The sequence below is a fragment of the Streptomyces sp. NPDC001714 genome, from assembly GCF_042892755.1.
Lineage (GTDB): Bacteria > Actinomycetota > Actinomycetes > Streptomycetales > Streptomycetaceae > Streptomyces.
The window spans coordinates 231194-288864 of the sequence record NZ_JBIAUL010000003.1 but is presented as its reverse complement, the minus strand read 5'-3'; the positions used below and the strand labels follow the sequence as shown (position 1 = coordinate 288864).

The following is a 57671-nucleotide window of genomic DNA, read 5'->3' as shown; positions in this document are numbered from 1 at the left end:
CAGGTGCTGGAGTTCAAACTGCCCGACCTCGGGGAAGGGCTCACCGAGGCGGTGATCGTGACCTGGCTGGTCCAGGTCGGCGACGTCGTCGCGATCGACCAGCCGGTCGTCGAGGTCGAGACGGCCAAGGCGATGGTCGAGGTCCCCTGCCCCTACGGCGGTGTGGTCACCGCCCGCTTCGGCGAGGAGGGCACCGAACTGCCCGTCGGCGCCCCGCTCCTGACGGTCGCCGTCGGCGAGGCGACCACCGTCCCCGAGGCGGAGGGCTCCGGCAACGTCCTGGTGGGATACGGCACGGGGACCCCTCCGGCGCGCCGCCGCCGGATCCGGAACACCGCCCCGGAGCGGGCCAACGGCACGGCCGACCGGCGCGACGCCCCGGAACCGGCGCCCCACGCCGCCCTCGCCGAAGCGGCGACGGCCCCCCACGCCCAGGTGTCCGCACCGCCCACTCCGCTCACCGAGGGCCCCGTACCGGTGATCTCCCCCCTGGTCCGGCGCCTCGCCCGGGACAACGACCTGGACCTGCGGCGGCTGTCCGGCTCCGGCCCCGACGGCCTGATCCTGCGTGCCGACGTCGAGGACGCCCTGCGGGTCAGCGCGGCCCGCGCCACCGCCCCCAAGACCCCGCCCACCACCTCGAACACCCCCTCCGGCATCCGCACGCCCCTCAAGGGCATCCGGGGCGCGGTCGCCGACAAGCTCTCCCGCAGCCGCCGGGAGATTCCCGACGCGACCTGCTGGGTGGACGCCGACGCGACCGAGCTGATGCGTGCGCGCACCGCGATGAACGCGGCGGCGGGCCCGAGGATCTCCCTCCTCGCGCTCCTCGCCCGGATCTGCACCGCCGCCCTGGCCCGCCACCCCGAGCTGAACTCCTACGTCGACGTCGAGGCCCGCGAGATCGTCCAGCTCGACCACGTCCACCTGGGCTTCGCCGCCCAGACCGACCGCGGCCTGGTCGTCCCCGTCGTCCGCGACGCCCAGGCCCGCGACGCCGAGTCCCTGACCGCGGAGTTCACCCGCCTGACCGAGGCGGCCCACGCCGGCACGCTCACTCCGACCGACCTCACCGGCGGCACCTTCACCCTGAACAACTACGGCGTCTTCGGCGTCGACGGCTCCACCCCCATCATCAACCACCCCGAGGCGGCGATGCTCGGAGTGGGCCGCATCGTCCCCAAGCCGTGGGTCCACGAGGGAGAGCTGGCGGTCCGCCAGGTCGTCCAGCTGTCGCTCACCTTCGACCACAGGGTCTGCGACGGCGGCACAGCAGGCGGCTTCCTGCGCTACGTCGCCGACTGTGTGGAACAGCCGACGGTCCTTCTCAGGACACTCTGAGTACAGCGCCCCTTCCGGGGCGCTGGGGGTGGGAACTGCGCGACAAGCCCCCACCGGGCCCGCACCCGAGCACGGCCGCCACACCCCGCCCCTTGGGCGCACATCCGCAACCACACCCTGCACATCCCACGCCCCCCATCGGTTCCCCGTGATCAGAACGCCCCCCATACTCGAAAGGTGACCGCCACCGACCCCCAGCCCTACGACGCGATCGTGCTGGCCGGCGGCGCCGCAAGGCGCCTCGGCGGAACCGACAAGCCCTCCGTCCGGGTAGGCGGCCGCCCCCTCCTCGACCGCGTCCTCGCGGCCTGCGCCGGCGCCCGGCGGACCGTCGTCGTGGCGGCCCCCCGCCCCACCTCCCGCCCCGTCCACTGGACCCGCGAGGACCCCCCGGGCGGCGGCCCGGTCGCCGCCCTCGACGCCGGACTGCGGTGTACCACCGCCGACCACGCGGTCGTACTCTCCGCCGACCTCCCGTTCCTCGAAGAGGCGACCGTGGACCGCCTGTTGGCGGCCCTGCACCCGAGCGCCGCGGACGGCGCCCTGCTCACCGACGCCGACGGCCGGGACCAGCCCCTCGTCGCGGCCTACCGCACCACCGCACTCCGCCACGCCCTCTCGGCCCTGGCCGAGGACAGCGGCAACGGCCTCACCGGCCTCCCCCTGCGGCGCCTGACCGCCGCACTGAACCTCACCCGTGTCCCGGACCCCCTCGCGTCCTTCGACTGCGACACCTGGGACGACATCGCCGACGCCAGGGCACGCATCAGGGAGCATGGGCACGTGTTGGATGAATGGATCTCCGCAGTCAAGGACGAACTGGGCATCGACCTGGACGTCGACATCCGCCTTCTCCTCGACCTGGCCAGGGACGCCGCGCACGGCGTGGACCGCCCGGCCGCCCCGCTGACCACCTTCCTCGTCGGCTACGCGGCCGCACAGGGCAAGGGCGGGCCCGAGGCGGTCGCCGAGGCGGCCCACAAGGCCGCCGCGCTGGCCCTGCGCTGGGCGGAAGAGGCGAACACCGCAGGGAAGCCCGCCACCGACGGGCCGGGCTCCGGCCAGCCGGGTTCGGGCAACCCAGCCCCCGGGCCCGGCCGGTGACCGCCCCCGGCACCCGGGCCGGCACGCCCGCCGCCGCGGACACCGACGACGATCTCGACGTCGAGGAGGCGCTCGCCCTCGTGAGAGAGCCCAGGGAGCCCCGGCAGGACGCGACCCCCGCGCCCACCCCCCGCGACGCGCACGGCGGTCACCCGGCGCACCGCCACCGCGCCACCCCCTGGCCCCAGGCCCGCGAGACCGCAGCCCGCGCAGCCCGGTTCGCCGTCCGGTCCGGAGCCCGCCGCGCTCCCGTCTCCGTACCGCTGGCCGGCGCCCTCGGTCTGACCCTCGCCGCCCCGCTGGACGCGCTTACCGATCTGCCCTCCTTCGACACGTCCGCGATGGACGGCTGGGCGGTCGCCGGCCCCGGACCCTGGGACGTCCGCGAGGACGGCGTGCTGGCCGGGCACGCGCAGCCGGATCCGCTCACCGACGGCGAGGCGGTCCGTATCGCCACCGGCGCCCGGATCCCGGTGGACACCACCGCGGTGCTGCGCAGCGAGCACGGCCGTCTCGACGCCCAGGGCCGGCTGCACCCCACCCGTGAGGTGGTCCACGGCCAGGACATCCGCCCGCGCGGCCAGGAGTGCCGTAGCGGCGACCAGTTGCTGCCGGTCGGCACCCTGGTCACCCCGGCCGTCCTCGGCCTCGCCGCGGCCGCCGGATACGACACCGTCACCGCCGTCCCCCGCCCCCGTGCCGAAGTGCTGATCCTGGGCGACGAGTTGCTCACCGAAGGACTGCCGCACGACGGACTCATCCGGGACGCGCTCGGTCCGATGCTGCCGCCCTGGCTGCGCGCGCTCGGTGCCGAGGTCACCGCCGTACGCCGGCTCGGCGACGACGCCAAGGCCCTGCACAGGGCGATCACCGCCTCCACGGCCGATCTCGTGGTCACCACGGGCGGCACCGCCTCCGGCCCGGTCGACCACATCCACCCCACTCTGGAGCGCATCGGCGCCGAACTCCTCGTCGACGGCGTCAAGGTGCGCCCCGGCCACCCCATGCTGCTGGCCCGCACCAAGGAGAACCAGCACCTCGTCGGTCTCCCCGGCAACCCCCTTGCGGCCGTCTCCGGCCTGCTCACCCTCGCCGAACCCCTGCTGCGCACCCTCGCCGCCCACCCGGCCCCCGAGCCGTACACCCTGCCCCTGGCGGAGGCGACGCACGGGCACCCGTACGACACCCGGCTCATCCCGGTCGTTCTGCGCGGCGACGCCGCGGTTCCGCTGCACTACAACGGCCCGGCCATGCTCCGCGGCATCGCCGCCGCCGACGCGCTCGCGGTCGTACCGCCGGGCGGAGCCCGTCAGGGCGAGGAGACGGAGCTGCTGGACCTGCCCTGGGCGGCCGCGGGCATCGAGGTGTGTTTCACTTGACCGCTCCCCTCTATGAGTGGAGGGGATTCCTGGCTCAGGCTGCCTCTGGGAGCTGCGCTCTCAGAGGTCTTACGCCCTCAGCACCAGCCGGGTTCAGACCTGCCCGGACCAGCATCACGCGGGCGGAGTTCTTGTCTCTGGGGGAGACGACTCCGCACGCGGCGCAGGTGTAGATGCGTTCGGACAGCGGCAGTGCGTGCTTGGTTCTCGCTCCGCACGATGCGCAATCCATGGTCGTATGCGCAGGGTGGACGAGCCGGATATCCCGCCCATGCTTGCGGCCCATCTCGATCAGCGCCTTCTTCGTGGCCCCGATCGCCGCATCGGCCGCTTTGCGCGCCATCGAAGACTTGGTGAGGAACTTCGGGCGGAAGTCCTCGACTGCGATGATGTCGTGGTCAGTCACGACCTTCTTCGCCCACTTACGAGCGGTGTCCTGCCGCTGCCGGGCGATCTTCGCGTAGTTTTTCGCCCGCCATTTCTTCGCCTCGCGGTATCCCTTCGAGGCGGCTTGTCCCTTCTTCGGAGTGCGCCGGGCCATCATCCGGTCGTACCGAGTGAGCTTGGTCTGGGCGTGGTGTCCGTGCTGGGCGTGCGGGAGATCATGGGCGTCGGAGGTGGTGGTAGCGGTCACCGTGACACCCCAGTCCACGCCGAGCACAGCGCCTGTCTTCGGCAGCGGCAGTACCTCGACGGGCACTACGAAGGAGCAATACCAGTGGCCGATGCTGTCGCGGTAGACACGCACAGAGGATGGTTCGGCGGGCAAGCGCCGGGACCACACCACTGTCAGCACGATCCCGCCTGCGAGGTACAGGCGATCGTCCTTCAGCCGAAACCCGCGCTTTGTGTAGTTCAGCGTCGGCAAGGACCCGCGCTTCTATTTGTGTTTCGGCATACCAGCCCGCCGCCACTGCGGCAGGCCTTCCTTGATGTCCTTCTGCGCCCTCGCCCGGGACTTGCCGAAATCCCGAATGAGCTGCTGCTGCGGCACCGAGCTGCCCTGGCGGAGCCACAGCGTGCGCCTTCGTGTCTCGGTCAGCATCTTGTCGAGCTGCGCCGGGCCACAGGTCCGCTTCTCGCCAGTGGTCTCGTAGTACAGGTGGGCCGCCTGGGACTTGGCGACACACTCGTTCCAGATCCATCGACAGCGGTCCCACTCCGCCAGCAGTGCTTCGCGTGCGGTCGACGACACACGCAGCCGATACGTGTACCGGGCGTGCCCAGCCTCGTCGGCTTCCGTGGATGTGGTCATGACGCCACTGTGGGCTCATGCATTCGCCTGCCGTCCAGGAATCCGGCAAAGCCACGCGAACGGGTGACCTCCTAGGCTGCTACGGACCGGGTGATCGCCGAATCCTTCTCTTTCTGGAGGAAGCAGTAGCGTCATGACCATGTATGCGATCACGATTCCCGAACCTGGTGGGCCCGAGGCGCTGGTGTGGGACGAGGTTCCCGATCCCGTGCCCGGGGAGGGCGAAGCGCTGGTCGAGGTGGTGGCCGGTGCCGTCAACCGCGCCGACATCATGCAACGACAGGGCTACTACGACCCGCCGCCGGGCGCATCCCCCTACCCCGGTCTTGAGTGCTCCGGGCGGATCGTCGCGCTCGGCCCCGGGGTCTCCGGCTGGTCGGTCGGCGACGAGGTGTGCGCGCTGCTCGCGGGCGGCGGCTACGCCCAGAAGGTCGCCGTGCCGGCCGGACAGCTGATGCCGGTGCCCCAGGGCCTGGACCTGAAGCAGGCGGCCGCGCTGCCCGAGGTGGCCTGCACGGTCTGGTCGAACGTCTTCATGATCGCCCACCTGCGCCCCGGCGAGACCCTCCTCGTGCACGGCGGCTCCAGCGGCATCGGCACCATGGCGATCCAGTTGGGCAAGGCGATCGGCGCCAAGGTCGCGGTCACCGCGGGCACGAAGGAGAAGCTGGACTACTGTGCCGAGCTGGGCGCCGACATCCTCGTCAACTACCGCGAGCAGGACTTCGTCGCCGAGGTGAAGGAGGCCACCGACGGCGCGGGGGCCGACGTCATCCTGGACAACATGGGCGCCAAGTACCTGGACCGGAACGTGCAGGCGCTCGCGGTCAACGGGCGGCTCGCGATCATCGGCCTGCAGGGCGGTGTGAAGGGCGAGCTGAACATCGGCGCGCTGCTCGGCAAGCGGGCCGCGATCAGCGCGACCTCGCTGCGCGCCCGTCCGCTCGCCGAGAAGGCGGCCATCACCGCGGCGGTGCGGGAGCACGTGTGGCCGCTGATCGCCCAGGGCCATGTCCGCCCGGTCATCGACCGGGAACTTCCGATGGCGGATGCGGCGCAGGCCCATCGGGTGGTCGAGGCCAGCGAGCACATCGGAAAGGTCCTGCTGGTCGCCCCGTAGCGCCTCAGCCTCGCCGTACCCGCAGGCCGACGAAGGCGAGGCCGAGCCCGAGGCCGATCAGGACCAGGCCGCTGCCGAGCGGAAGGACGTGCAGCACGGGCTCGGTGTCGTCGTCCTGGCCGGTGCCCATCGCCTGGTCGGCCGGGTGCGGCTGGGGCGAGGCGGGAGCCAGGACGGCCTCCCGGGGCGGCTGTGCGGAGGTGGCCGCCGGGCTCTCGGCACCGCTTCCCGCGGGCTCCGTCGCCGTCCCATCGCCGGGGCCGTCCGGGCCGTCATGGTCGTCCGGGGCGTCCGGATCGTCGGGGTCCTGGTCCTCGACCTTCGTCGCCGGTTCCTGGGGCCGCCCCGGTCGCATCCGGCCCTCGCCGGCCACCGTGCCGGCCAGCGACGGCTCGGGCGTGGCCGAGGCGCTGGCGGAGTCCGAGGGCCCCGGCTCGGGGCCGTACGCGACAGCCGTGCCGCACGGCAGCAGGACCGCCGCGAGGACGAGCAGCAGACGGACGAGCGGGAGCCGTACCCGGCCGAGGGACCGTTCGCGGCCCGCGGGCAGCGGGATGCCGGGGCGGGGAAGTCGCAGCCTTGGAGTCACGTCGGTGACCTCCTGGAACACAGTCGTCGTCAGGGCCGACGATCACCAGCCTCACATTCGCCGGCAAACCCGGCATTTCTGATTCGGCCGAAGGGTCTACGACCGGCCGGGGCGGTTCTGAGGGGTGGATCAGCCCTCATGGGGGGCACCACGGTGGTGAGGTGTACGGGTGCGAGAGAATGGCGGCATGGAGATGCCGAGGAACGAACGGTCGCCCGAGAATCCGCAGATCCTGGTCGTGGGCCAGGACGGGATGGCACTCGGCGGCGGCAACGGGGACGAGGACTCCCGCGAGATCCCGGTGACGGAGATGGTGGAACAGCCCGCCAAGGTCATGCGGATCGGCAGCATGATCAAGCAGCTTCTGGAGGAGGTGCGGGCGGCTCCCCTCGACGAGGCCAGCCGGGTCCGGCTCAAGGAGATCCACGCCAGCTCCGTGAAGGAGCTGGAGGACGGTCTGGCGCCGGAGCTGGTGGAGGAGCTGGAGCGGCTCTCGCTGCCGTTCACCGAGAACTCGACTCCCTCCGACGCCGAACTGCGCATCGCGCAGGCCCAGTTGGTGGGCTGGCTGGAGGGGCTCTTCCACGGGATCCAGACCACTCTGTTCGCCCAGCAGATGGCCGCCCGCGCCCAGCTGGAGCAGATGCGGCGCGCGCTGCCCCCGGGCGTCGGCCACGAGGGCGAGGAGCACGGCCCGGCCGGCCGCTCCGGCGGGCCGTACCTCTAGGGGCTCCCGGACACTCCCGAGACGGCGAAGGGCCCGGCGTACACCGCCGGGCCCTTCCTACTGCGCCTCTCCTGCCGCGCCTCTCCTGCCGCGCCTCTCCTGCGCCTCGCGTCAGCCGGTCGCAGGGTTGCCCGTCGACACCTTGAGCTCGATGGTCGGCATGGCCTGCGGGTCGACGTCGGTGCCGGAGGACGGGAACTGCTCCATGATCGTGCCGTCGCCGTACGTGTTCTCGTCCACGGAGACGGTCTTCATCTGCCAGCCGGCGGCCTGGAAGCACTCCTTGACCGACTTGATGTACTTGAACTTGAAGTCCGGGACCTGGATCTTGTCCGGGTCGTCGTAGGACTCCTGCGGTTCGGTGCACTCGGTCTTCTCGATGGTCTTCGAGGTGTCGGGTCCGCGGTAGCCCGACGCGTGCGAGGCCGCGGTGCTCGCGGTGCTGCCTCCGCCGCTGCTGCCGCTGCCGCCGGTTTGGTCATCGCCGCCGGTGTTCAGCGCCAAGGCGACGATCAGGCCGATCACCGCGACCAGCGACACCGCGACCGACCCGATGACCACCGGCCGGTTGCTCTTCCCGCCACCGCCGCCACCGGAGGCAGGCGCCTGCGGCGTGATGTTGTACGGGGGCGGCGTCGACGGCGCCGGCTGGGCGTACCCGGCCGGCGCCGGGTAGCCCGCCTGCTGCGGATAGCCGTAGGCGGGTGAGGGAACCGCGGGCCCGTAGGGATTCGGGACCGCCGGTCCCGGCTGGTACGGCGTCTGCACCGGACCGGGAGGCGCCGTCGTCGCCTGGCCGACCGGCGGGAACACCGCGGAGCCGACCCCGGCACCGCTCTGCGTCGGCGGAAGGCCCGGGACGATGCTGGGCGCGGCCGGCTGGAGCGAGGCGGCCACCCGCAGGCACTCGTCGCGCATGGACTCGGCGGTCGGGAAGCGCTCGTTCGGGTTCTTCTTCAGCGCGCGGGCGACCAGCGCGTCCACGGCCGGCGGAAGGGCCCGGTTGACCGAGGAGGGGGCGACCGGCTCCTCCTGGACATGCGCATAGGCGATGGCCAGCGGCGAGTCCGCGTCGAACGGCAGCCGCCCGGTGACCAGCTGGAACAGCATGATGCCGACCGAGTAGAGGTCGGACCGCGCGTCCACGCCCCGGCCGAGCGCCTGCTCCGGGGAGAGGTACTGCGGAGTGCCGACGACCATGCCGGTCTGGGTCATCGAGGTGACCCCGGACTGCATGGCGCGGGCGATCCCGAAGTCCATCACCTTGACGACGCCACGCTTGGTCATCATCACGTTGCCGGGCTTGATGTCGCGGTGGACCAGCCCCATCTCGTGGCTGATCTCCAGCGCGGCCAGCACGTCGGCGGTGATCTTCAGCGCCTTGTCGGCGGGCATCGCGCCGTGCTGCCGTACGTCCTCCTCCAGCACCGAACCGAGCGGGCGGCCCTCGACGTACTCCATGACGATGTACGGCATCGTCGAACCGTCCAACTCGTCCTCACCCGTGTCGAACACGGAGACGATGTTGGTGTGCGTGAGCTTGGCCACTGCCTGGGCCTCGCGGCGGAAGCGCTCGCGGAACGCCTGTTCCCGGCCGAGTTCGGTGTGCAGGGTCTTGATCGCGACCTGCCGGTCCAGGACCGCGTCGTACGCCAGGTGCACGGAGGCCATGCCGCCCTCGCCGAGCAGGTCGCGCAGCTGGTAGCGGCCACCGGCCAGAGCCCGCCCCGCGTAACGGCCGTATGTGCCGTCCTGGCTCATTTTCCCCGTCCCCCGCCCGGCACTCAGGCACCCTTGTTGATCGAATGTCTCATTCCCGCCCAAGTCTGCCGGAGGGCACTGACACGTCAAGCGCGGTGCCCGTTCCGTGACCGTACGCGAAAGAAGAGCCGCGGAAGCGTTACAGCGGCCGTACGTCCGGTACACAGAATTTGCACGACAGCGCGTGGTACGGGTTGGATGGCCGGTCCGTCCACGGGTCGGATCCCGGACCTGCGGGTTGCGCCGAGGCTGTAGCGTGGCCGACGGAGACCGTGACAACACCGCGCGCACCGCGGGCAGAAACGACGGCGAGGACCGATGGCACAGACGCACAGCGCCCAGGGCCCGTCCGACCCCGAGGCGACTGGCGGCGGCATGTCAGACGCGCCGGAGATGTGGGGCAACGCAGGCCTGGTCGGCGACGGCCGGTACCGGCTGACCCACCGGCTCGGGCGGGGCGGCATGGCCGAGGTGTTCGCGGCCGAGGACGTACGGCTCGGCCGCACCGTGGCCGTGAAGCTGCTCCGGGCCGACCTCGCCGAGGACCCGGTCTCCAAGGCCCGCTTCACGCGCGAGGCACAGTCGGTCGCCGGGCTCAACCACCACGCGATCGTGGCGGTGTACGACTCCGGCGAGGACGTGGTCGGCGGCCAGTCCGTGCCGTACATCGTGATGGAGCTGGTCGAGGGCCGCACCATCCGCGACCTGCTGATCAACGCCGAGGCGCCGGGCCCCGAGCAGGCCCTGATCATCGTCTCCGGGGTGCTGGAGGCGCTGGCCTACTCGCACCAGCACGGCATCGTGCACCGTGACATCAAGCCCGCCAACGTGATCATCACGCACAACGGCGCCGTCAAGGTGATGGACTTCGGTATCGCCCGCGCCCTGCACGGCGCCTCCACGACGATGACGCAGACCGGCATGGTCATGGGCACGCCCCAGTACCTCTCCCCGGAGCAGGCGCTCGGCAAGGCCGTCGACCACCGCTCCGACCTGTACGCCACCGGCTGCCTGCTCTACGAACTCCTCGCCCTCAGGCCCCCGTTCATCGGCGAGACCCCGTTGGCGGTGGTCTACCAGCACGTCCAGGACATCCCGGTGCCGCCGTCCCAGACCTCCGAGGGCGCGGCCCCGCCGGAGCTGGACGGCCTGGTCATGCGCTCGCTCGCCAAGGAGCCCGACGACCGCTTCCAGACCGCCGAGGAGATGCGCGGCCTGGTCCAGTACGGCCTGCAGATGCTGTACGACCAGGGCGCCCACACCGGCACCTGGAACACCGGCCCGGTCACCGTGCACGACGGCCGGCACACCCCGGCGGCCGGTTTCGCCGGTACGACCGTGATGCCGCACCCGACGGCCGCCTCCGGGACCACGCAGATCCCGCAGCCGATCCTGCCGGGCGGCTACGGGGGCGGTGACGACGGCGGTTTCGAGGGACACGGCAACAGAGGAAGTGGCCGCGGCAAGCTGTGGATCCTGGCCGTCCTCGCGGTGATCGCGGTCGCGGCGGGCGTCGCGCTGGCGCTGAACCACGACGGGGGCGGTGACGGCGGCGGCGCCGGTACGTCGCAGACGCCGACCACCTCGCAGACCACCAAGGACGAGACGCCCAGCGCCAGCCCTTCGGACGAGACCAGCGACACGGGCACGGCCACGGAGACCGGCGACAGCGGCTCGGGCAACAACGGCAACTCCGACTACACGCCGTCGTCGACCCCGTCGTACACCCAGTCCCAGACGGAGAGCAGCGAGCCGACCGACGAGCCGAGCGACACGGCGAGCGCCTCGCAGCCCACCGACACCGAGAGTTCGCCGGACACCCAGCCCTCCGACACGGCCGGCACGGGCGACGCCGGCGGAACCGACGCCGGCTCGATCGCCGGGACCGGCGTCGGCGGCGGTTGAAGGACACCGACACCCTTCGGCTGATCGACTGCCGCTGATCGACCTCCGCCGGCCGACCGCTGCTGATCTGCCGCTAGTGCACGAACGCGTCGCACACCGCGTCGTACTCCCTGGTCCACCACACGGCGAGTGCCGAGGCGGCCGGGAACTGGGGGTCCGCGCGGGTGTCGCCGCGCTCGTAGTGCCAGCGCAGCATCCAGAAGTCGTTGAGCCGCTCCCACCACACGCGGTGCACGGCCGCCGTGAGCTCCGAGGGCGTGGCCCCGGCCGCGCGCCGGTACGCGCGCGCGTACGCCCGTACCTTCCCCAGGTCGAGTGCTCCCGCCGGGCGTACGAAGAAGATCGCGGCGGCGCGTACGGCCTCCTCCGCGCGGGGCTGCACGCCGAGCCGGTCCCAGTCGACGATGGCGGCGGGCGCGTCGTCCTTGTAGAGCAGGTTGAACGGGTGGAAGTCGCCGTGCACCCAGCCCACCGAGGCACCGCGCGGGGGGCGCCGGCCGGTGTGCTGCTCCAGGAGCGCACGGCGTTCGAGGAGCCGGTGGCGGGCGAGTTTGTCGAAGGCGTCGGCGGGGCGGTGCCGGCTGACCTGGGCGAGCAGGTCGTCGATGAGCGCGAAGGTGTCGGCGGGGTCGGCGCTCTCGACGGGATGAGGGCTGGTGGCCGGGCGGGTGCGCCCCTTGGGTGGCATCACGCGCTCCAGACAGGCGTGCACGGCGCCGAGGAGCGCGCCGAGCCGCGCGCACTCCCCGCGCGTGAGCTGCCCGCCGTGCCGGTGCCGGCCGTCGATCCAGGGATGCAGTGCGTAGGCGTGGCCGCCGACGACGGCGACCGTACGGCCGTCGCGGTCGGCGAGGGGCGGGGCGACCGGGACGCCGAGGGCGGCCAGCCGCAGGGTGGCCAGATGACGCCGCTCGATGGCGGCCGGGTCGGCGGTGTCGGGGTCGAAGTGGTGCTTCAGGAAATAGCGGCCGCGGGTGGTGCACAGGCGGTAGCCGCGGTTGAGCAGGCCCTGTTCGACCGGCTCGCAGGCCAACGCGGAACCGGCGGCGTACCGCCGGAGCAGGGCGCCCAGAGGGGGCGCGTGAGGTACGAGGGGTGGTACACATGAGCGCGGCACGCGCCAGATGCTAGGGCAAGCGCCAGTGCTGTGAGCTGGGCGTTGTCACAGGCAGTCGCTGATGGTCGCTTTCGGTCACGTGATGGACCGCGGCGAATACAAGTGCGAAAGATGGGCCCCGGGGACGCGCCGCGGAGCGTAGGGTCACGGCGCCGCGCTCGGCGCGCGTCCGATGTCCGGCGCGCAGACCGGACACCTCGATGTCTTCCCGTGGCCCGGGGCGGCGGGATAACGTGCCGTAGCTCCGGCCTCCTGCAAGGCTCTGACCAGCGACCTTCCGGCCCGCGTCGATTTACTAGGAAACCCAAGCAAAAAGTACTTGGATTTCCAAGCAAAAACGCAGGTCAGGAGGGGTTTCACAGAAATGTGGGGCACTGGGTAACGTGCATGTTGCAGGGCGCTCGCCGGGGCACCTGTCACGCCTGTTCCCGGCCGAGTGGCACCCACCCCGTGCCACGGGTGTCGGAAACAGGTGAGCCGCACTGGCTTCACCCGGCAACCCCGGGGGCCGGACCGACGGAGGAGCACACGTGACCGTGGACAGCAGTGCCGCGAGCGAACCGCGACGCAGCGCCGCAGGCAAGGCCGGTACCACCGGCACCAAGACCGGCACCAAGCGCACCACTCGCACCACCAGTCGCACCACCACCAGCACCGCCTCTCGCACCACCACGCGCAGCACCGCGAAGAAGAGCACCGATCCCGAGCTCGTCCAGCTGCTGACCCCCGAGGGCAAACGGGTCAAGAACGCCGAGTACGACGCGTACGTCGCCGGGATCACCCCCGACGAGCTGCGCGGCCTGTACCGCGACATGGTGCTCACCCGCCGCTTCGACGCCGAGGCCACCGCACTGCAGCGGCAGGGCGAACTGGGCCTGTGGGCGTCCCTGCTCGGCCAGGAGGCCGCCCAGATCGGCTCCGGGCGGGCCACCCGCGAGGACGACTACGTCTTCCCGACCTACCGCGAGCACGGCGTCGCCTGGTGCCGCGGGGTCGACCCGACCAACCTGCTGGGCATGTTCCGCGGCGTCAACCACGGCGGCTGGGACCCCAACAGCAACAACTTCCACCTCTACACGATCGTCATCGGCTCCCAGACGCTGCACGCCACCGGCTACGCGATGGGCGTCGCCAAGGACGGCGCGGACTCGGCGGTCATCGCCTACTTCGGCGACGGCGCCTCCAGCCAGGGCGACGTCGCCGAATCGTTCACCTTCGCCGCGGTCTACAACGCCCCGGTCGTGTTCTTCTGCCAGAACAACCAGTGGGCGATCTCCGAGCCGACCGAGAAGCAGACCCGCGTCCCGCTCTACCAGCGAGCCCAGGGCTTCGGCTTCCCCGGCGTCCGGGTCGACGGCAACGACGTGCTGGCCTGCCTCGCGGTCACCAAGTGGGCGCTGGAGCGCGCCCGCAGCGGCGAGGGCCCGACGCTGGTCGAGGCGTACACCTACCGGATGGGCGCCCACACCACCTCCGACGACCCCACCCGCTACCGGGGCGACGACGAGCGGCTGGCCTGGGAGGCCAAGGACCCGATCCTGCGCCTTCGCCGGTACCTGGAGGCCGCAAACCACGCGGACGAGGGATTCTTCGCGGAACTCGAGACCGAGTCCGAGGCGTTGGGCAGGCGAGTGCGCGAAGCGGTACGGGCCATGCCGGACCCGGACAACTTCGCCATCTTCGAGAACGTGTACGCCGACGGGCATGCGCTCGTCGACGAGGAGCGAGCCCAGTTCGCCGCCTACCAGGCGTCGTTCGCGGACGTAGAGGGGGTCTGACCATGGCAGCGGAAAAGATGGCTCTGGCCAAGGCGATCAACGAGTCGCTGCGCCGCGCCCTGGAGTCGGACCCCAAGGTCCTCGTCATGGGCGAGGACGTCGGCAAGCTCGGCGGTGTCTTCCGGGTCACCGACGGCCTGCAGAAGGACTTCGGCGACAGCCGCGTCATCGACACCCCCCTCGCCGAGTCCGGCATCGTCGGCACCGCGATCGGCCTCGCCCTGCGTGGCTACCGCCCGGTGGTGGAGATCCAGTTCGACGGCTTCGTCTTCCCGGCGTACGACCAGATCGTCACCCAGCTCGCCAAGATGCACGCCCGCTCGCTCGGCAAGGTCAAGATGCCGGTCGTCGTCCGCATCCCCTACGGCGGCGGCATCGGCGCGGTCGAGCACCACTCCGAGTCCCCGGAGGCGCTGTTCGCGCACGTGGCCGGCCTGAAGGTCGTCTCCCCGTCCAACGCCTCGGACGCCTACTGGATGATGCAGCAGGCCATCCAGAGCGACGACCCGGTGATCTACTTCGAGCCCAAGCGCCGCTACTGGGACAAGGGCGAGGTCAACGCCGAAGCCATCCCCGGCCCGCTGCACAAGGCCCGGGTGGTCCGCGAGGGCACGGACCTGACCCTCGCCGCCTACGGCCCGATGGTGAAGCTCTGCCAGGAGGCCGCCGACGCGGCCGCCGAGGAGGGCAAGTCCCTGGAGATCCTGGACCTGCGGTCCGTCTCCCCGCTGGACTTCGACTCGATCCAGGCCTCGGTCGAGAAGACCCGCCGCCTGGTCGTGGTCCACGAGGCGCCGGTGTTCTTCGGTTCGGGCGCGGAGATCGCCGCCCGCATCACCGAGCGCTGCTTCTACCACCTGGAGGCCCCGGTCCTCAGGGTCGGCGGCTACCACGCCCCCTACCCGCCGGCCCGTCTGGAGGAGGAGTACCTTCCGGGCCTGGACCGGGTGCTCGACACCGTCGACCGTGCCCTGGCGTACTGAGGAGAGGGTCGTGACGACGATGACGGAAGCGTCCGTACGCGAGTTCAAGATGCCGGACGTGGGCGAGGGGCTCACCGAGGCGGAGATCCTCAAGTGGTACGTCCAGCCCGGCGACACGGTCACCGACGGCCAGGTGGTGTGCGAGGTCGAGACGGCGAAGGCGGCCGTCGAACTCCCCATCCCCTACGACGGCGTGGTCCGCGAGCTGCGCTTCGCCGAGGGCACCACGGTGGACGTGGGCACGGCGATCATCGCGGTGGACGTGACGGGCGGGGCGCCGGCCGAGGAGCCCGCCGCGGCCCCGGCCCCGGAGCCGGAGAAGAAGCCGGAGGGCCGCCAGCCGGTCCTCGTCGGCTACGGCGTGGCGACCTCCTCCACCAAGCGCCGCCCGCGCAAGGGCCCGGAGGTCACGGTCGCCGAGGCGGCGGCCCAGGCAGCGGTCCAGCAGGAGCTGAACGGCCACGGCCCGGCCCCGGTCCCCGCCCCCGCCCCCGCGCCCGCTCCGGCTGCGCATGAGGAGCGTCCCCGCCCGCTGGCGAAGCCGCCGGTGCGCAAGCTGGCCAAGGACCTGGGCGTCGACCTGGCCACGGTGACCCCGTCCGGCCCGGACGGCATCATCACGCGCGAGGACGTACACGCGGCGGTGCCGGCCGTACCGACGGCGGCGCCGCAGCCGACGGCCCCGGAGACCGCCGTGACCCCGGCCGCCGTCTCTCCCGACACCGCCCGGGAGACCCGTATCCCCGTCAAGGGCGTCCGCAAGGCGACGGCGGCGGCGATGGTGGGTTCGGCGTTCACGGCCCCGCACGTCACGGAGTTCGTGACGGTGGACGTGACCCGCACGATGAAGCTGGTGGAGGAGCTGAAGCAGGACAAGGACCTGCAGGGCCTCCGGGTCAACCCGCTCCTCCTCATCGCCAAGGCGCTGCTGGTCGCCATCAAGCGCAACCCGGACATCAACGCGTCCTGGGACGAGGCGAACCAGGAGATCGTGCTCAAGCACTACGTCAACCTGGGCATCGCCGCGGCCACCCCGCGCGGCCTGATCGTGCCGAACATCAAGGACGCCCACGCGAAGACGCTCCCGCAACTCGCGGAGGCGCTCGGCGAGCTTGTCGGCACGGCCAGGGACGGCAAGACGTCACCCGTCGCGATGCAGGGCGGCACGGTGACCATCACCAACGTCGGCGTCTTCGGCATCGACACGGGCACGCCGATCCTCAACCCGGGCGAGGCGGCGATCCTCGCCGTCGGCGCGATCAAGCTCCAGCCGTGGGTCCACAAGGGCAAGGTGAAGCCGCGTCAGGTCACCACGCTGGCGCTGAGCTTCGACCACCGTCTGGTCGACGGCGAGCTGGGCTCCAAGGTCCTGGCGGACATCGCCGCGATCCTGGAGCAGCCGAAGCGGTTGATCACCTGGGGGTGAACCCCGGGGAGAAGTGAGAGAAGGGCGAGACCGTGACTTCCAGTCACGGTCTCGCCCCTTCTTTGACCTGCGTAAACGCTGAGAGTGTAACTTCTGGTTATGGTCTCGGGACACTCTCAACCTGAGGGGCATAAGCTGCGAGTGGGCGGCCGCAAGGTCGGATTGCGACCGCCCACTCTCATTCCTTCACCACTCTCAGGGCTGGTTCAGCACGTAGACCGGTGCCCCCTCCTCCGTCCCACCCCGCGAGTGAATGCAGGCGTGCTTACGCAGCAGCCGGAGACACTCGTTGACGCGGTGCACGGTCAGCCCGGTACGCGCGGCGATGGATTCGAGCGGCTCGCGCAGCTCACCCTTCTCGACGAGGACAGGGGCGATCACGACGGCCACCGTCCATACGTCCTCGGTCACCGACAACCGCCGTCGCCAGTCGGCGAGTACGGACTCGGTGGTGGGAAGGGCCGCAGGCGGGCCGTGGGGCGTATGACGTTCGAGGACGAGGGCGTCGAGCCGGTCCGCGATGCGTTCCATGGCGTGCACCATGGCCTGTTGTACGGCGATCGTGGCCTTCTGTGTGGCCAGCATCTCTCGCTGCAACTCGATCAGTTCGCGCTGCCCGCTCACCAACTGCTCGTCCAGCTGAAGGTTGTGCGCCTCAAGCCGGACGATGGCTTCCGCGACCTGCTCCGGCATGGCGTACGCGACGGGCGCGCCCGGCTCGGTCGGCTGCACCTCGGCTTCTTCGAGAGTGTAAGAACCCTCTCGCTGGACTGTCGCGATGACCTCCGCGACCCACTGTTTGAAGGGGGCGCAGGCGGGCTTCGTGCAGGCGTTGACGAGGATGATCAGGCCCTGGAGATCGATGAGATTCATGTCTCGACGCCACCCCCGACCTGCGGGAACGTTGAGACCGTAAGCTCCACTTACGGTCTCAAGACACTCTCGGTGTTCTTCCGGAACGTGGTCGGCGAGAGCTTGCCGAGAGTTGGTGTGCCCCAGCTCCTTGCACACGTCCACCGCCGGAAACCAGTGCCTCCCGTCCGGCATGGTCAGCCGTCGTACCCGGGCTCCGGTCGCCGCGTACACGAAGTCGCTGATGTCGATGGCCTCGTGGCGGCCGGCGGGTTTCGCCTTCTTGTTCGGTTCGTTCATGTGAACCACCTCCGCTGCGGAACCTAGGGCGGAGAAAATCGAATATGCCAGTCAAATACCTGCATGTTCACGATTGCGAGGGAAGAACACGAGTTCCGCTGCGGGAGGTCGTACAGGTATGGCAAAAGGCCCGCCGCAGGGATTGCGGCGGGCCTTCGTCGGCTCGGTGCGAGGTGGGTCAGATGGTCGCGAAGCCGTAGTTCAGGAGCTTCGTCGCGTCCGTCGCGCGCTGGGTGATCGAGGAGGAGGCGAGGACGGTGCCGATGACCGTCTTGCCGTTGCGGGTCGCGGCGAAGACCAGGCAGTACTTGGCCTCGGGGCCGGAGCCGGTCTTGATGCCGATGGCACCGCTGTAGCTGCTGAGCAGCGTGTTGGTGTTGGTCCAGGTACCCATGGTGCGGGTGGAACCGGTCTTGGTGATCGTCTTCGCCGTGTACTTCTTCGTCTTGACGACCGTGCGGAACGTGGAGCTCTTCATCGCGCTGCTGGCGATCTTCGTCAGGTCGCGCGGCGTCGAGTAGTTGTTGCCGTTGCCGATGCCGTCGAAGGAGTCGAAGTGGGTGTGGGTCAGGCCCAGGTTCTTCGCGGCGGTGTTCATCTTGGAGATGAAGTTGGAGACGCGCTTGGCGCGGGTGGTGCCCGAGCCGTACGTGTCCGCGAGCGCGTAGGCGGCGTCGCAGCCGGAGGGCAGCATCAGCCCGTAGAGCAGCTGACGGACGGTGACCTTGTCGCCGACGATCAGGTGCGCCTGGGAGGCGTTGTTGGCGACGACGTAGTCGCTGTACGCCTTCTGGATCGTGACCTTCTTGTCGAGGTTCAGGTTCGACTGCGCGAGCACGACCTTGGCGGTCATGATCTTCGTGGTGGAGCCGGTGGACAGCTGGGTGTCCGCCTTCTTCGTGTACAGCGTCTTCGCGTTCGCGTTGTTCATGACGTAGCCACCCTTGGCCACGATCGAGGGCGCGGTGACGGCCTGCGCGGGAGCCGCGGTGAGGGCCCCGGTCGCGAGCATCGCGCCGGACGTGACGGCGACGGCGACGGCCCTGCGGAGGCTGGTGCCCTTAATACCGGTAATCAACTGAAATACCCCGAGTCGAGTCGAGTCGTAATGCCCCTGGCGTGCGGCCGAGTTGGGGGTGCCGAAGCGAATGGGGCCGCACGTGTGTGACACGTAAGTAGCACAGATGGTTGTGCGGCTGCTGAGAGCGATTTATGTCACGTCCGGATGGTGGACGCCCGTGCCCCTTGCGTACGTGTTGTATCTAAGCTGTGGGCATGAGCCTGGCCGTCAAGCAGCCCCCTGCCGCCGACCGCGTCTACTCCCATGTCAAGCAAGGCGTCCTGGACCGCCACTACGAAGGCGGCACGCTCCTCACCGAGGGCGAGCTGGCCGAGGCCGTGGGAGTCTCCCGCACCCCGGTACGGGAAGCGCTGCTGCGCCTCGAAGTCGAGGGACTGATCAAGCTCTACCCGAAGAAGGGCGCCATGGTGCTGCCGGTCTCCGCGCAGGAGATCGCGGACGTGGTGGAGACCCGGATGCTGGTGGAGGAGCACGCGGTACGCAAGGCCGTACCGGCGTCGGCGGGGCTGGTGGCCCGGCTCCAGGAACTGCTCGACCGGCAGAAGGCCGAGGCCGCCGCCGGCGACCTGGCCGCCGCGGCCGTCACCGACCGCTGCTTCCACGCCGAGATCGTCCGCGACGGCGGCAACGAGATCCTCTCCCGCCTCTACGACCAACTCCGCGACCGGCAGCTGCGAATGGGCGTCGCGATCATGCACGCCCACCCCGACCGCATCGCCAAGTCGCTGACCGAGCACGAGGAGATCCTGGACGCGCTGCGCGCGGGGGACGCCGATCGCGCGGTCGCCCTTGTGCACCGGCACGTCGACTGGTTCGCGCACCTGGCGCGGGGTGAGGTCCGATGAGCCGCGGCAGCGCGTCGCTGCCCGGTGATCCGCCGGGCGGCCGCCGTGCCGTCGCGGTCTGGGCCATAGGCGTCTCGGTCTACTTCGTCGCCGTCATCTTCCGTACGTCCCTCGGGGTCGCCGGTCTCGACGCGGCCGACCGCTTCCACGTGGGCGCCTCGGCGCTGTCCACGTTCTCGATCCTCCAGCTGCTGGTCTACGCGGGCATGCAGATACCCGTCGGCCTGCTGGTCGACCGCCTCGGCACGAAGAAGATGCTGTCCATCGGCGCCGTGCTGTTCACCGTCGGACAGCTGGGCTTCGCCTTCTCCCCGTCGTACGGCACGGCGCTCGCCTCGCGCGCGCTGCTCGGCTGCGGTGACGCGATGACGTTCATCAGCGTGCTGCGGCTCGGCACCCGCTGGTTCCCGGCCCGGCGCGGCCCGCTCGTCGCCCAGCTCGCCGGGCTGGTGGGCATGGCCGGCAACCTCGTCTCCACGCTGGTCCTGGCCCGGCTGCTGCACGGCATCGGCTGGACCCCGGCGTTCGCGGGCAGCGCGCTGGCCGGTGTGGTCGTCCTGGTCCTCGTGTTCCTGTTCCTGAAGGACCACCCCGAGGGGTACGAGCCGGAGCCCTTCCCGCACCAGGGGGCGGCGTACGTACGCAGGCAGATCGCGGCGTCCTGGCGGGAGCCGGGGACCCGGCTGGGCCTGTGGGTGCACTTCACCACCCAGTTCCCGGCGATGGTGTTCCTGCTGCTGTGGGGGCTGCCGTTCCTGGTCCAGGCGCAGGGGCTGTCCCGCGCCACGGCCGGTGAGCTGCTGACCCTGGTCGTCCTCTCCAACATGGTGGTCGGCCTCGTCTACGGCCAGATCGTCGCCCGGCACCACATGGCGCGGCTGCCACTGGCGCTGGGCACGGTCGGGGCGACGGCCGTGGTGTGGGCGGCGACGCTGGTGTACCCGGCCGACCATGCGCCGATGTGGCTGCTGGTGGTGCTCTGCGCGGTGCTCGGCGCGTGCGGACCCGCGTCGATGATCGGCTTCGACTTCGCGCGGCCGGCCAACCCGCCCGAGCGACAGGGAACCGCGTCCGGGATCACCAACATGGGTGGTTTCACGGCCTCGATGACGACGTTGTTCCTGGTGGGTGTGGTGCTGGATGCCACCGGCGACAACTACTCGGTCGCCTTCTCGTGCGTGTTCGTGCTGCAGGCGCTGGGGGTGAGCCAGATCCTGCGGTTGCGGGGGCGGGCGGTTCGGCGGGAGCGGGAACGGTTGGTGGCGAGCCGGGTGGAGACGGTGCACGTGCCCGCATAGGTTTTCCCGCCCGCGCACCACCCGTTTGCTGTGGGCAGAGAGGCCCGGCGACCTGTGGGGGCCGGTCGCCGTCGGCGGCTCTGCGTGCAGGGGCCGGTGATCTCCCACCCGCGCACCGCCCGTTCGCCGTTGGTGGAGGGGCTGGCGACCCGTGGGGGTATTCGCCGTCGGCGGCTTTCCGTGTCGGGTCAAGTCGTCGTCGGGACGAGGGTCAGGTAGGCCAGGCCCAGTACGCCCCGGTACGTCAGCCAGGCCGCGCGGTGGCTGTCCAGGCGGGATCGGGTCTCGGGCGCCAGAGGGTGGCCGGGGTTGGCCGCCAGCCATACCTCCGTGTCCGCCTGGTACGCCGACTCGAACTCCTCCCATTCCTCCGGGCCCGCCGTCTCGATCCACTCCGGGCGGAAGCCCGCGGCCACCGCCAGGTCGACGAGGGCGGCCAGGTCGTGGTGGTCGGCGGCCGACGCGCCGGGCCACATCCCGGCCAGCTCCGCCTCGGTCGGGGTGCGCTGCCAGAAACCCTCGCCGAGCAGGACGCGCCCGCCGTCGGCCACCAGCCGCCGCAGCTCCCGCAGGGCCGGCACCAGATCGTCGCCCAGTGCCTGGCTCGCCCCGAGGCACAGCACCACGTCGGCCGGGCCCCGGCCGGTGCCCACCGCCGACTCCTCGGCGAACTCCACCCGGCCGGACAGTCCCCGTGCCCCGGCGGCCCGCCGCCCCCGCTCCAGGTCAACCGCGTTCACGTCCACTCCGACGCCGTGCGCCCGCGGTACCGCCGCCAGCAGCCGGAGCATCAACTCGCCCCAGCCGCAGCCGATGTCCAGCACGCTGCCGGGATGCGTGGCCGCGAGGCGCCGTACCATCGCGGTCGCGCGGGCCTCGGAGAGCGGGCCGTGGAAGGTGAGCCGGGTGAGGCGGGGCGGGAGGTCGTCCTGCGGTGCGGTGGCTGTGGTCATGCCGGGAAGATAGGTCGTGAAGGCCGCCGCCGGGCACCGATTTAACGGCGCACCCCGCTGCCGCTTCCTTCCCGATTCTTACTGCTCTTACCGCGTGACGGCGAAGTTGCGCAGGATCGCCGCCGTCAGCTCCGGGTCGCCCTCCGCCTTCACCCGGTCCGCGACCGCGTCCGGGGTGGTGCGGCCGCAGGCCAGGCGGACGTAGGTCTCCCAGTCGAGGGTGAAGGTGGCGGCGGGGCCGAGGGCGGGGGCCGTTTCGAGAGTGCCGCGGCCCTGGATGTCGACGCGGATGGTGCGCATGAACTCGACGGGGCCGTGCACGTCCAGGACGATCGCCGAACTGCGCGGTGCGTTCGCCTTCTCGGCGACGACGGCGGGCAGCTCTCCGAGCAGCACGTCACGGGCGATGTGCGCGCCGGGGGAGTCGAGGTTGCCGGGGCGGCCGAGGGCGGCCCGCAGATCCTGCTCGTGCACCCACACGTTGAACGCATGGCCGCGCATGGAGTCTTCGAGGGTGAGCTCGGTGCCGAGCGGGCCGCGCACCTTGGTGCCCGGGTCCCGCGACTCGTTCCGCAGCTGGCGGTTGCGGCGGATGATCACGTACTCGAGCTCGGAGGTCATCTCCGGCGCCGTGTGGTGGCGGCGGACGTCGACCTGCATCTCCATGTAGCGCTGCTGGTCGTTGGTGACGTGGAAGAGGTCCCGCGGCAGGGTGTGGATGGGGCGCGGGTCGCCGAGCATCTCGCAGTCCAGGCCGATGACGTGGGAGACCACGTCCCGCACCGACCAGCCCGGGCACGGGGTCCGCCGGTTCCACTCGCCCTCGACAAGCGGCGTCACCAGCTCGGATATCGCTTCGATGGAGTGGGTCCAAGCGTCGGCGTAGGGCTGGAGGGTGGGATGCAGACTCACGGAACGGGACCCCTCGGCGGTCGGTACTCGGGCAGGTGATGGCGGCGCTGCCAGCGGGAGGTGGCTGCTGTCGGCGGGTGTCTTGAGACGTTAAGTTACGCTGCTGTGAGGCACCCCGGCAGTGCTTTCGTGTGACGATCGTAGGCCCGTGTGGACGGCTCGAATGCCAGGACGGTGGTAGTGTGCGTGCCTCGCTCATCCAGATCGACGTAAACGAGGGTGAATCGGTCGAATCCCGTCGGCAGCGCGTGACCACACTGGTACGTGAGCAGGCGGACTCCGATCTCGTCGTACTGCCCGAGCTGTGGACGACGGGCGCGTTCGCCTACGAGGAGTTCGCCACGGAGGCCGAGCCGCTCGAAGGGCCGACGTACGAGGCGATGGCGAAGGCGGCGAGCGACGCGGGCGTCTGGCTGCACGCCGGCTCGATCCCCGAGCGTGACCCGGACGGCCCCCTCTACAACACGGCTCTCGTCTTCTCCCCCTCCGGCGAGCTGGCCGCGGCCTACCGCAAGATCCACCGCTTCGGCTTCGACAAGGGCGAGGCGGTGCTGATGGGCGCTGGACAGGAGCTGGTGACGGTCCGGCTGCCCGGGACCACACTCGGCGTGGCCACCTGCTACGACCTCCGTTTCCCCGAACTCTTCCGCGGACTCGTCGACGCCGGCGCCGAGACGCTGGTCCTCTCGGCGGGCTGGCCCGAGCGGCGACGCGCGCACTGGACGCTGCTGGCCCAGGCGCGGGCGGTCGAGAACCAGGCGTTCGTGCTCGCGTGTGGAACGGCCGGGACGCACGCCGGAGTTCCGCAGGCCGGTCACTCGATCGTGGTCGATCCGTGGGGCGAGGTGCTGGCCGAGGCGGGCGCCGGCGAGGAGATCCTCACCGTCGACCTCGACCCGGCCAAGGTCGCCGCGACCCGCGAACAGTTCCCGGCCCTCAAGGACCGCCTCCTCGGCCTGGACCCCCCGCGCCACCGTTAGTCCCCCTCCCGCTCCTTGTCGGCGAGGTGGATCACGCACACCGCCACCGCGATCAGCAGCGCCGGATCCGCGTCGTCGCGTACGACGTCGACGCCGTAGGTCTCCCGCACGTGCAGCCAGCGCCGGGAGATCACGGCCAGCAGCTCGCCGTCGTACTCGACGGCGAACTCCCGGTCGAGGATCTTGCCGCTGACGTCGAGTTCGGTGCCGTCGACCAGGTGGACCCGGTAGTGGTTGCGCAGCAGCGACAGCCGCTTGCGTCTGATGGTCGCCAGGGGCTCGCCCTCGCGTTCGATCACCATGGTGTCGCGCAGGGCGAACATCTTCTGGTGGAAGTCGACGAGCACGCGCCCGTGCCGGTCCTTCAGCTCGAACGTGTCGCGCACCCGCATGGCCTTGCCGTCGACGAGGAAGACCTTGTCGCCGTGCTCGTCCTCGATCCAGTAGTCCTCACCGAAGCCGAGGATCCGGTCGCGTACCAGGAATCTCATGCCTGTACCCCTTCCCGCCCCACCGGCCCGAAACGCCGCCGGTAGTCCGACGGGCTGAGCCCGGTCTCGCGCCGCACTCGCGCCCGCAGGTTGGCCGCCGTACCGAGCCCGCTGCGCGCCGCGACGACGTCGAGCCGCTCCTCCCCGCGCTCGATCAGCCGACAGGCGAGGGCGACCCGCTCCCCGGTCAGCCAGGCCAGCGGGGTGGTGCCCAGCTGGGCGCGGAAGCGGCGGTGCAGGGTGGCGGGGGAGACGGCCGCCCGCGCGGCCAGGTCCGCCACGGTCAGCGGCTCGCCCAGCCGCTCCTGGGCCCAGGCCAGCAGCGGTCCCAGCGACTCGTCCGGCACCTCGGGCACCGGCCGCTCGACGAACTGCCGCTGCCCGCCGTCCCGGTGCGAGGCGAACACCAGCCGCCGGGAGACGGCGTTGGCGAGTTCTGCGCCGTGGTCCTGCCGCCAGATGTGCAGCCCCAGGTCCAGCGCGGCCGCGCTGCCGGAGGCGGTGAGCAGGTCGCCGTCGTCGACGAAGAGCACGTCGGGCCGGAGCAGCACCCGGGGATGCAGTTCCCGGAAGGCGTCGGCCCAGCGCCAGTGCGTGGTGGCCGGCCGCCCGTCCAGCAGCCCGGCCTCGGCGAGTGCGAACGTCCCGGTGCAGAAGCTCACGATGCGCATCCCGCGCGCGTGCGCGCGCCGGATCGCGTCGAGGACGTCCGCGCCGCGCGGTACGACGTTGTCAGGCCGCCCCGGTACGACGACCGTGTCCGCCTCGTCCACGGCCGCCAGCCCCGCCACCCCGCTCAGGGTGAAGAAGCCGTGGTTCATGCGCACCTCGGGGGTGGGCGCGCACAGCGTCACCTCGTAGGGCGGCACGCGCAGCCCCAGCTCGGGCCGCGGCAGCCCGAACAGCTCGGTGGCGACGCCGACCTCGAACGGGTTGGTCCCGGCGTCGACGATCACGGCCACGCGATGAGTCGTCTGAGAGGATCCTTGCGTCATATGCGATTTCTAGCACTCGCATCGATGCCGGGCCACGGCCCACGATGTTCGCCATGACCAGCGAACCCATCTCCCTCGCCCACGCCCTCGCCTCCTTCGAGGACCTGTGGAGCCCGCGTATCGTCACCGCCGTCAACGACTACGACGTGCGCGTCGCCAAGGTCGAGGGCGAGCACCTCTGGCACGTCCACGCCGACACGGACGAGTTCTTCCTGGTCCTGGAGGGCGAACTGCACATCGCCCTGCGGGAGCCGGCCGGCGAGCGCACGGTCGTCCTGCCCAGAGGCTCGGTCTTCACCGTTTTCCGCGGCACCGAGCACAAGCCGCACGCGCGTGTGCCCACCGAGATCCTGCTCCTCGAGCCCACCGGAACCCTCACGGTGGGCGATCGGCACGACGAGGTTCCCGGGCACGTGGACGCGACGACCGGACACGTCCTCACGTGACCGGGCCGCGGATTCCCCCGGTCCAATGGATGTCCGGGAGTTGAAGTCCCCGTGCGTGTGCAGAAGCTGCCCAACCAACGGGGTGGGCTCCGAGTCCGACGATGCGTAGTTCGCGTAGTCGCGCACGTTCCTCTCGGAGGTTTCCATGCACGCTCGTCCCGCCCGCCGCCGGGTCATACGCACCCTCCCGGCGATGACGCTGGCTCTCGGTGCGGCCATGGCCGCGGCACTCACCACGGCCGGTACCGCCGACGCCGCGACGGCACCGGCCACCGCCGCGGTCAACCAGTACGACTGGCAGCTCACCTACAAGGCCGCCGCCGGTCAGGCCAACAAAGCCACTGTCACCGCATCGCTCACCGCGGACCGCACGGGCATCGTCTACGTGATCGACGACGTTGTCCCGATCAGCGCGGGCCATGACTGCACCTACCCCGACAGCGCGGACCAGACCAAGGTTTCCTGCAGGGTCACCCTTGTGGACAGTCAGGACCCGTACGCCGCGCTGATCGTGAGCCTGGGCGACCGGGACGACACGCTCGCCTACAGGAACGCCACCGACCAGATCTACTTCTACGCCCAGATCTCACTCGGCACGGGCAACGACAAGGCCACCGACTCCGGTCGCCTCGACGGCGCCTACGTCTCCGGTGGCACGGGCAACGACACCATCACCGTGGGCAAGGAGGCTCTCGCCTGGGGCGACGACGGCAACGACACGATCAACGCGAGCGGCGGCGACAACATCGTGCAGGGCGGCAAGGGCGACGACGTGCTGCACGGCGGCAGCGGGGCCCAGTACCTGTCCGGCGACGACGGCAAGGACACCATCACCGGCGGAAGCGGCGCGGACACCCTGTACGGCGGCAAGGGCGACGACGTCCTGTACGGCAACAGCGGCAACGACAGGCTGTACGGCAACAGTGGTAACGACAGGCTGTACGGCGGTCCCGGCAGCGACAGGCTCTCCGGCGGTCCCGGCCGGAACGTGGTGCACCAGGACTGAGTGGACCGACGGGTCCGGGGCCCGAAGCCGGGCCCCGGACCAGGCCGATCTCTCCTTGCGGCTTTCGCCGGCACGCGAAGGCAAGAGCGCCATGGAGCGGCAGGAAGCCGACTGCCGGACCTGGGCGGTCCTGCACGGCCCGGTGGTTCGTCGGGTGCACGGGGACCGCGGAGACGTGAAGCTCCGTGCTTGTCGGAGAGGGGATCGTCACCGGGCGTGCGCCTCGGCCACACGTGCCCGGGCGCGCGAGCGACGGCAACCCGTGTGGGGAGGAGGCTGTGGTGTGAGGAATAGCGCCACGTGCGCGTGTGGTTGGCTTGAACCATGGCAAAACGCGTACGTGTCCGGGCCCCCGAGCTGTTCGGCAAGGGCGGCTGGATCAACACAGGTGACAAGCAGCTCAGCCTCGCGGAGCTCCGCGGGCGCATCGTAATTGTTGATTTTTGGACATTTTGTTGCGTGAACTGCCTGCACGTCCTGGACGAGCTGCGTGAGCTGGAGGAGCAGCACCGGGACACCGTGGTGATCATCGGGGTGCACTCGCCCAAGTTCGTGCACGAGGCCGAGCACCGGGCGGTCGTCGACGCCGTGGAGCGGTACGGCGTCGAGCACCCGGTCCTCGACGACCCGGAGCTCGCCACCTGGAAGCAGTACGCCGTCCGGGCCTGGCCGACGCTGGTCGTGATCGACCCCGAGGGGTACGTCGTCGCCCAGCACGCCGGCGAGGGGCACGCGCACGCGATCGCGCGGCTGGTCGAGGAGCTGGAGGCGGAGCACGAGGCGAAGGGCACCCTGCGGCGCGGCGACGGCCCGTACGTGCCGCCGGAGCCCGAGCCGACCGCCCTGCGCTTCCCCGGCAAGGCCCTGCTGCTGCCCTCGGGGAACTTCCTGGTCAGCGACACCACCCGGCACCAGCTGGTGGAGCTGGCCGAGGACGCGGAGACGGTCGTACGGCGGATCGGCTCCGGTACGCGCGGTTTCACCGACGGCACGGCGGACACCGCCTCCTTCAACGAGCCTCAGGGCCTCGCGCTCCTCGACGACGGCTCGGTGGTCGTCGCCGACACCGTCAACCACGCCCTGCGCCGCCTCGACCCGGCCACCGGTGCGGTGAGCACCCTCGCCGGCACCGGCCGCCAGTGGTGGCAGGGCTCCCCGACCTCCGGTCCGGCCCGCGAGATCGACCTGTCCTCCCCGTGGGACGTGGCGGTCTTCGGCGGCAGGGTGTGGATCGCCATGGCGGGCGTGCACCAGCTGTGGGCGTACGACCCGGAGACCGGAACGGTCGCCGTCGCCGCCGGCACCACCAACGAGGGACTGGTCGACGGGCCGGCGGCCGAGGCCTGGTTCGCGCAGCCGTCCGGCCTCGCGGCCACCGCCGACCGGCTCTGGCTCGCCGACTCCGAGACGAGCGCCCTGCGCTGGGTCGACCCGGACGGGCACGTCCACACGGCCGTCGGCACCGGCCTCTTCGATTTCGGCCACCGGGACGGCGCGGCCGGCCAGGCCCTGTTCCAGCACCCGCTGGGTGTGACGGCCCTGCCCGACGGCTCGGTCGCGGTGTCCGACACCTACAACCACGCGCTGCGCCGCTACGACCCGGCGACCGGCGAGGTCACCACGCTGGCGACGGACCTGCGGGAGCCGAGCGGCGCGGTGCTGGTCGGCGACGAGATCGTGGTCGTCGAGTCGGCCCGCCACCGGCTGACCCGGCTGCGGCTGCCCGAGGAGGCGGTCCAGGTGGAGTCGGTCGCCCACCGCACCCAGCGCGCGGCGACCGAGGTCGCGCCGGGCAGGCTCCGGCTGGACGTGGTCTTCCAGGCCCCGGCGGGCCAGAAGCTGGACACGCGCTACGGCCCGTCGACGCGCCTGCTGGTGTCGTCGACCCCGCCGGAGCTGCTGCTCAAGGGCGAGGGCGCCGACACCGACCTGTCGAGAGAGCTGGACCTGAACCCGGCGGTGCCGGAAGGCGTCCTGCACGTCTCGGCGATGGCCGCGTCCTGCGACGACGACGAGGCCAACGAGTACCCGGCCTGCCATGTGCACCAGCAGGACTGGGGAGTTCCGGTGCGTATCACGGAGAGTGGCGCGGACCGCCTTCCGCTGATTCTCGCCGGGATGGATCAACGTCCCTGAAAGGGGCGCTGGGGGTACCCCCGGCCGAAGGCTGGGGGAGGAACTGCGCGACCAGCCCCCACGCACCTGCGGCCGAAACACAACGGGCCACCGGCTACCGCCGCCGCGGAACCAGCTTGAACACCGCCACCCCGGCCGCCACCAGCGTCGTGGCCGCCACCACCATCGCCATGCTGTTGATCCACAGCCCGGTGGCGGCCAGGGTCGCACCGCCCGCGCCCACCGTGCCCGCGCCGATCACTCTGCCGTACATCGCTTTTCTCCTACGAGGGTTGGGGGAATCTCACGTAGCCACCCACTTCTCCTCGCTGCGGCGTACCAGCCCCCACAGCGAGGTGAAGTAGACGGCGTGCTGGAAGAGGTCGTAGAGCATCTCCGGGATCATCAGCGCGGCGACCAGGACGGCCCTGGGCCCCGCCCGCCGTACGGAGACGGTCTTCTCGACGATGAAGATCAGGCCGATCGCCGTCCAGAACGGCGACAGGCCCGGCCAGCCGTACAGCGAGGTGTACGCGGCCATGTAGGTCAGGTAGATCAGGAAGGAGAGCGCGCCGAAGCCCATCAGGAACTGCTGGACGAAGTAGCGGGCGGTGACCCGGGTCCAGCCGTAGTCGCGGAGGTTCTCCAGGGCGCCACGCTGCCACCGCAGCCGCTGGTGCCAGAGTTTGGGGAGCGTCGGCATGACCTCGGTGGTGACCGCGCAGCCCGCCGGGGACATGGCCCGGTGGCCGAGGGTCTTGACCGCCTTGGTCATCTCGTCGTCCTCGGTCAGCGAGGCGAGGCTGTAGTAGCCGGTGCCGCCGCCGAGTTCGCCGGCGCGGCGGGCCGCGCGGACCTCGCGCAGCACGCGGGCGCGGAACATCGTGCCGGTGCCGGTGAGGACCTGGGCCCTGCCGCCGGTCCGCTCCAGTTCCCAGGCGTAGCGGTGGAACTCCATGCGCTGCAGCAGGCCGAGGAAGCCGCCGCCGTCCTCGCCGTAGAAGACGCCGCCGACCGCGCCGACCTTGCGGTTGAAGGTGGCGAGCGCGGTCTCGACGAACCAGGGGTTGAGGACGGTGTCGGCGTCCTGGACGAGCAGCAGGTCCCGGTCGTCCAGGTGCGGGAGCACCCAGGCGATGGCCTGGTTGAGGGCGCCGGCCTTCTTGTGGGTGTTGCCCTGGGTGGGGAAGACCTGGGCACCGTGGGCGGCGGCGACGCCGGCCGTGTCGTCGGTGCAGTTGTCGGTGACGACGACGATCAGGTCGGGGCGCCGGGTCTGTTCCCAGAGGCCGTCGATCGCGTCGGCGATACGTTTCTGCTCGTTGTGGGCCGGGATCAGGACGGCGAGTCTTGGTCTGTCGTCCGGTTCCTCGGGCGCGGCGTGGGCACGGCGCGTGGCGTGACGGCGCACGGCTCGGTACCCCCCTGTCGTGAAGAACTCGGTGGATCCGGAAGCCGACGCTCCGGACCCGTCAGTGATCGAAATTCTTCACGAAATCCGTACAACTTCGGTAGTTGAACGCTGCAACGGATTGCTCACGGTTGCCTGTGATGGCCCTGTGAGTGCAGGTGTGTCCGTTACGCGCCGTACCCGTCCCCGTATCCGTCACGGTGGTGATGGTGCCGTTCCTCCTCGACCACCGTCGTCGGCGGCACCATGACCCGCCGGCGACTGGCGATGCTGCTGAACGTGGCGACGCCGATGATGCCGACGGCCATCAGGATCAGGCCGACGACGTCGAGATTGACGCCGTTCATGTGCCAATCGGTCGCGAACGTGAGGATGGCCCCCACGGCGATGAGGATGATGCACCCGCCGAGCCCCATGAGCGTTGCCTCCCCTTCAGGTTCGGTGGCTTTGGTCCACACCGGGTACCCAGGGACGGGCGGGCCATGTGCAACTACCCCTCCAGGAACGCCACCAGGGCGTTGGCCAGCAGGAACGGGTCGTCGGCGCCGCACAGTTCGCGGGCGCTGTGCATGGAGAGGATGGCCGCGCCGATGTCGATGGTCTGGATGCCGTGCCGGGCCGCGGTGATCGGGCCGATCGTGGTGCCGCAGGGCATGGAGTTGTTGGAGACGAAGGTCTGGAAGGGGACCCCGGCCTTCTCACAGGCGGCGGCGAAGATCGCGCGGCCCGAACCGTCCGTGGCGTAGCGGTTGTTGACGTTGACCTTGAGGATCGGGCCGCCGTTGGCGCGGGGGTGGTGCGTCGGGTCGTGGCGCTCGGCGTAGTTGGGGTGGACGGCGTGGCCCATGTCGGAGGAGAGACAGACGGTGCCCGCGAAGGCTCTCGCCCGGTCCTCGTACGAGCCGCCGCGCGCCAGCACCGAACGCTCCAGCACGCTGCCGAGCAGCGGACCGTCCGCGCCGGTGTCGGACTGGGAGCCGGTCTCCTCGTGGTCGAAGGCGGCGAGGACGGGGATGCAGGGCAGTTCGGTGCCGCCCGCCGCCACGGCTGCCAGGGCCGCCGTACCGGCGTGCACGGAGAGCAGGTTGTCCATCCGGGGGCCGGCCATCAGCTCCTGGTCGCGGCCCAGGTAGGCGGGCGGTTCGATGGCGTAGGTCATCAGGTCCCAGCCGGTGACCGAACCGGCCGGCAGGCCCGACTCCTGCTCCAGGAAGGCGATCAGGTCGCCGTCGCGGACGTCGTCGCCGAGACCCCAGATCGGCTGGAGATGGCGCTGCTTGTCGAGCTTGAGACCCTCGCTGCCGACCGAACGGTCGAGGTGGATGGCGAGTTGGGGCACCCGCAGCAGCGGTCGGTTCACGTCGACGAGGCGGGTGGAGCCGTCGCTCAGGCTGAGCCGGCCGGCCAGGCCCAGGTCGCGGTCGAGCCAGGAGTTCATGAGCGGTCCGCCGTAGATCTCCACGGCGACCTGGCGGAAGCCGTGCGCCCCGGTGTCCGGACGGGGCTTCACGCGCAGGTTCGGGGAGTCGGTGTGGGCGCCGACGATCCGGAACGGCGTGTGCGGCGCGGCGCCCTCCGGGACGTACCAGGCGATGATCGCGCCGCCGCGCAGCACGTACTTGCCACCGGCGGTGCCGTCCCAGGCGTCCGTCTCGGCGACCTGCCGGAAACCGGCCTTCTCCAGTCGTGCGCCGGCGTTCGCCACGGCGTGGTACGGCGTGGGACCGGCCGCGAGGAAGGACATCAGGTCGTCGGTGTGACCGCGATCGAAGCGGGAGGGTTCGCTCATGTGCTTCACCTTAACGACGTACGGTGGCCCGCTCCCCTGTGAAGGAGCGGGCCACCGCGGCGGACTCGGTCGGACGGAACGGTCAGAAGGCGGCTTCGTCCAGCTCCATCAGGTCGAGGTCGACGTCGGCCGCGATCTTGCGGGCCAGGGTGACGCCCGGCAGCACGTTGGCCGCGAAGAACTTCGCTGCCGCGATTTTGCCGGTGTAGAACGCCTTGTCCTTGTTCGAGGCCGTCTCCAGCTTCTCGGCGGCGACCGCGGCGCCCTTGAGGAGCAGGTAGCCGACGATCACGTCACCCGAGGCGAGCAGCAGGCGGGAGGTGTTGAGACCCACCTTGTAGATGTTCTTCACGTCCTGCTCGGTGGCCGCGAGGTCGGTCAGCATCAGGCCGACGATCGCCTCCAGCTCGACGGCGGCCTTCGCGAGGTGCTCGCGGGCGCCCGCCAGCTCCTCGCCACCCGTGCCGAGCGCCAGGAACTTCTTGATGTCCTCGGCGAGGGAGTTCAGGGCCGCGCCCTGGTTGCGGACGATCTTCCGGAAGAAGAAGTCCTGGCCCTGGATCGCGGTGGTGCCCTCGTACAGGGTGTCGATCTTGGCGTCGCGGATGTACTGCTCGATCGGGTACTCCTGCAGGAAGCCGGAGCCGCCGAACGTCTGCAGCGACTGGGCGAGCTGCTCGTAGCCCTTCTCGGAGCCGTAGCCCTTGACGATCGGCAGGAGCAGGTCGTTGAGCGCGTGCTCGGCCTTCGGGTCCTCGCCGTTCGCCTCCTTGACGGCGATCGCGTCCTGGATCGAGGCGGTGTAGAGGACCAGGGCGCGCATGCCCTCGGCGTACGCCTTCTGCGTGATCAGCGAGCGGCGGACGTCGGGGTGGTGGGTGATGGTGACCTTGGGCGCGGTCTTGTCCATGAAGTTCGCGAGGTCCGGACCCTGGACGCGCTCCTTGGCGTACTCCAGCGCGTTCAGGTAACCCGTCGACAGCGTCGAGATGGCCTTCGTGCCGACCATCATCCGGGCGAACTCGATGATCCGGAACATCTGGCGGATGCCGTCGTGCTTGTCGCCGATCAGCCAGCCCTTGGCCGGGTGGCGGTCGCCGAAGGTCATCTCGCAGGTGTTGGAGGCCTTCAGGCCCATCTTGTGCTCGACGTTGGTCGCGTAGACGCCGTTGCGCTCGCCCAGCTCGCCGGTCTCGAAGTCGAACAGGTACTTCGGGACGAGGAAGAGGGACAGGCCCTTGGTGCCCGGACCGGCGCCCTCGGGACGCGCCAGCACGTAGTGAAGGATGTTCTCCTCCATGTCGTGCTCACCGGAGGTGATGAAGCGCTTCACGCCCTCGATGTGCCAGGAGCCGTCCTCCTGCTGCACCGCCTTCGTGCGGCCGGCGCCGACGTCCGAACCCGCGTCGGGCTCGGTGAGCACCATGGTCGAACCCCAGGTCCGGTCCACGGCGATCTGCGCCCACTTCTTCTGCTCCTCGGTGCCCTCCTCGAAGAGGATGCGGGCGAACGCCGGGCCGGAGGAGTACATCCACACGGCCGGGTTGGCGCCGAGGACCAGCTCCGCGTACGACCAGATCAGCGACGGGGGCGCGGTCGTGCCGCCGATCTCCTCGGGGAGGCCGAGGCGCCAGTACTCGGAGTCCATGAAGGCCTTGTAGCTCTTCTTGAAGGAGGCCGGGACCGGGGCGGTGTTGGTCTCCGGGTCGAAGACCGGGGGGTTGCGGTCGGCGTCGGCGAAGGACTCCGCCAGCTCGTTCTCGGCGAGCCGGGTCAGCTCCTCCAGGACGCTCTTCGCGGTGTCGGTGTCCATCTCGGCGAACGGGCCGGTGCCGTACAGCTTGTCGCGCCCGAGCACTTCGAACAGGTTGAATTCGATGTCGCGGAGGTTGGACTTGTAGTGCCCCATGGTGACGGCTCCGTATCCGGATCGGCGAGGCACTGAATCCTCGCGCAAGCTTTCACATACCAACGAGTAGCTCCGATGATGCTACCCGTCGGTAATAAGACGCAACCCCCATCGGGTGAAGTGTGAGAAGGGTCTACCTTCTCGCAGACGCCGCGTGTCTCGGTAGGCTTGCGCGCATGTATGGATACGGCCAGCCCATGGACGGTGGGGCCGCTCAGCAGCAGTACACCCCGCCGCAGCAGCAGATGGCCGGCGGCCTCGGGGGGTACGGCCAGCAGCCGCCGCTCTACCCCGAGCCGTCCCCGCCCTCGCTCGCGGACGCGGTGCGCGCCTTCACCACCGGACAGCTGACCGCCGAGGACTTCCAGCAGGTCTTCGCCACGTCCAAGGTGTACTGCCCGCGCGGCGACAACCCCGGGTTCCTGGCCCTGCACAACACCCAGCAGCCGGTCATCCCGATGTTCACCTCGCTCAAGGAGCTGCGCCGGTACGCGGGCAAGGAGTCCAAGTACTTCGTCATCACCGGCGCGGAGGTCATCGACCTCCTCCCGACCGGCTACGGCTTCGTCCTGGACATGGAGGGCGAACACCGGATGGTCTTCGACGCGAAGGCGGTCGAACAGATGGTGGAGTTCGCGATGCGGCGGATGTACGGGTAGCGCTTCGCTGGGAGGGCCGCGATGTGGCGTCGGTAGTCTGCGGCTTCGTCGTGGCTGGTCGCGCAGTTCCTCCCCCGGACTTCGGCCGGCGGTACCCCCAGCGCCCCTGACGGGGCGCTGCCGACAGCGCCTCCGAAAACTCACCCCCTCTTTGTCACAGCCATGCCATAGGCTGCCCCCGGCAGCCGCGCCCCGCGCGCAACCGCTCTTTCCGCGGTCGTGCACGGATGCCGCGCGGCGCTCTCATCCACCCGGCGAACCCGGGTTCTCACTGGGGGTTTCATCACTGTGCGCATGCGCAGCACTTCGGTCGCGACGGCGCTCGCGGTCGTCTTCAGCTCGGCGGCGCTGAGCGTCGTGGCGGCGGGGACCGCCTCGGCAGCCGCCACCACCGTCACCAACATCGGCGGGTTCGTCGTGGACGGCGCGCTCCAGCGGGTGTTCGTCGGCGACGCGGCCAACGGCCGGATCCTCGCCTCCGACTACAACGGCACCCTCGTCGACGTGAACGTCGGCTTCGACGGCGTCAGCGACCTGGCCCTGTCGGACGACGGCAGCACCCTGTACGCGGCGCTGCCCAACACCCACCAGGTCCTCGCGCTCGACCCGGCCACGCTGGACGTGAGGACGACGTACAGCATCCCGACCACCACCGGACCCCGGCACGTGGCCTTCGCCGGCGGCAAGGCGTGGTTCTCGTACGGCGACCAGTGGGACGGCGACATCGGCTCCATCGACCCGGCGGTGGACCCGGCGGGCGGGACCGACCCGGTGGCGATGGCGCAGTTCCCCACCGAGGGCACCTCGGCCGGCATCTGGGGCCAGGGGCTGCTGGACACCGACTCGACCCGTCCGGGCCTGCTGGCCGTCGGGGAGACCGGTATCTCCACCGACTCCATGGCCGTCCTCGACGTGTCGGGCGGCACCGCCAAGGTCACCGCCTGGTACGACGGCGACTACACCCTGAACAGCGGCATCGGGGACATCGACCTCGTCCCCGGCGCCGACCAGGTACTGGTCAACGGCACCGACCGGGACGCGTGGGCGGACGGCAAGTTCAGCAAGGCCGGTGCCTACCCCGGCGCGTGGGGTGCCGACGTCGCGCCGAACGGGCTGGTCGCCCAGTTCAACGCGGGCAAGGTCGCTGTCTACCGGCCCGATGCCACCAAGCCGCTGCGCACCTACACCGCCGGCTCCACGACCGACTACGCCGTCGGCAACCTGCGCTGGGCGCCGGACTCCTCGCGGATCTTCGCGCTGGTGCCGAACGGCGGCACCTTCACGCTCAAGGCCCTGACCCAGCCGACGCTCAACGTGCCGACGCTCACGGTCAACGCCCCGAGCTCGGCGGCCCGCGCCAAGAAGCTCACCGTCACCGGCAAGCTCTCGGCGACGGTCCCGCTGCCCGCCGGCGTCAAGCTCTCCGTCACCCGTACCGACGTCGAGAGCCCCGGTGGCAAGGCGCTCGCCGCCGTCACGGTCAAGGCGGACGGCACCTACTCCTTCGCCGACACCCCGCCGGCCGGCGGCACGGTCACCTACAAGGTGACCTACGCGGGCGACGCCGACCACGCCGCGGCCACCGCCTCCGACAAGGTCGCGGTCTCGCGCGCGGCGACGAGCCTGAGCCTGAACAACAACGGCAAGCTGTACAACTACGGCGCCGACGTGAAGTTCACCGCGCACCTGGGGACGACGTACAAGAACCGCTCGGTCAAGATCTACGCGGACCCCTTCGGCGGTGACAAGGGCAAGAAGCTGATCAAGACCGGCAGGGTGGACTCCCACGGGAACATCGCCGCCTGGGTGGACATGACCCGGGACACGGCCGTCTCCGCGGTCTTCGACGGCGACGCCCGCTACGCGCCGAAGACCGTGAAGGCCACGGCGTACGCGCGGGTCAAGATCTCCACGTCCCTCTCCAGGTACTACAAGACGGCGAAGATCGGTTCGACGTCGTACCGCTGGTTCCACAAGAACACCAGCCCGGTGTTCAACACGACCATGACCTACTACCCGGGCCGTGAGCACCGCCTGGACCTGGAGGTCTACTACCAGGGCAAGTGGTACTCGACGGACTCCGAGTACTTCAAGCTCGGCACGAACGGCAAGACGGCCGTGCAGTTCGACGCTCCCGGCGAGTCCGGCATCCGGGCGCGGATGCGCTCGGTGTACGTCAACGGCTCGTCCGGCGACACCGTGAACTCCACGACCTACGGCGCGTGGAACTACCTCTACTTCAGCAACTGATCCACCGATCGGGGATGACCGGGCCCGGAGGGAATGTCCTCCGGGCCTTCTCCGTTAGGGGTGGCAGAAAGTTCAACGCTCAACTAAAGTGGGCGCACAAGGAGGAGCCAACATGCCTGCAGTGACTGTCGAGAACCCGCTCACCCTGCCTCGGGTGGCCGCGCCGGCCGACGCCGTGGCCCGTCCCGTGCTCGCCGTCACGACCGCGCCGAGCGGTTTTGAGGGCGAGGGTTTCCCGGTGCGCCGGGCGTTCGCGGGGATCAACTACCGCCACCTCGACCCGTTCATCATGATGGACCAGATGGGTGAGGTGGAGTACGCGCCGGGCGAGCCCAAGGGCACCCCCTGGCACCCGCACCGCGGTTTCGAGACCGTCACCTACATCATCGACGGCGTCTTCGACCACCAGGACAGCCAGGGCGGCGGCGGCACCATCACCAACGGCGACACCCAGTGGATGACGGCCGGCTCCGGTCTCCTCCACATCGAGGCCCCGCCGGAGTCCCTCGTCGTGTCCGGCGGCCTCTTCCACGGCCTCCAGCTGTGGGTGAACCTCCCCGCCAAGGACAAGATGATGGCGCCGAGGTACCAGGACATCCGCGGCGGCCAGGTGCAGCTGCTGACGACCCCCGACGGCGGTGCGCTGCTGCGCGTCATCGCGGGCGAACTGGACGGCCAGGCCGGCCCCGGCATCACCCACACCCCGATCACGATGATCCACGCGACCGTCGCCCCGGGCGCCGAGGTCACACTGCCGTGGCGTGAGGACTTCAACGGCCTCGCCTACGTGCTGGCGGGCAAGGGCTCGGTGGGCGCCGAGCGCCGCCCGATCCACCTGGGTCAGACGGCCGTCTTCGGCGCGGGCTCCTCCCTCACCGTCCGCGCGGACGAGAAGCAGGACTCGCACACGCCGGACCTGGAGGTCGTGCTGCTCGGCGGGCAGCCGATCCGTGAGCCGATGGCCCACTACGGCCCGTTCGTCATGAACACCAAGGACGAGCTCATGCAGGCCTTCGAGGACTTCCAGAAGGGCCGCCTGGGCACGATCCCGGCCGTACACGGCATGACGGAGACCGGCCCGCAGGCGTAACCGACACCGCCCCCAAAGAGACCCGGCGCCACCCCGCGCCGGGCCTCTCGGCATACACCACCAACTCAACCTCGCCTCTCCATGGACCGAGTCGTCTTCCTGTCTCCGGCCTCGCGTCTTCGTCGGCCGAGTCGGGTGGTGGGTGGGCGAAGGCTTCGGGGTACCAGGGGGCGGAGCCCCCTGGTACGGCGGCTGGAGGCACGTTCACCCGGCGGGAGGTGTACGGCGGGGCATCCGTCGGCCTCGCATGGTCCGCTAGGACCCGTGCAGCTGTTGCCCGAGCCCGTGCGCCGTTTCGCCGCGTGGTGTGCCGTGGCGCTGCTGGCCGCCGGGGTCGGATACGTCGGCATCCGGCTGTGCTCCGAGTTCCGCACCGCGGTGACCCCGGTCCTGCTCGCCCTGCTCGGCACCGCCCTGCTCGGCCCGCTGTACCGGCGGCTCGTCCGGGTCGGCGTGCACCGCTCCCTCGCCGCCGGGCTCACCTGCGTCGCGGTCGTCGCCGTCGCCGGCGGTGCCGTCTACATCGTCGTCGCGGCCCTCGTCGACACCGGCGACGAGATCGTCGCCTCCCTCAAACAGGCCGCGAAGTCCCTGGCCAAGCACTTCGGGGCCGCCGGGACCTCGGTCGGCGACCTGGCCGGCAGCGCCAGGGACCTGCTCGCCAAGTTCGGCGGGACCGCCGCCTCCAACGTCATCAGCGGTGTCAGCGTGGTCGGCGAGGGCATCGCCATGGCCGTCCTCGCGCTGCTGCTCGTCTTCTTCTTCCTGCGCGACTCGGACCGGGTCGTCTCCACCATCCGGGCCGTCGCGCCCGGCTCCAGCGCCGACATGGTCGAGGCCATGGCCCGCAGGGCCTTCGAGGGCATCGAGGGCTTCATGCGCGGCACCACCGTCATCGCGTTCATCGACGCCGTCTGCATCACCGTCGGCCTGCTCGTCCTCCGCGTACCGGGGGCCGTCGGCCTCGGCGCGCTCGTCCTCGTCGGCGCCTACATCCCCTACCTCGGCGCCTTCATCTCCGGCGCCGTCGCCGTCCTGGTCGCCCTCGCCGACCGCGGCTTCGTCATCGCACTGTGGGCGCTGGGCGTCGTGCTCGCCGTGCAGGTGCTGGAAGGGCACGTGCTGCAGCCCATGATCCAGAGCCGGACCGTGCAGATGCATCCGGCGGTGGTGATGCTGACCATCACGGCCGGAGCCTCCGTCGCCGGGATCCTCGGCATGCTGCTGGCCGTACCGCTCACCGCGGCCGTCTTCGGGGTCGTACACGAGCTGCGCGCCCGCTACGCCCCCGGCTAGACGCCACCCGACCGACTACGACCTGTCGGCCTCGTACAGCTCGAACCAGATGCTCTTGCCCTGCCCGCGCGGGTCGACGCCCCAGGTGTCCGCCAGGATCTCGATCAGGACCAGACCCCGGCCGGACGAGGCCAGCTCGCCGGGGCGGCGCTTGTGCGGGAGGTCGTCGCCGGCGTCCGTTACCTCGACCCGCAGCCGCCGTCCGGGGGGCCGGCCGGAGACCTCGGCGAGCAGCAGTGCGTCCGCGTCGGTGTGGACGAGGACGTTCGTGAGCATCTCGGAGACCAGCAGCACCGCCGAGTCGACCTGGTCGGGCGAGCCCCAGTCGTGCAGCAGCTCGCGCACGTGCTGACGGGCCTCGGCGACCCGCTCGGGCTCGTCCTGGGCCACCGACAGCAGGGTGCGGCGGATCCGTGGCCGTACGGCCAGCGGCTCGTCGCCGCGCCCGGTGCCCGGCCGGGACAGCAGCAGGACCGCTATGTCGTCCTCGCGGCGGTCGGCCAGCGGCCCGGTGGTGTGGTGCGAGGAGGGCCCGTGCACGGCCTGGACCAGGCCGTCGGCCAGCTTCTCCAGGTTGCCGTCGCCGTGCTCCTCCATGATCGCCCGGATTCGCTGCCAGCCGCTCTCCATGTCGTGGCCGCCGGTCTCGATCAGACCGTCGGTGCAGATCATCATGGTCTCGCCGGGTTCCAGGGCGAACCGCGTCGTCGGATAGTCGGCGTCCGGGTCGATGCCGAGCGGCAGCCCGCCCGCCGTCGGCCGCCGCAGGACCGTGCCGTCGGCCATCCGGATCGCCGGGTCCGGATGGCCCGCACGGGCGATCTCCAGCATCCCGGTCGCCGGATCGGCCTCGACGTACAGGCAGGTGGCGAAGCGCAGGTCGGCGTCGTCCTCGGCGTAGGTGATCCCGTGCAGGAAACGGGAGGCCCGGGAGAGCACCGCGTCCGGGCGGTGGCCCTCGGAGGCGTAGGCGCGCAGCGCGATCCGCAGCTGGCCCATCAGACCCGCGGCCCGGACGTCATGGCCCTGGACGTCACCGATCACCAGGGCGTGCCGGCCGGACGGCAGCGGGATCATGTCGTACCAGTCGCCGCCCACCTGGAGCCCGCCGCCGGTCGGTATGTAGCGGGCGGCCGTGTCCATGCCGGGTATCTCGGGGCCCAGCGTCGGCAGCATGGAGCGCTGCAGGCCGTCCGTCAGCTCCCGCTCCGAGTCGGCGATCCCGGCCCGGGACAGGGCCTGCGCCAGCATCCGGGCCACCGTGGTGAGCACGGACCGCTCGTCGGGGGTGAACGAGACCGGGTAGGTGAAGCCCGCCATCCAGGCGCCCATGGTCCGCCCGGCCACCGTCAGCGGCAGGAAGGCCCAGGACTGCCGGCCGAAGCGCTCGGCGAGCGGCCAGGTCACCGGGTAGCGGGACTTGTACTGCTCGGCGGAGGAGAGGTAGACGGCCCGGCCGGTCCGTACCACCTCGGCCGCCGGGTAGTCCGTGTCCAGCGGCATGCTGCTGAAGGGGCTGTCCTCGTCGATGTCCTGGCCGTGGTGGCCGATCATCATCAGCCGGTCGCCCTTGACCCCGAAGACGACCAGCCCGTCCGGGGAGAACCCGGGCATCGACAGGCCCGCGGCGACCCGCAGCACCTCCTCCGTGGACCGCGCCTCGGCCAGCGCCCGGCCCGCGTCCAGCAGGAACGCCTCCCGGGAGCGCCGCCAGTCGCCGGTGACCGGATGCTGCCCGGCGGTGCCGGGGGGCGGTTCGGAGACCTCCTGGATGGTGCCGGTCACCCGGTACACGCGCTCCTCGGAGTCGTACACCGGTCGAAAACGGCTGCGTACGGTACGGATCAGCCGGCCCCGCTCGTCCATGACCCGCAGCCGGACCTCCCCAAGAGTGCCCTCGACCGCGGCCAGCCGGGTGATGCTGGTGTTCTCGTTCCAGTCCACGGGGTGGAAACGGGACCGGACCAGGGCCTCCGACAGGACGGACGGCTCGGCCGGCAACCCGATCAGCCGGGCTGCCTCCGCATCCGCGGTGACCAGCCCGGTGGCGGTGTCCCAGTGCCACAGCCCGGTCGCGAGGGCGGCGAGGACGTCCTCCACGGCGGGCAGGGGCTCGCCAGTTCGCATTGCCCCACTTTAAGAAGATGAGATCGAAGACTGCCACCGTTTCCCGAGGGATAAATGGTGGGGAGGCGATCTTTGCCTGCCCGGTACCCTTGACGGGTCCGGGCCCCGTGCCCGTTCTCGCCGGGCCGGCAGACCCGGCAGTCACCACCTCTCTCGAAGGACGATGAACGACGATGCATCGGTACAGGTCCCACACCTGCGGCCAGCTCCGCGCCTCTGACGTCGGCACCGACGTCCGGCTGAGCGGTTGGCTGCACAATCGGCGCGACCTGGGCGGCATCCTCTTCATCGATCTGCGCGATCACTACGGCATCACGCAGCTCGTCGCCCGCCCCGGCACCGCCGCGTACGAGGCTCTGGACAAGCTCTCCAAGGAGTCCACGGTCCGCGTCGACGGCCGCGTTGTTTCACGTGGAACCGAGAACATCAACTCCGACCTTCCCACCGGCGAGGTCGAGGTCGAGGTCGGCGAGGTCGAGCTGCTCGGTGCGGCCGCCCCGCTGCCGTTCACGATCAACACCGAGGACGGGGTCAACGAGGAGCGGCGCCTGGAGTACCGCTTCCTGGACCTGCGCCGCGAGCGCATGCACCGCAACATCATGCTGCGTACGGCCGTGATCTCCGCCATGCGCCACAAGATGGTCGCCCTCGGCTTCAACGAGATGGCCACCCCGATCCTCACCGCGACCTCCCCCGAGGGCGCGCGTGACTTCGTGGTCCCCTCCCGCCTGCACCCGGGCAAGTTCTACGCCCTGCCGCAGGCCCCGCAGCAGTTCAAGCAGCTGCTGATGATCTCCGGCTTCGACCGCTACTTCCAGATCGCGCCCTGCTTCCGCGACGAGGACGCCCGTGCCGACCGCTCGCCGGGCGAGTTCTACCAGCTCGACGTCGAGATGAGCTTCGTCGAGCAGGAGGACGTCTTCCGCCCGATCGAGCAGCTGATGACCGAGCTCTTCGAGGAGTTCGGCAACGGCCGCCACGTCACCTCGCCGTTCCCGCGGATCCCGTTCCGCGAGGCGATGCTGAAGTACGGCTCCGACAAGCCGGACCTCCGTGCCCAGCTGGAGCTCGTCGACATCACCGACATCTTCGAGGGCTCGGAGTTCAAGGCCTTCGCCGGCAAGCACGTGCGCGCGCTGCCGGTCCCGGCGGTCCAGGACCAGCCCCGCAAGTTCTTCGACCAGCTCGGCGACTACGCGGTCTCGCAGGGCGCCAAGGGCCTGGCCTGGGTGCGCGTCGGCGAGGACGGCTCGCTGACCGGCCCGATCGCCAAGTTCCTCACCGAGGACAACGTCGCCGAGCTCACCAAGCGGCTCCAGCTGGCCGCCGGGCACGCCGTCTTCTTCGGCGCGGGCGAGTTCGACGAGGTCTCCAAGATCATGGGCGCGGTCCGGGTCGAGGCCGCCCGTCGCTCCGGGCACTTCGAGGAGAACGTCTTCCGGTTCTGCTGGATCGTCGACTTCCCGATGTTCGAGAAGGACGAGGACACCGGGAAGATCGACTTCTCGCACAACCCGTTCTCCATGCCCCAGGGCGGCATGGAGGCCCTGGAGAACCAGGACCCGCTGGACATCCTCGCCTGGCAGTACGACATCGTCTGCAACGGCGTCGAGCTGTCCTCCGGTGCCATCCGGAACCACGAGCCCGACATCATGCTCAAGGCCTTCGGTATCGCGGGCTACGACGAGGAGACCGTGGAGCGTGAGTTCGCCGGCATGCTGCGCGCGTTCCGCTTCGGCGCCCCGCCGCACGGCGGCATCGCCCCGGGCGTGGACCGCATCGTGATGCTCCTCGCCGACGAGCCGAACATCCGCGAGACCATCGCCTTCCCGCTCAACGGCAACGCCCAGGACCTGATGATGGGCGCCCCGACCGAGCTGGAGGAGACCCGCCTGCGCGAGCTGAACATCTCCATCCGGAAGCCGCAGCCGAAGTAAGCGAAAACGTCGCGGGAAGGGCCGGAATAAGGGAAGCCCTACCGCGTCGGAATTCCAAGAGGGCCGGAAATCACCGTAGATTTCCGGCCCTCGTCGTGTGCGGCTGCCCGTTCCCGACACCCCGTGCGAGCTGCGGTCCCGGTGGTCATCGAAGGCACCGCGTGCCGGCGCGCCGGGCGTATCCGGCGCGCCTCCGGCATTTCCGGCGCCGTTTTCCGGCCGTAATTCCGTACGTCGGGGACAGGGCGACCTTTTCTAAGCTCGCTCCCAGCTTTCTTACCTACCTTCCGGCCGCATGACAGACAACGAGAAGCTCGATCAGCGGCGTCCGGACGACCCGACGCGGCGGAAGGTCGTCACCGTGGGCGCCGGTGCCGTCGCGGCGGTCGGCCTGGGCGGGGTCTTCGCCGCGAACGCCGTCGCCGGGGAGAGAAAGGCACCGGGGCACGGGCAGCCGAAGCCCGCGCCGTCGGAGGACTGCTACCAGCTCACCTCGGAGGCCGTCGAGGGCCCCTACTACATCGACGCGGACAAGCTCCGCCAGAACGTCACCGAGGACCGGCCGGGCATCCCGCTCACCCTGAGCCTCCGCGTGATCGACACCGAGACCTGCAAACCGGTGCGCAACGCCGCCGTCGACATCTGGCACTGCGACGCGGTCGGCGTCTACTCCGGCTACGAGTCGCAGGGCAGCGGCGGCGGGGGCGGAGGCGCCCCCGCGCCGTCCGGCTCGCCCACCGGCACGCCGACCGACACCCCCACCGGACCCCCGCCCGGCGGTGGCGGCGGCCACCAGGAGCCCACCGACGACACCCGCTACCTGCGCGGCACCTGGCACACCGACCGGCACGGCCATGTCACCTTCAAGACCGTCTTCCCGGGCTGGTACCAGGGCCGCTGCGTCCACATCCACGTCAAGGTGCACGTGGACGGCGAGTGGACGGACGCCGGCTACGAGGGCGGCCACACCTGCCACACCGGCCAGTTCTTCTTCGAGGAGGAGGCCGTCATCGCGACCACGGCCCTCGACCCGTACGTTACCAACACCACCACCCGCACCACCCTCACCGAGGACACCATCTACGACCAGTCCGGCACCAAGGGCGGGCTGCTGAAGCTCCGTTACCGCCACGACGACATCGGCAAGGGCGTCCTCGGCTCGATCACCATGACCGTGGACACGGACGCCACCAACGACGGCGAGGGCGGTGGCGGCCCGGCCCCCTCGGCCTCCGCGTCACCCTCGGCCTCGGCGTCGTAACCCCTCCCCCGTACACACGAAGGCGCCCGGGACCACGAAGGACCCGGGCGCCACCGTGCACGCGAACCGGCCGTTCAGGAGACGGCCTTGTACCCGCCCCAGCCACTGGCGATCTTCACCCGTGCCCCGAACGACCCCTTGCCGTCCCCGCTGTTGCGGTAGACGTTGCCGGAGGTGTCACGGGAGACCAGGTCGGCCCTGCCGTCCCCGGTGATGTCGCCCACGCCGACCACGGCGTTGTACGAGCCGCCCCACGCGCCGAACAGCTTCACCCGCGCCTTGAAGCCGCCCTTGCCCGTGCCGCTGTAGCGGTAGAGGTTGTTCGACTTGTCCTGGGCGAGCAGATCGCCGACGCCGTCCCCGTCGAGGTCGCCGACCCCGACGACCTTCTTGTACGTCTTCCAGTCGTCGTACAGCTTCACGCGCGCGGAGAGCTTGCCGTTGCTGGTGCCCTTGTAGAGGTAGACGGCCCCGGTGGCGGAGTTGCGGGCGAGCAGGTCGGGCCGGCCGTCGCCGCTGACGTCGCCGGGCGAGGTCAGCACGTCGTACTGGTTCCAGCCGCTGCTGCCGAGGGACGTGTACGACGTCGACGGCGTGAGCGCCTTGCCGCAGGCCGGCTTGTACAGCCTGAGGGCCCCGCTGCCCGTCCGCACCAGCACGTCGTCGCAGCGGTCACCGCTGAGGTCGCCGTAGGGCACGAACCTGCTCGACGTGGTCCAGCCGGTGCCGGTGACCTTGCCGGAGAACGTCCCCGTACGGGTGCCCAGTTGGTACGTCAGCCCACCCGAGGAGTTGAGGGTGAGCAGGTCGCCGGCCCCGTCCGGGGTGCCCGAGGCGCCCCCGAAGTCCCGGGCGACGGCGGCGCCGCCGGTCACGGTGACCTTGCCGGAGGCCAGCTTCACGGAGGCGGCCGCGCCCTGCTGGGTGGCGCTCAGCGTCCAGCTCAGGGGGCCGTTGGGGGCGTAAACTCCGGACGCCGTACGGCCGTTCCAACTCGCGGCGACGGTCAGGCCGTCGGCCGAGCCGGTGAGCGTACGGACGGTCTTCCCGGCCGCGTCGGTGAGCGTCACCGTCCAGGAGGAGGTGGGCCGGCTGAGCGTCCAGGTGGGCGCCCAGGCCTTGCTCGCGGTGGTGGTGCCCTTGAGCGGGGCGGCCGCCGGGACGCTGGAGGCACTGACGGCGAGGGCGGGCCAGGCGGTGCGGCTGCCGAACAGCTGCCAGTTGGCGGCCGCACTCGTGGCACCGGACCAGACGGCGGAGGCGGCGCCGTCCGCGCCCACGCTGACCTGGCCGAGGACGTAGGCGGCCGACGAGCCCGGCAGCAGCGTGGGGGCGCTCCACGTGCCGTCGACCCCGCGCACGGACTCCGCCAGGCCCCGCTTGCCGCCCACCGTCTGCGGCCACAGGGCGTGCACGGTGCCGTCGTCGGCGATGACGGCGTCCCAGGCCTCCGGGACGTACGACGTGGACAGCGTCCGCACCGCCGACCAGGTGCCGGAGGCGGCGTCCCGGGTGGCGCTGCGGGTGCTGAACGTCGTCGTGTAGTCGACCCAGACCAGGGTGACGTCCCCGTCCGGGGCGATCAGCGGCTCGGGGGTCCCGGCGAGATCGTCGGTGGCGGTCACCGTCTCGGGCGCGGACCAGGTGCCGTCGGCGCCCGAGCGCGTGGCGGTGAGGATGGCCTGGTCCTCGGACTCGTCGGTGGCCTCGAAGGCGATGGTCGCGGTGCCGTCGTCGGCCGCGGTGACCTCGGGATCGCTCACCGACTGGTAGGTGGGGCTCGCGGCGGCCGGGGCGGTCCAGCCGGCGGCACCGGCCGCGCGGGAGACGGTCCGCACGGAGGCGGACGGGCCGTCGGTCTGCTTGTAGACGACCACGGCGGTGCCGTCGGAGGTGACGGCGACACTCGGCGAGTGGGCCCCGTCGGCACCGTCCGCGACCGTGTCGCTCAGCTGCTCGGGCGCCGACCAGGTGCCGTCGGCCCCGCGGGTGGCGCCGTACACCTCCGCCGGCGCGCCGGAGTCCGGCGACCTGGTGCCCCAGACGGCGGTGAGCGTGCCGTCGGGGGCCTCGGCGAGGTCGATTCCGCCGTCGCCCCAGGAGGCGTCGGTGCCGACCAGCTCCACCGGCGCCGACCAGCCGGAGTGGTCGGCGGCGAGCACGGAGCTGACGACCCGGCTGTCGAAGGGCCCGCGTCCGGGCGCGGTCTCGTCCGGGTACTCCAGCCACAGCGCGGTCACCGTGCCGTCGGCGGAGGCGTGCAGCTTGACGCCGCCGGCCTCGTCCGGGGTGGTGGCGAGCAGCGCGGGGGTGCCCCAGGTGTCGCTGCCGGCGGGCCTGACGGCGGCGTACAGCTTGCGTTCGGCCGACCCCGCGGCCGCGAACTGGTTCCAGATCGCGACGGCGGATCCGTCCGGGGTGGTCACGAGGTCCTTCACCATGGTGGAGACGTCGGTGCCGGTGAGGGCGGTGGCCGAGGTCCATGGCATGACCGGGGCCGCCGCGGCCGTCGTAGGAAGCACGGCGCCGCCGGTCAGGACCAGCGCCACCGAAGAGATCGCGACCGCCAGCCGGCGGTGCGGCAGGGCGTATCTGCCCACGTGAGAGTCCCTCCCCGCGAGGGTCCCCTGCCCTCGCACAAGTGAACGGACTTTACCAGCACTTGGGCGTGTCCATGCCGGTCAGGTGTCGTACCGGCCGTCCCACGGCTCACCGAAGCCCAGATGGTCCGGGTAGAGCTCGGCCCACCCGCCGTCCTCGTCGTCCTTCGCCACCAGACCGAAGAACACGCCGTCCACGATGAGCTGGAACGGGCGTATCGCGATGTCCGTGTACGTCCGCCGCGGCAGGCTGCGCAGCATGCCCGCCAGGTGCGCGCGGGCCCGCGCCAGCACGGAACCGGTGCCGTCCGGATCGAGCTGCTGCTCGGCCCAGCTGCCCGCACACCAGATCTGCGAGTCGCGGTAGTGGCCCTCGGCGTCGAAGAGATGCAACACCGAGTAGAGCCGTTTCTGCTCCTCCCAGCCCTCGTCGAGCCGGAACCCCTCGGGGAACGCGTAGGTGACCGACGCCAGGAACTGCCCGCCGGTGTAATGACCGATGGCCTCGGTACGGCCATGGGGCTCGTAGGCGATCGGGATGAGCTCTGGGATTGCCATGGCGAAACCATACGGATGTGTTGTGGACATGCGAAGGTCGGGGCAGGCCGGTGCCACCCACCGGTCTGCCCGGCCGGGAAACGACTGCCCGCGTCAACTTTCGCCGCTCGCTCCCGGGACGGGCACCACACCGCAGAAAAATTCACGACAACCTTTTCGATCTCCACAACCACGGAGGAGTGAAGTCCGCCCCCGGCGGGCCGTCCCCAGCACTTCGGATGTACGTAAAGGACTCCCCCGTGGTCTCTGCCTCCCACCGTCGGTCCCTCCGCAGGCGCCGTGCCCTCGTCGTCTCCGCCGCCGTCGTGGCCGCCGGGGTCGGAGCCGGTGCGCTCGTACTGAGCGCGAACGCCACGTCGGCCGTGGACCTCTACCACCGGACGCTCGCCGCCAAGGACGGCTGGGCGTCGTCCGGTTCCGGTACGACCGGTGGCGCGAAGGCCGACTCCGCGCACACCTTCACCGTCTCCACCCGCGCCCAGCTGGTGAAGGCGCTGGGATCGGCGAGCGCCACCACGCCCCGCGTCATCAAGGTCAAGGGCACCGTCGACGCCAACACCGACGACTCCGGCAAGAAGCTGACCCGCGCCGACTACGCGGCGGGCACGGGGTACTCGCTGAGCGCGTATCTGAAGGCGTTCGACACGTCGACGTACGGCCGCTCCAAGCTGCCCTCCGGCACCCAGGAGTCGGCCCGCGCCGCGGCGCAGAAGAAGCAGGCTGCGAACATCGTCTTCAAGGTGCCGGCCAACACCACGATCGTCGGCGTTCCCGGCACCAAGACCGGCATCACCGGCGTGAACTGGACGCCGACCCTGAAGGCCGGCCTGGAGAGCACCGCCAAGAACCTGCCGACGGAGCTGGCGAAGACGGCCGGGGCCGGGGTGCTGACGGCCGGCTGAGACAGACCCGCTGACGTCCGTGCCCGCGCCCGGCCGGTCCCGGGCGCGGGCTCAGTTCTGGGGGGACGTGGGCCTCGCGCGGCGGACGCGGCGGCGTAGGGCAGGGCCCAGCCGGACCATGAGGCGCTTGTCGATGCCGGTGACCTGGCGTTCCACCGCGGACAGCCGCTTGGTGGCGGCGGTCAGTTCCTTGCGGAGGGCGTCGAGCTGGCGGGTCGTCTCGGTGGCGCGCTTCTCGGCGTCGGTCAGCCGGGTGCGCAGTTCCCTGTTCTCCTTGGCGTGCCGGTCGGCCTTGGAGTCGGCGGCGGTGATCCGCTCGCGGAGCCGGCTGATCCGGTAGCGCATCTGGCCGTCGTCGCCGCCGTCCCAGACCGGCATCGACGCGGGCAGGTCGAGGGCGGCCAGGCGGGCGTCGAAGGCGGCGCCGCCGTCGCCGTGGGTGTAGGTGTTCTGCAGGTCGTTGCGGTCGAGGAAGGCGATGATGCGCTCGAAGCGCTCACCGTGTCCCTTGACCATGGCGGAGAAGTCGGCGTCCTCGTACAGGTCACGCGGGTCGGTGCCGGCGTCCAGCTCGGTGAGCGCGCGGTGCGGGATGTCGAAGTAGCGGCACAGTTCGAGGGTGCGCGAGTCGTGGGTGAGGACGACGCTCGGGGTGCCCGCCAGCAGGGCGGCGACATTGCCGTGGATCCGGGTGCCGTAGGCGAAGTCGAAGCCGCGCAGTTCGTCGATCCAGGTGGCCGGGTCCAGCGGCATGCGGACCTTGTTCTCCTGGAGCAGGGCGTGGCTGAGCCGGAGCGGGAAGGGGTCGGTGTGTCCGGACTCCGGCGAGGTGTCGCCCCACATCAGCAGTTCCGCGTCGGCGGTGTTCTGCGCGTAGTAGGTGAGGCGGGGGTAGCGCTCCCAGGCGTGCCGGGCGATGCCCGAGATGTCGCCGACGGGTATCGCGTCCGGGGAGAGGTTCAGGGCGATGCGGGAGGTGGCGCCCAGCTCCGCGGCCCGGAGCTCCGGGAAGGTGTCGCCGTACAGGAACATCGACGGGCAGCCGATGATGTCGACGTCGTGGAAGCCGAGGCCCTTGAGGTAGCCCGCGGTCAGCTCGCCGCGTACGCCGATGGAGGCCGAGCGGTCCAGGACCGCTCGGGCGAAGCGGCGGACCGAGTCGGCCATGGGGTTCAGCCACGCGGTGTCGTAGTCCGCGGGGGCCTGGGCGCCGACGCCGAAGACCACGACCGGGATGGTGAGCTGCTCGATCAGCGTCGTCAGCCGGTCCAGGGAGGCGTGGAAGGTGGGGCGGAAGGCGTTGGCGAGCGGTACGACGAACACGTCGTACCGCTCGTTGATCTCCGCGGCGCGGTGGGCCGAGGGGTCGGTGCGGATGCCGTTGGAGGTCACCTCGGTGTCCGGGGTGGTCAGCATCTTGTGCGCCGAGTCGCTGAAGAGCAGGTTCCCGGTGTTGGTCCCGATCAGGTCCTGGTGGATGAACTCCGCCGGAGTGGCGACACGGAACGGGCTCTTCCCGGAGCGGATCAGGATTCGTTTCACGAACGGCACACTATCCCGGAGGTAAATGCAGAGTGAAGATGAGGTAAGAGACTGATCGGTCTCTTACCTGGGACTTGCCTCACGTACGTCGAAGGGCCGGCAGGAGGAGCTCTCCTGCCGGCCCTTCGGTGGTCGGTCGTGGGCGGTGCGTGCGCGCTTACGCGGCGGTCTCGCCGCCGAAGCGGGTCTTGTACGTCTCCAGGTCCTCGTCCGTGAGCTTCGCGAACAGGACCGGGGGCACGGTGAAGGGGGTGCCGGCCGGGACGGCGGTCAGTGCCTTCGCCTCGTCGGCGGTGACCCAGGTCGCGGTGTCCTCGGTGAGGGCGAAGGCCTCGCGCATCGTCTTCGCCGTCGCCGGGATGAACGGCTCCGAGACCACCGCGTAGAGGTGGATCAGGTTCATCGCCGTGCGCAGGGTCAGCGCCGCGCCGTCCTTGTCCGTCTTGATCTCCAGCCAGGGGGCCTTCTCCTCCAGGTAGGAGTTGCCGGCCGACCACAGGGCGCGCAGGGCCGCGGCGGCCTTGCGGAACTGGAGGGACTCCATGTGGGACTCGTACTCGGCGAGGAGCGCGGCGATCTCCGCGCCGAGCTTCGTCTCCGCCTCGCCGGGGGTGCCGCCGGCCGGGACGTCGTCGCCGAAGCGCTTCCTGGAGAAGGACAGGACGCGGTTGACGAAGTTGCCGAGGGTGTCGGCCAGGTCCTTGTTGACCGTCGCCGTGAAGTGCTCCCAGGTGAAGGACGAGTCGTCCGACTCGGGGGCGTTGGCGATGAGGAAGTAGCGCCAGTAGTCGGCGGGGAGGATGTCGAGGGCCTGGTCGGTGAAGACGCCGCGCTTCTGCGAGGTGGAGAACTTGCCGCCGTAGTACGTCAGCCAGTTGAAGGCCTTGACGAAGTCGACCTTCTTCCACGGCTCGCGGACGCCGAGCTCGGTGGCCGGGAACATCACCGTGTGGAAGGGGACGTTGTCCTTCGCCATGAACTCCGTGTAGCGGACGTCGGTGTCGACGTCGTACCACCAGGACTTCCAGTCGCGGTTCTCCGGGTCCTGGTCGGCCCACTCCTTCGTCGCGCCGATGTACTCGATCGGGGCGTCGAACCAGACGTAGAAGACCTTGCCCTCGGCCGCGAGCTCCGGCCAGGTGTCGGCCGGGACGGGCACGCCCCAGTCCAGGTCGCGGGTGATCGCGCGGTCGTGCAGGCCCTCGGTCAGCCACTTGTGGGCGATCGAGGAGGCCAGCTGCGGCCAGTCCCTGTCGTGCTTCGAGACCCACTCGCGGACCTCGTTCTCCAGCTTGGACTGGAGCAGGAAGAGGTGCTTGGTCTCGCGGATCTCCAGGTCGGTGGAGCCGGAGATCGCCGAGCGCGGGTTGATCAGGTCGGTCGGGTCCAGGACGCGGGTGCAGTTCTCGCACTGGTCGCCGCGGGCCTTGTCGTAGCCGCAGTGCGGGCAGGTGCCCTCGACGTAGCGGTCCGGGAGGAAACGGCCGTCGACCGGGGAGTACACCTGGCGGATCGACCGCTCCTCGATGAAGCCGTTCTCGTTCAGGCGGCGGGCGAAGTGCTGGGTGATCTCGCGGTTCTCGGGGGAGGAGCTCCGGCCGAAGTAGTCAAACGCGAGTGCGAAGCCGTCGTAGACCGCCTTCTGGGCGTCGTGCGCCTGGGCGCAGAACTCGTCGACCGGGAGGCCCTGCTCCTTCGCCGCGAGCTCGGCGGGGGTGCCGTGCTCGTCCGTCGCGCAGATGTACAGGACGTCGTGGCCGCGCTGGCGGAGGTACCGGGAGTACACGTCCGCCGGGAGCATGGACCCCACCATGTTGCCCAGGTGCTTGATCCCGTTGATGTACGGAAGGGCGCTGGTGATGAGGTGTCGAGCCATCGGGGGCTGCTCCCAGGTCGGTCTGTTGCTGCTATTGCGAACCTTGAAATCGTAGCCGACATGTGTATGCCGCCCGCTTCCCGTTTTATTGGGTGAGAAGCGGACGGCAATGGGGCGGGGCCGTACCGGTGGGGTTCCGGGGTTCTACGGGCGCCAGTCGATCAGGAGGCCGTCGTAGAGCTCCGCGTCCGTGAGCTCCAGGGGGGTCGGGCCCGCGTGGAAGAAGGCCGCGTTGTCGGTCTTCAGCTTGCGGAGGTAGTCGAAGGCCTTGTTCTCGTGCTCGCCGAACGCGACGAAGGAGAAGAAGACCGAGGGGTGGGACTTCGCGGCGTCCGTGAGGGACTGGGTGGCGGGGGTCTTCGCGTCCGGGGCGCCGTCGGTCTGGAAGACGACGAGGGCGGGGGTGCCGTCCTTGCCGTGGTGCTTGTCGTAGTGCGCGAGTACGGCCTCGACGGCGGCGTGGTAGCTGGTACGGCCCATGCGGCCGAGGCCGGCGTGCGCCTCGTCGATCGCGTTCTCGGGGGAGGCGGGGGTGAGGTCGGTGGTGCCGTCGACCTCGGTGGAGAAGAACACGACGTGGACGGAAGGGGTCTCGCCGTCCGGGGTGAGGCGGGTGGCGAGGGCGAGGGTCTGGTCGGCGAGGGCCGCGGCGGAGCCGTCCTTGTAGTACGCGCGCATGCTCGCGGAGCGGTCGAGGACGAGGTAGGTGGCGGCGCGGGTGCCGGTGAGGTTGGCCTTGGCGAGGGCGGTGGTCGCGGCGTCGCCGGGGGCCGTGGCCTCGGCTTCGCCTTCGGCCTCCGTGTTCCCGCCCGCACCACCCGTGACGGTCTCGTCGTCGGGTGCGGGTGGCGCCTGTGGGGCGGGTTCGCCGTCGGCGGCTGCGACGGGTTCGGGGGTCGCGGCCTCGGCTTCGCCTTCGGCCTGGTCGTTCCCGTCCGCACCACCCGTGACGGTCTCGTTGTCCGGTGCGGGTGGCCCCTGTGGGGCGGGTTCGCCGTCGGCGGCTGCGACGGGTTCGGGGGTCGTGGCCTCGGCTTCGCCTTCGGCCTGGTCGTTCCCGCCCGCACCACCCGTGACGGTCTCGTCGTCGGGTGCGGGTGGCGCCTGTGGGGCGGGTTCGCCGTCGGCGGCTGCGGCCGGTTCCGGGGTGGTGGTCTCGGCTGTCGCCTCGACCGGCTCGGGGGTGGGTTCCGGGGTGGTTTCGGCGGCCGGCTCGGGCTCGGGGGTCGCGGCCTGCTCGGCTTCGGCCTCCGGTTCCGACGCCGGCTCTGCCTCGGGCTCGGGCTCCGGTTCCGGCGTCGGCTCGGCTTCGGCCGCTACCTCGGTGACCGGCTCGGCCGCCGGCTCCGCGGGCGCTTCGGCCACGGGCTCGGCCGTCGGCTCCGGGGCTGTCTCTTCAGCCACCGGCTCCGGCTCTGCCCGGACCTCCAGTTCCGGCTCGATCGTCCGTGTCGCCTGCTTCGGCACGGTCACGTTGTCGAAAGCGGCCGAGACCAGATCGTGTTCGTCGGTCGTCGCCTCGCGGGGCTCCGGGACCGCCGCCGGGGCTTCCGGTTCCGGCGTCGGCGCTTGCTGCGTCGGCTGCGAGGGGAGCTGGTCCGCACCCTCTGCCTCGGCAGGGCGCGGCTTTCGCGACCTGCCGAATGCGTTCCGCAGGAGAGTGAGAATGCCCATGTGCGCAACCCTTCGCGTGAGTTGATACCCGTCAATCGCTGGCCAGGACGGACACGTAAGGTTAGCGGCCCCAGGTTGCGATCTTGGGGAGGGTCGATGACTCCTGTCGGGCGTACGGCGGTCGAGTCCCAGCCGGTTCTCAACTCCCGCTCGTTTCCGTTGGGTTCATAGGGGGTTCGGGTTTTGGTGATGATTGAGCGGTATGTTAATCGGTGGGGTGGATTGGGTTAATTTGTCGGCGGGCTGCCTGTGCATGGGACGCGTCATCGGCTGTTCGGTCGTTGATTGTCGCCGTGCAGCATCCCGGTGGGGCCGCGGGTGCGGTCAGTGGGGGGAGGCGATCGCTCTGGCCGCCGCCACCTCCTGGCGCAGCGGTTCCAGGACGCTGTCCGGTGGGCCCGTGAGGTCCGTGCGGACCGCGACGAGGGTCTCCGAGCTGCGGACGCCCTCCGCCAGCTCGCGCAGTTGCAGGGTCACCTGATCGACCTCGGCCCGGTCCGGGGGCGGCGCTCCGTGCCGTACCCGGACCCGGGCCGCCGTCGTCGCGTCGACGATGCGTTCCACCGCGACGACGAGGGGCAACCAGGCAGCCGCCCGGCGGCCGGTGGGCGGGGGTTCGGTCAGGGCGCGCTGGAACTCGGTGCGGACGACGGACAGGTCGCGGTAGAGGCGGCGCCGCAGCCGGGCGCGGGCGGCGGGCTCCGCGCCCGCCTCGAAGGCCAGCTCGACATAGGCCGCCGTGTCCGCCACCGCGTCGGCCAGCCGGTCGCCGACCCGGGTGCGCCAGCTCTCCGGCCACAGCAGGTACCCGGCGATGAGCGCGATCGCGCAGCCCATCAGGGAGTCCAGGAGGCGGGGCAGCAGCAGACCGGTGCCCTGATGGTTCAGGATGTCGGAGAGGAGCAGGATGACCGGGGTGACCGCCGCCGTCTGGAAGCCGTAGCCGCGCGGCGTCAGGGCCGGGACCAGCGGGGCCAGGACCATCATCACCGGCACGTCCCACCAGCCGCGCGGCACCACCGTGAGGACGGTCGCCGCCACCCCCAGGCCGGCCACCGTGCCCACCGCGCGCAGCAGAGCCCTGGAGAAGACCGAGCCGAAGTCGGGCTTGAGGACGAAGGTGATGGTCAGGGCGACCCAGTAGGAGCGCGGGACCGGGACCAGGGAGACCAGGGCCTGGGCGATGCCGATGCACAGGGCGAGGCGGATGCCGTAGCGCCAGGAGTTGGCGGACAGCACGACGTTGCGGGCGGCGCGGGCGGTGCGGATGCCGAGGGTGGCGGGTCGGCCCAGACGGTCGTCGATGCCGCGGGGGTCGACGTCGGGGGTGGTGGCGACCTCGGCGACGTGCCGCAGGGCGTGGTCGACGGCGCGGCCGGTCTCGTTGCCGGGCTCGGGCAGGTCCAGCCCTATCGGACCGGTGTAGCCGGTCTCGACGGCGTCGGCGATGTGCAGGACCGCCGCGGGGACCTCGGGCGGCAGCGGCTTCCCGGCGAGGCGGGCGAGGCGGACGGCCGGGGCGGCCTCCACCACCGGGGTGATCGCGTTCAACTGGGCCAGCATGCGGGTGAGTTCGCGGCTGCGGCCGCGGTACCGGGCGCGCCGGGCCAGGATCAGGTCGTACGCCTGGTTCAGCGACTGGGTGACGGTGTGCCGGGCGCGGTCGTACGCCTCGCCGTCGTCGCCGTCGCTCACGGACAGCAGGTCGGCGACCGTGCGGTAGGCGGCGGCGACCGCCGAGCGTTCCGGTACGCCCGAGCGCAGCGGCCAGGCCAGCAGGGCGAGGAGGAGGACGAGCAGACCGCCGCCGGTCATCAGCACCGGGGTGAGCCACCAGGCGCCGGGCAGTGGCAGGCCCGCGCCGATCACCGAGTTGAGCAGCAGGAGGAGGCCGGAGACGGAGGACACCGCGCCGATCGTCGAGATCATCCCGGAGAGCAGGGCGATGCCGGTGATGACGGCGACGGTGAGCCAGCCCTGGCCGTAGACCAGCGAGCCGACGGTGACGCCGACCGCGCCGAAGAGCTGCGGCACCGCGATGTTGAGGATCCGCATCCGGTAGGCGTCGGCGGTGTCGCCGATGACCCCGGACAGGGCGCCCATCGAGGCGAGCGCCCCGTACGCGGGCTGTCCGACCGCGAGCCCGACGGCGAGCGGGAGGCTCATGGCGAGGGCGGCACGGGCGAGGGCGGCCCAGTTGAGGGGGGCGGCCTGCTGGGGCCGGAGGTTCCTTACCAGCCAGTCGGGAGGGGTGAGGCTGATCGGGAACTCGCGGGACATGGGCCCATTATCAGGGCTTGTGCCGGTGGAGCGTGATGTCCACGACCAGGGCCCGGTGGTCGGTATCGGCCAGGCGCAGGAAACGGGCGCCGGTCGCCGTGAAGTCCCGGGAGACCAGGACGTGGTCGATCTGCGCGCCGAAGACGGCCGCGGTCGGCGCGGGCCAGCTGGCGGTGCGCGCGGCGCCGCTGAGCCGGGCGCTGTCCTTCAGGTCTCCGGCGGCGAGGATGCGGCGGAAGGCCGCGTGGTCCTGGGAGGAGTTGAAGTCACCGGCGAGGATCGTGGGGGTGCGGGTGTCGGCGGCGGCGAAGTCGCGGAGCCGGCCGAGCTCACGGCGCCAGAGGGCGACCTGGCCGGGCAGCGGGGGCATGGGGTGCGCGAGTTGCAGCCGTACGGGGTGGCCGTCGACGTCGGCGACGGCGCCGGGCATGCCCATCGTGCCGGGGACGCCGTCGGTGGCGCGCAGCGGGAAGCGGGAGAGCAGGAGCGAGCCGGTGGAGCCTCCGGCGACGACGGCTGTCCGGTAGGGGTAGTCGGTCTCCCTCTTCAGCGTGGCCTGGCAGGTGTACTCGCACTCCTCCACGAAGACGACGTCCGGCTTTGCGCGGCGGATCTGCGGGACGAGGGAGGGGGTGCCGTTGCCGAACTCGACGTTCGAGGTCAGCACGCGGAGGGTGGCGAGCGGGGGGCCGGCCGGTGTGCCGCCGCCGTAGCCGTGCGGCACGGTGAACCAGCCGAGCACGGCGAGTACGGCCGTACCCCAGAAGAGGCCGGGCCACCAGCGGGTGAGCAGGGTGAGGAGCAGGCCGAGGGAGGTGGGGAGCAGCAGCCAGGGGAGGAAGGCGAGGAGCTGGGGGACCGGGGTGACGGCGTCGGTGTCGGCGACCCGGCAGGCGGCTACGCCGGTGACGCCGAGGAGGAGCAGGGCCGTTGCGCCGACGGCGAGGCCGCGGGCACCGCTTCGGGGGCTGCCGCCCCCGGCCCCCCGCTTCGGCCTGAACGGCCTCGTCCTCAAACGCCGGACGGGCTGAGAAGGCTGCTGTCCGGCCTTCGGGTCCAGGTCCCGGGCGGGATGGGGTTGAGAGGGGTGCTGTCCGGCCTTCGGGTTCAGGTCCCGGGCGGGATGGGGTTGAGAGGGGTGCTGTGCGGCTTTCGGGTTCGGGTTCCGGGTGGGCTGGGGTTGAGAGGGGTGCTGTTCGGCCTTCGGGTTCGGGTCCCGGGCGGGATGGGGTTGAGAGGGGGGCTGTCCGGCCTTCGGGCTCAGTTCCCCAGCGGGCTGAGAAGGGTGCTGTCCGGCCTTCGGGCTCAGGTCCCGGGCTGGGTGAGGTGGTTGTTGTTCGGCGCTCGGGTGCGTCACTTGTCCGAGATTACGATTCTTCGTCCACCCGTGCCAGGAACTCCCCCAACGCCCGGTTGAACTCCTCCGGCTGTTCCAGGTTCGGCAGGTGGGACGCCCTGTCGATGATCCGGAGGGTGGCGTCGGGGAGGAGGGTGTGCATGGCCTCGGCGTCGGAGACGGGGGTGTACTCGTCGTCCGCGCCGACCACGATCAGGGCGGGGACCGTCGCCTTTGCCAGCAGGGGGCGGTAGTCGGGGCGTTCGGCGCGGCCGCGCAGGGCTGCCGCGGCGCCCTCGGGGTGGGTGGCCGTCATCATGCGGTGGACGTGGGCCTTCACATCGGGGTGGGCGTACGGGGCGACCATCTTCGCCAGGACCTCGTCGGCGTAGCCGCGCATGCCCTCGCTCAGGAG

The 57671-nt window shown here is 70.9% G+C and carries 44 protein-coding genes and 2 pseudogenes (2 of these 46 running past the window's edge); 22 read left to right on the top strand and 24 right to left on the bottom strand.

Translation table 11 applies throughout. From position 1 onward, the window contains the following. The 3 genes from ACFY0P_RS10060 to ACFY0P_RS10050 all read left to right on the top strand — a co-directional run. A protein-coding gene (locus ACFY0P_RS10060; RefSeq protein WP_388909288.1) for a dihydrolipoamide acetyltransferase family protein crosses the window boundary here: on the top strand, positions 1 to 1341 show its 3' portion. Its footprint begins 6 nt before the window's first position; only the last 1341 of its 1347 coding nucleotides appear in the window; its start codon lies off the left edge, out of view; its stop codon occupies positions 1339 to 1341. A gap of 177 nt (positions 1342 to 1518) precedes the next feature. Next, a complete protein-coding gene (locus ACFY0P_RS10055) occupies positions 1519 to 2445 on the top strand; it encodes an NTP transferase domain-containing protein (protein ID WP_388909286.1) in 927 nt (308 codons plus the stop codon). Then, positions 2442 to 3824: a molybdopterin molybdotransferase MoeA gene (locus ACFY0P_RS10050; RefSeq protein WP_388909284.1), complete on the top strand. Its 1383-nt coding sequence runs from the start codon at positions 2442 to 2444 to the stop codon at positions 3822 to 3824. Before ACFY0P_RS10055 ends, ACFY0P_RS10050 begins: the two co-directional genes overlap by 4 nt. A 34-nt stretch (positions 3825 to 3858) precedes the next feature. Here ACFY0P_RS10050 and ACFY0P_RS10045 read toward each other — a convergent pair. Further along, positions 3859 to 5079, bottom strand: a pseudogene (locus tag ACFY0P_RS10045) (RNA-guided endonuclease InsQ/TnpB family protein). Between the two features lie 139 nt (positions 5080 to 5218). On the opposite strand from ACFY0P_RS10045, the gene ACFY0P_RS10040 reads away from it, so the two are divergent. Then, on the top strand, positions 5219 to 6199 hold the full coding sequence (locus tag ACFY0P_RS10040) for an NAD(P)H-quinone oxidoreductase (RefSeq protein ID WP_388910085.1): 981 nt from the start codon (positions 5219 to 5221) through the stop codon (positions 6197 to 6199). A gap of 4 nt (positions 6200 to 6203) precedes the next feature. Here ACFY0P_RS10040 and ACFY0P_RS10035 read toward each other — a convergent pair whose 3' ends face one another. After that, the gene (locus ACFY0P_RS10035; RefSeq protein ID WP_388909282.1) at positions 6204 to 6788 is read right to left on the bottom strand and encodes a hypothetical protein; all 585 of its coding nucleotides are present in this window, start codon (positions 6786 to 6788) and stop codon (positions 6204 to 6206) included. 187 nt (positions 6789 to 6975) lie between these two features. Between ACFY0P_RS10035 and ACFY0P_RS10030 the strand changes: the two genes are divergently transcribed. After that, positions 6976 to 7515, top strand: a complete 540-nt coding sequence (locus tag ACFY0P_RS10030) for a bacterial proteasome activator family protein (protein ID WP_181808180.1) — start codon at positions 6976 to 6978, stop codon at positions 7513 to 7515. 111 nt (positions 7516 to 7626) lie between these two features. Here the strand turns inward: ACFY0P_RS10030 and ACFY0P_RS10025 are convergent, their stop codons facing one another. Next, on the bottom strand, positions 7627 to 9276 hold the full coding sequence (locus tag ACFY0P_RS10025) for a protein kinase (RefSeq protein WP_388909280.1): 1650 nt from the start codon (positions 9274 to 9276) through the stop codon (positions 7627 to 7629). Between the two features lie 318 nt (positions 9277 to 9594). Between ACFY0P_RS10025 and ACFY0P_RS10020 the strand changes: the two genes are divergently transcribed. Beyond that, positions 9595 to 11181, top strand: coding sequence for a protein kinase (locus tag ACFY0P_RS10020; protein ID WP_388909278.1), 1587 nt, complete (start codon positions 9595 to 9597; stop codon positions 11179 to 11181). Positions 11182 to 11254: 73 nt separating this feature from the next. On the opposite strand, the gene ACFY0P_RS10015 is transcribed toward ACFY0P_RS10020, so the two are convergent. Beyond that, complete coding sequence (locus ACFY0P_RS10015; RefSeq protein ID WP_388909276.1) at positions 11255 to 12298, bottom strand: phosphotransferase; 1044 nt, start codon at positions 12296 to 12298, stop codon at positions 11255 to 11257. A 530-nt stretch (positions 12299 to 12828) separates the two neighbouring features. Here ACFY0P_RS10015 and pdhA point away from each other — a divergent pair. The 3 genes from pdhA to ACFY0P_RS10000 are packed head-to-tail and all read left to right on the top strand — an operon-like array spanning position 12829 to position 16485. After that, positions 12829 to 14076: a pyruvate dehydrogenase (acetyl-transferring) E1 component subunit alpha gene (gene pdhA, locus ACFY0P_RS10010; protein ID WP_388909274.1), complete on the top strand. Its 1248-nt coding sequence runs from the start codon at positions 12829 to 12831 to the stop codon at positions 14074 to 14076. 2 nt (positions 14077 to 14078) lie between these two features. Next, complete coding sequence (locus ACFY0P_RS10005; RefSeq protein WP_388909272.1) at positions 14079 to 15059, top strand: alpha-ketoacid dehydrogenase subunit beta; 981 nt, start codon at positions 14079 to 14081, stop codon at positions 15057 to 15059. Between the two features lie 10 nt (positions 15060 to 15069). Beyond that, the gene (locus tag ACFY0P_RS10000) at positions 15070 to 16485 is read left to right on the top strand and encodes a dihydrolipoamide acetyltransferase family protein (protein WP_388909270.1); all 1416 of its coding nucleotides are present in this window, start codon (positions 15070 to 15072) and stop codon (positions 16483 to 16485) included. A 195-nt stretch (positions 16486 to 16680) separates the two neighbouring features. Here the strand turns inward: ACFY0P_RS10000 and ACFY0P_RS09995 are convergent, their stop codons facing one another. Further along, on the bottom strand, positions 16681 to 17637 hold the full coding sequence (locus tag ACFY0P_RS09995) for a Bro-N domain-containing protein (protein ID WP_388909268.1): 957 nt from the start codon (positions 17635 to 17637) through the stop codon (positions 16681 to 16683). Between the two features lie 178 nt (positions 17638 to 17815). Next, a complete protein-coding gene (locus tag ACFY0P_RS09990) occupies positions 17816 to 18715 on the bottom strand; it encodes a D-alanyl-D-alanine carboxypeptidase family protein (RefSeq protein ID WP_388909266.1) in 900 nt (299 codons plus the stop codon). Between the two features lie 197 nt (positions 18716 to 18912). On the opposite strand from ACFY0P_RS09990, the gene ACFY0P_RS09985 reads away from it, so the two are divergent. Both ACFY0P_RS09985 and ACFY0P_RS09980 read left to right on the top strand, forming a co-directional pair. Then, positions 18913 to 19563: a GntR family transcriptional regulator gene (locus ACFY0P_RS09985; protein WP_388909264.1), complete on the top strand. Its 651-nt coding sequence runs from the start codon at positions 18913 to 18915 to the stop codon at positions 19561 to 19563. Next, complete coding sequence (locus ACFY0P_RS09980; protein ID WP_388909262.1) at positions 19560 to 20861, top strand: nitrate/nitrite transporter; 1302 nt, start codon at positions 19560 to 19562, stop codon at positions 20859 to 20861. The genes ACFY0P_RS09985 and ACFY0P_RS09980 overlap by 4 nt, the downstream gene beginning before the upstream one ends. A gap of 188 nt (positions 20862 to 21049) precedes the next feature. Here the strand turns inward: ACFY0P_RS09980 and ACFY0P_RS09975 are convergent, their stop codons facing one another. Further along, complete coding sequence (locus ACFY0P_RS09975) at positions 21050 to 21814, bottom strand: SAM-dependent methyltransferase (protein ID WP_388909260.1); 765 nt, start codon at positions 21812 to 21814, stop codon at positions 21050 to 21052. Between the two features lie 87 nt (positions 21815 to 21901). Then, the gene (locus ACFY0P_RS09970; protein WP_388909259.1) at positions 21902 to 22726 is read right to left on the bottom strand and encodes a maleylpyruvate isomerase family mycothiol-dependent enzyme; all 825 of its coding nucleotides are present in this window, start codon (positions 22724 to 22726) and stop codon (positions 21902 to 21904) included. A gap of 182 nt (positions 22727 to 22908) precedes the next feature. On the opposite strand from ACFY0P_RS09970, the gene ACFY0P_RS09965 reads away from it, so the two are divergent. Next, the gene (locus tag ACFY0P_RS09965; protein ID WP_388909257.1) at positions 22909 to 23706 is read left to right on the top strand and encodes a carbon-nitrogen family hydrolase; all 798 of its coding nucleotides are present in this window, start codon (positions 22909 to 22911) and stop codon (positions 23704 to 23706) included. Here ACFY0P_RS09965 and ACFY0P_RS09960 read toward each other — a convergent pair. Together ACFY0P_RS09960 and ACFY0P_RS09955 are read right to left on the bottom strand one after the other, a co-directional pair. After that, the gene (locus tag ACFY0P_RS09960) at positions 23703 to 24197 is read right to left on the bottom strand and encodes an LURP-one-related/scramblase family protein (RefSeq protein WP_388909255.1); all 495 of its coding nucleotides are present in this window, start codon (positions 24195 to 24197) and stop codon (positions 23703 to 23705) included. The genes ACFY0P_RS09965 and ACFY0P_RS09960 overlap by 4 nt on opposite strands. Beyond that, positions 24194 to 25192 carry a GlxA family transcriptional regulator gene (locus tag ACFY0P_RS09955; RefSeq protein WP_388909253.1) on the bottom strand — a complete coding sequence of 333 codons (999 nt, stop codon included), beginning with the start codon at positions 25190 to 25192 and terminating at the stop codon, positions 24194 to 24196. Before ACFY0P_RS09955 ends, ACFY0P_RS09960 begins: the two co-directional genes overlap by 4 nt. Before the next feature lie 53 nt (positions 25193 to 25245). On the opposite strand from ACFY0P_RS09955, the gene ACFY0P_RS09950 reads away from it, so the two are divergent. The 3 genes from ACFY0P_RS09950 (at position 25246) to ACFY0P_RS09940 (ending at position 28780) form a co-directional block, all read left to right on the top strand. Beyond that, positions 25246 to 25638 (top strand): cupin domain-containing protein, encoded by a 393-nt coding sequence (locus ACFY0P_RS09950; protein ID WP_388909251.1) that lies wholly within the window; start codon positions 25246 to 25248, stop codon positions 25636 to 25638. Between the two features lie 145 nt (positions 25639 to 25783). Then, positions 25784 to 26644 carry a calcium-binding protein gene (locus ACFY0P_RS09945; RefSeq protein ID WP_388909249.1) on the top strand — a complete coding sequence of 287 codons (861 nt, stop codon included), beginning with the start codon at positions 25784 to 25786 and terminating at the stop codon, positions 26642 to 26644. 324 nt (positions 26645 to 26968) lie between these two features. Further along, positions 26969 to 28780 (top strand): NHL domain-containing thioredoxin family protein, encoded by a 1812-nt coding sequence (locus ACFY0P_RS09940; RefSeq protein ID WP_388909247.1) that lies wholly within the window; start codon positions 26969 to 26971, stop codon positions 28778 to 28780. A 94-nt stretch (positions 28781 to 28874) separates the two neighbouring features. Here ACFY0P_RS09940 and ACFY0P_RS09935 read toward each other — a convergent pair whose 3' ends face one another. From ACFY0P_RS09935 to ACFY0P_RS09915, 5 genes are all read right to left on the bottom strand, one after another. Next, positions 28875 to 29033: a hypothetical protein gene (locus ACFY0P_RS09935; RefSeq protein WP_388909245.1), complete on the bottom strand. Its 159-nt coding sequence runs from the start codon at positions 29031 to 29033 to the stop codon at positions 28875 to 28877. Between the two features lie 30 nt (positions 29034 to 29063). After that, positions 29064 to 30170, bottom strand: a complete 1107-nt coding sequence (locus ACFY0P_RS09930) for a glycosyltransferase (RefSeq protein ID WP_388909243.1) — start codon at positions 30168 to 30170, stop codon at positions 29064 to 29066. A 167-nt stretch (positions 30171 to 30337) separates the two neighbouring features. Beyond that, complete coding sequence (locus tag ACFY0P_RS09925) at positions 30338 to 30586, bottom strand: DUF6458 family protein (RefSeq protein ID WP_351956724.1); 249 nt, start codon at positions 30584 to 30586, stop codon at positions 30338 to 30340. A gap of 74 nt (positions 30587 to 30660) precedes the next feature. Continuing rightward, the gene (locus ACFY0P_RS09920; protein WP_388909241.1) at positions 30661 to 31959 is read right to left on the bottom strand and encodes a M18 family aminopeptidase; all 1299 of its coding nucleotides are present in this window, start codon (positions 31957 to 31959) and stop codon (positions 30661 to 30663) included. 82 nt (positions 31960 to 32041) lie between these two features. Further along, complete coding sequence (locus tag ACFY0P_RS09915) at positions 32042 to 33868, bottom strand: acyl-CoA dehydrogenase (RefSeq protein WP_388909239.1); 1827 nt, start codon at positions 33866 to 33868, stop codon at positions 32042 to 32044. A 176-nt stretch (positions 33869 to 34044) separates the two neighbouring features. Here ACFY0P_RS09915 and ACFY0P_RS09910 point away from each other — a divergent pair, with 176 nt between their 5' ends. The 4 genes from ACFY0P_RS09910 (at position 34045) to ACFY0P_RS09895 (ending at position 39163) form a co-directional block, all read left to right on the top strand. After that, a complete protein-coding gene (locus ACFY0P_RS09910) occupies positions 34045 to 34527 on the top strand; it encodes an SseB family protein (protein WP_388909237.1) in 483 nt (160 codons plus the stop codon). A gap of 294 nt (positions 34528 to 34821) precedes the next feature. Then, positions 34822 to 36777 (top strand): Ig-like domain repeat protein, encoded by a 1956-nt coding sequence (locus tag ACFY0P_RS09905; protein ID WP_388909235.1) that lies wholly within the window; start codon positions 34822 to 34824, stop codon positions 36775 to 36777. 112 nt (positions 36778 to 36889) lie between these two features. Then, a complete protein-coding gene (locus tag ACFY0P_RS09900) occupies positions 36890 to 37867 on the top strand; it encodes a pirin family protein (protein ID WP_388909233.1) in 978 nt (325 codons plus the stop codon). Between the two features lie 264 nt (positions 37868 to 38131). Beyond that, positions 38132 to 39163, top strand: a complete 1032-nt coding sequence (locus tag ACFY0P_RS09895; RefSeq protein WP_388909231.1) for an AI-2E family transporter — start codon at positions 38132 to 38134, stop codon at positions 39161 to 39163. A gap of 15 nt (positions 39164 to 39178) precedes the next feature. Here ACFY0P_RS09895 and ACFY0P_RS09890 read toward each other — a convergent pair whose 3' ends face one another. Further along, on the bottom strand, positions 39179 to 41290 hold the full coding sequence (locus ACFY0P_RS09890; RefSeq protein WP_388909229.1) for a SpoIIE family protein phosphatase: 2112 nt from the start codon (positions 41288 to 41290) through the stop codon (positions 39179 to 39181). 173 nt (positions 41291 to 41463) lie between these two features. Between ACFY0P_RS09890 and aspS the strand changes: the two genes are divergently transcribed. After that, complete coding sequence (aspS, locus tag ACFY0P_RS09885) at positions 41464 to 43227, top strand: aspartate--tRNA ligase (protein ID WP_388909227.1); 1764 nt, start codon at positions 41464 to 41466, stop codon at positions 43225 to 43227. A gap of 295 nt (positions 43228 to 43522) precedes the next feature. Continuing rightward, positions 43523 to 44488 carry an intradiol ring-cleavage dioxygenase gene (locus tag ACFY0P_RS09880; protein ID WP_388909225.1) on the top strand — a complete coding sequence of 322 codons (966 nt, stop codon included), beginning with the start codon at positions 43523 to 43525 and terminating at the stop codon, positions 44486 to 44488. A 74-nt stretch (positions 44489 to 44562) separates the two neighbouring features. On the opposite strand, the gene ACFY0P_RS09875 is transcribed toward ACFY0P_RS09880, so the two are convergent. Together ACFY0P_RS09875 and ACFY0P_RS09870 are read right to left on the bottom strand one after the other, a co-directional pair. After that, positions 44563 to 47088 (bottom strand): FG-GAP-like repeat-containing protein, encoded by a 2526-nt coding sequence (locus tag ACFY0P_RS09875; RefSeq protein ID WP_388909223.1) that lies wholly within the window; start codon positions 47086 to 47088, stop codon positions 44563 to 44565. 81 nt (positions 47089 to 47169) lie between these two features. Further along, positions 47170 to 47646, bottom strand: coding sequence for a hypothetical protein (locus tag ACFY0P_RS09870; protein WP_388909221.1), 477 nt, complete (start codon positions 47644 to 47646; stop codon positions 47170 to 47172). A gap of 218 nt (positions 47647 to 47864) precedes the next feature. Between ACFY0P_RS09870 and ACFY0P_RS09865 the strand changes: the two are divergent. Then, positions 47865 to 48443, top strand: a pseudogene (locus ACFY0P_RS09865) (pectate lyase); the annotation flags it as partial. A 156-nt stretch (positions 48444 to 48599) separates the two neighbouring features. Here ACFY0P_RS09865 and ACFY0P_RS09860 read toward each other — a convergent pair. The 6 genes from ACFY0P_RS09860 to ACFY0P_RS09835 all read right to left on the bottom strand — a co-directional run. Continuing rightward, positions 48600 to 50090 (bottom strand): polysaccharide pyruvyl transferase family protein, encoded by a 1491-nt coding sequence (locus ACFY0P_RS09860; RefSeq protein WP_388909219.1) that lies wholly within the window; start codon positions 50088 to 50090, stop codon positions 48600 to 48602. 157 nt (positions 50091 to 50247) lie between these two features. Then, positions 50248 to 51966 carry a methionine--tRNA ligase gene (metG, locus tag ACFY0P_RS09855; protein ID WP_388909217.1) on the bottom strand — a complete coding sequence of 573 codons (1719 nt, stop codon included), beginning with the start codon at positions 51964 to 51966 and terminating at the stop codon, positions 50248 to 50250. A 144-nt stretch (positions 51967 to 52110) separates the two neighbouring features. Further along, positions 52111 to 53640 (bottom strand): VWA domain-containing protein, encoded by a 1530-nt coding sequence (locus tag ACFY0P_RS09850; RefSeq protein WP_388909215.1) that lies wholly within the window; start codon positions 53638 to 53640, stop codon positions 52111 to 52113. Between the two features lie 324 nt (positions 53641 to 53964). Next, positions 53965 to 55920 (bottom strand): FUSC family protein, encoded by a 1956-nt coding sequence (locus tag ACFY0P_RS09845; protein ID WP_388909213.1) that lies wholly within the window; start codon positions 55918 to 55920, stop codon positions 53965 to 53967. 10 nt (positions 55921 to 55930) lie between these two features. Continuing rightward, positions 55931 to 56935, bottom strand: coding sequence for an endonuclease/exonuclease/phosphatase family protein (locus tag ACFY0P_RS09840; RefSeq protein ID WP_388909211.1), 1005 nt, complete (start codon positions 56933 to 56935; stop codon positions 55931 to 55933). 352 nt (positions 56936 to 57287) lie between these two features. Then, on the bottom strand, positions 57288 to 57671 hold the final stretch of the coding sequence (locus ACFY0P_RS09835) for an alpha/beta fold hydrolase (protein ID WP_388909209.1). 414 nt of this gene lie beyond the right edge of the window; only the last 384 of its 798 coding nucleotides appear in the window; its start codon lies off the right edge, out of view; it ends in the stop codon at positions 57288 to 57290.

Coding starts and splice junctions, on each gene's coding strand:
- ACFY0P_RS10040 (WP_388910085.1), top strand. CDS start 5,219: ATGTATGCGATCACGATTCCCGAACCTGGTGGGCCCGAGGCGCTGGTG.
- ACFY0P_RS09925 (WP_351956724.1), bottom strand. CDS start 30,586: ATGGGGCTCGGCGGGTGCATCATCCTCATCGCCGTGGGGGCCATCCTC.
- ACFY0P_RS09920 (WP_388909241.1), bottom strand. CDS start 31,959: ATGAGCGAACCCTCCCGCTTCGATCGCGGTCACACCGACGACCTGATG.
- ACFY0P_RS09910 (WP_388909237.1), top strand. CDS start 34,045: ATGTATGGATACGGCCAGCCCATGGACGGTGGGGCCGCTCAGCAGCAG.
- ACFY0P_RS09890 (WP_388909229.1), bottom strand. CDS start 41,290: ATGCGAACTGGCGAGCCCCTGCCCGCCGTGGAGGACGTCCTCGCCGCC.
- ACFY0P_RS09980 (WP_388909262.1), top strand. CDS start 19,560: ATGAGCCGCGGCAGCGCGTCGCTGCCCGGTGATCCGCCGGGCGGCCGC.
- ACFY0P_RS09845 (WP_388909213.1), bottom strand. CDS start 55,920: ATGTCCCGCGAGTTCCCGATCAGCCTCACCCCTCCCGACTGGCTGGTA.
- ACFY0P_RS10005 (WP_388909272.1), top strand. CDS start 14,079: ATGGCAGCGGAAAAGATGGCTCTGGCCAAGGCGATCAACGAGTCGCTG.
- ACFY0P_RS09880 (WP_388909225.1), top strand. CDS start 43,523: ATGACAGACAACGAGAAGCTCGATCAGCGGCGTCCGGACGACCCGACG.
- ACFY0P_RS09915 (WP_388909239.1), bottom strand. CDS start 33,868: ATGGGGCACTACAAGTCCAACCTCCGCGACATCGAATTCAACCTGTTC.
- ACFY0P_RS10030 (WP_181808180.1), top strand. CDS start 6,976: ATGGAGATGCCGAGGAACGAACGGTCGCCCGAGAATCCGCAGATCCTG.
- ACFY0P_RS10020 (WP_388909278.1), top strand. CDS start 9,595: ATGGCACAGACGCACAGCGCCCAGGGCCCGTCCGACCCCGAGGCGACT.
- ACFY0P_RS09940 (WP_388909247.1), top strand. CDS start 26,969: ATGGCAAAACGCGTACGTGTCCGGGCCCCCGAGCTGTTCGGCAAGGGC.
- ACFY0P_RS09905 (WP_388909235.1), top strand. CDS start 34,822: ATGCGCAGCACTTCGGTCGCGACGGCGCTCGCGGTCGTCTTCAGCTCG.
- ACFY0P_RS09870 (WP_388909221.1), bottom strand. CDS start 47,646: ATGGCAATCCCAGAGCTCATCCCGATCGCCTACGAGCCCCATGGCCGT.
- ACFY0P_RS09960 (WP_388909255.1), bottom strand. CDS start 24,197: ATGAGATTCCTGGTACGCGACCGGATCCTCGGCTTCGGTGAGGACTAC.
- ACFY0P_RS09995 (WP_388909268.1), bottom strand. CDS start 17,637: ATGAACGAACCGAACAAGAAGGCGAAACCCGCCGGCCGCCACGAGGCC.
- ACFY0P_RS09955 (WP_388909253.1), bottom strand. CDS start 25,192: ATGACGCAAGGATCCTCTCAGACGACTCATCGCGTGGCCGTGATCGTC.
- ACFY0P_RS09985 (WP_388909264.1), top strand. CDS start 18,913: ATGAGCCTGGCCGTCAAGCAGCCCCCTGCCGCCGACCGCGTCTACTCC.
- metG (WP_388909217.1), bottom strand. CDS start 51,966: ATGGCTCGACACCTCATCACCAGCGCCCTTCCGTACATCAACGGGATC.
- ACFY0P_RS09975 (WP_388909260.1), bottom strand. CDS start 21,814: ATGACCACAGCCACCGCACCGCAGGACGACCTCCCGCCCCGCCTCACC.
- ACFY0P_RS09850 (WP_388909215.1), bottom strand. CDS start 53,640: ATGGGCATTCTCACTCTCCTGCGGAACGCATTCGGCAGGTCGCGAAAG.
- ACFY0P_RS09950 (WP_388909251.1), top strand. CDS start 25,246: ATGACCAGCGAACCCATCTCCCTCGCCCACGCCCTCGCCTCCTTCGAG.
- ACFY0P_RS10025 (WP_388909280.1), bottom strand. CDS start 9,276: ATGAGCCAGGACGGCACATACGGCCGTTACGCGGGGCGGGCTCTGGCC.
- aspS (WP_388909227.1), top strand. CDS start 41,464: ATGCATCGGTACAGGTCCCACACCTGCGGCCAGCTCCGCGCCTCTGAC.
- ACFY0P_RS09945 (WP_388909249.1), top strand. CDS start 25,784: ATGCACGCTCGTCCCGCCCGCCGCCGGGTCATACGCACCCTCCCGGCG.
- ACFY0P_RS09900 (WP_388909233.1), top strand. CDS start 36,890: ATGCCTGCAGTGACTGTCGAGAACCCGCTCACCCTGCCTCGGGTGGCC.
- ACFY0P_RS09935 (WP_388909245.1), bottom strand. CDS start 29,033: ATGTACGGCAGAGTGATCGGCGCGGGCACGGTGGGCGCGGGCGGTGCG.